The 57080-nt window shown below is 71.0% G+C and carries 47 protein-coding genes (1 of these 47 only partly in view); 25 read left to right on the top strand and 22 right to left on the bottom strand.

Going from position 1 to position 57080, the window contains the following annotated elements; translation table 11 throughout:
* Positions 1-90: 90 nt before the first annotated feature.
* Genes ACFPA8_RS13510 through ACFPA8_RS13500 form a run of 3 tightly spaced genes read left to right on the top strand, consistent with a single transcriptional unit; the run spans position 91 to position 2044 of the window.
* Entirely contained in the window at positions 91-960 is an 870-nt protein-coding gene (locus ACFPA8_RS13510) for a helix-turn-helix domain-containing protein (protein WP_386447431.1), read from the top strand.
* A 3-nt stretch (positions 961-963) separates the two neighbouring features.
* Positions 964-1200: a DUF397 domain-containing protein gene (locus tag ACFPA8_RS13505; RefSeq protein ID WP_386447429.1), complete on the top strand. Its 237-nt coding sequence runs from the start codon at positions 964-966 to the stop codon at positions 1198-1200.
* A gap of 28 nt (positions 1201-1228) precedes the next feature.
* Positions 1229-2044, top strand: a complete 816-nt coding sequence (locus tag ACFPA8_RS13500; protein ID WP_386447426.1) for an SAM-dependent methyltransferase — start codon at positions 1229-1231, stop codon at positions 2042-2044.
* A gap of 159 nt (positions 2045-2203) precedes the next feature.
* Here ACFPA8_RS13500 and ACFPA8_RS13495 read toward each other — a convergent pair whose 3' ends face one another.
* Positions 2204-5215, bottom strand: a complete 3012-nt coding sequence (locus tag ACFPA8_RS13495) for a glycoside hydrolase family 2 TIM barrel-domain containing protein (RefSeq protein ID WP_386447423.1) — start codon at positions 5213-5215, stop codon at positions 2204-2206.
* Between the two features lie 327 nt (positions 5216-5542).
* Here ACFPA8_RS13495 and ACFPA8_RS13490 point away from each other — a divergent pair, with 327 nt between their 5' ends.
* Positions 5543-6340: an SGNH/GDSL hydrolase family protein gene (locus ACFPA8_RS13490; protein ID WP_386447420.1), complete on the top strand. Its 798-nt coding sequence runs from the start codon at positions 5543-5545 to the stop codon at positions 6338-6340.
* A gap of 82 nt (positions 6341-6422) precedes the next feature.
* Here the strand turns inward: ACFPA8_RS13490 and ACFPA8_RS13485 are convergent, their stop codons facing one another.
* A complete protein-coding gene (locus ACFPA8_RS13485) occupies positions 6423-7802 on the bottom strand; it encodes an SWIM zinc finger family protein (protein WP_386447417.1) in 1380 nt (459 codons plus the stop codon).
* Positions 7799-10762, bottom strand: coding sequence for a DEAD/DEAH box helicase (locus ACFPA8_RS13480; RefSeq protein WP_386447414.1), 2964 nt, complete (start codon positions 10760-10762; stop codon positions 7799-7801). Before ACFPA8_RS13480 ends, ACFPA8_RS13485 begins: the two co-directional genes overlap by 4 nt.
* Positions 10763-10934: 172 nt before the next feature.
* On the opposite strand from ACFPA8_RS13480, the gene ACFPA8_RS13475 reads away from it, so the two are divergent.
* Positions 10935-11117 (top strand): hypothetical protein, encoded by a 183-nt coding sequence (locus ACFPA8_RS13475; RefSeq protein WP_386447411.1) that lies wholly within the window; start codon positions 10935-10937, stop codon positions 11115-11117.
* 268 nt (positions 11118-11385) lie between these two features.
* Here ACFPA8_RS13475 and ACFPA8_RS13470 read toward each other — a convergent pair whose 3' ends face one another.
* Positions 11386-12171 (bottom strand): hypothetical protein, encoded by a 786-nt coding sequence (locus ACFPA8_RS13470; protein ID WP_386447408.1) that lies wholly within the window; start codon positions 12169-12171, stop codon positions 11386-11388.
* 87 nt (positions 12172-12258) lie between these two features.
* Between ACFPA8_RS13470 and ACFPA8_RS13465 the strand changes: the two genes are divergently transcribed.
* Positions 12259-13161, top strand: coding sequence for an oxygenase MpaB family protein (locus ACFPA8_RS13465; RefSeq protein WP_386447406.1), 903 nt, complete (start codon positions 12259-12261; stop codon positions 13159-13161).
* A 42-nt stretch (positions 13162-13203) separates the two neighbouring features.
* On the opposite strand, the gene ACFPA8_RS13460 is transcribed toward ACFPA8_RS13465, so the two are convergent.
* Together ACFPA8_RS13460 and ACFPA8_RS13455 are read right to left on the bottom strand one after the other, a co-directional pair.
* Complete coding sequence (locus ACFPA8_RS13460; protein ID WP_386447403.1) at positions 13204-13815, bottom strand: class I SAM-dependent methyltransferase; 612 nt, start codon at positions 13813-13815, stop codon at positions 13204-13206.
* 52 nt (positions 13816-13867) lie between these two features.
* Complete coding sequence (locus ACFPA8_RS13455; RefSeq protein WP_386447400.1) at positions 13868-14296, bottom strand: PPOX class F420-dependent oxidoreductase; 429 nt, start codon at positions 14294-14296, stop codon at positions 13868-13870.
* 128 nt (positions 14297-14424) lie between these two features.
* Here ACFPA8_RS13455 and ACFPA8_RS13450 point away from each other — a divergent pair, with 128 nt between their 5' ends.
* Both ACFPA8_RS13450 and ACFPA8_RS13445 read left to right on the top strand, forming a co-directional pair.
* Positions 14425-14817, top strand: coding sequence for a roadblock/LC7 domain-containing protein (locus ACFPA8_RS13450; RefSeq protein WP_386447397.1), 393 nt, complete (start codon positions 14425-14427; stop codon positions 14815-14817).
* Positions 14818-14949: 132 nt separating this feature from the next.
* The gene (locus tag ACFPA8_RS13445) at positions 14950-16140 is read left to right on the top strand and encodes a DUF6397 family protein (RefSeq protein WP_386447394.1); all 1191 of its coding nucleotides are present in this window, start codon (positions 14950-14952) and stop codon (positions 16138-16140) included.
* On the opposite strand, the gene ACFPA8_RS13440 is transcribed toward ACFPA8_RS13445, so the two are convergent.
* The gene (locus ACFPA8_RS13440; RefSeq protein ID WP_386447391.1) at positions 16121-16987 is read right to left on the bottom strand and encodes an acyl-CoA thioesterase; all 867 of its coding nucleotides are present in this window, start codon (positions 16985-16987) and stop codon (positions 16121-16123) included. The two genes, ACFPA8_RS13445 and ACFPA8_RS13440, sit on opposite strands and share 20 nt — an antisense overlap.
* Before the next feature lie 34 nt (positions 16988-17021).
* Positions 17022-19550: a DEAD/DEAH box helicase gene (locus tag ACFPA8_RS13435; protein WP_386447388.1), complete on the bottom strand. Its 2529-nt coding sequence runs from the start codon at positions 19548-19550 to the stop codon at positions 17022-17024.
* Positions 19551-19733: 183 nt separating this feature from the next.
* On the opposite strand from ACFPA8_RS13435, the gene ACFPA8_RS13430 reads away from it, so the two are divergent.
* Positions 19734-20528, top strand: coding sequence for a metal-dependent hydrolase (locus ACFPA8_RS13430; RefSeq protein ID WP_386447385.1), 795 nt, complete (start codon positions 19734-19736; stop codon positions 20526-20528).
* A gap of 209 nt (positions 20529-20737) precedes the next feature.
* Here ACFPA8_RS13430 and ACFPA8_RS13425 read toward each other — a convergent pair whose 3' ends face one another.
* Both ACFPA8_RS13425 and ACFPA8_RS13420 read right to left on the bottom strand, forming a co-directional pair.
* Complete coding sequence (locus ACFPA8_RS13425) at positions 20738-22528, bottom strand: ABC transporter ATP-binding protein (protein ID WP_386447383.1); 1791 nt, start codon at positions 22526-22528, stop codon at positions 20738-20740.
* Complete coding sequence (locus ACFPA8_RS13420) at positions 22525-24555, bottom strand: ABC transporter transmembrane domain-containing protein (protein ID WP_386447380.1); 2031 nt, start codon at positions 24553-24555, stop codon at positions 22525-22527. Before ACFPA8_RS13420 ends, ACFPA8_RS13425 begins: the two co-directional genes overlap by 4 nt.
* Before the next feature lie 313 nt (positions 24556-24868).
* Between ACFPA8_RS13420 and ACFPA8_RS13415 the strand changes: the two genes are divergently transcribed.
* Both ACFPA8_RS13415 and ACFPA8_RS13410 read left to right on the top strand, forming a co-directional pair.
* A complete protein-coding gene (locus ACFPA8_RS13415; protein WP_386447377.1) occupies positions 24869-25684 on the top strand; it encodes a L,D-transpeptidase family protein in 816 nt (271 codons plus the stop codon).
* 228 nt (positions 25685-25912) lie between these two features.
* On the top strand, positions 25913-27280 hold the full coding sequence (locus ACFPA8_RS13410; RefSeq protein ID WP_386447374.1) for an alpha-amylase: 1368 nt from the start codon (positions 25913-25915) through the stop codon (positions 27278-27280).
* A gap of 205 nt (positions 27281-27485) precedes the next feature.
* On the opposite strand, the gene ACFPA8_RS13405 is transcribed toward ACFPA8_RS13410, so the two are convergent.
* Entirely contained in the window at positions 27486-30449 is a 2964-nt protein-coding gene (locus tag ACFPA8_RS13405) for an FAD-binding and (Fe-S)-binding domain-containing protein (protein ID WP_386447371.1), read from the bottom strand.
* A gap of 236 nt (positions 30450-30685) precedes the next feature.
* Between ACFPA8_RS13405 and ACFPA8_RS13400 the strand changes: the two genes are divergently transcribed.
* Positions 30686-32617 (top strand): ABC transporter ATP-binding protein, encoded by a 1932-nt coding sequence (locus tag ACFPA8_RS13400; protein ID WP_386447672.1) that lies wholly within the window; start codon positions 30686-30688, stop codon positions 32615-32617.
* A gap of 159 nt (positions 32618-32776) precedes the next feature.
* Positions 32777-34081: an MFS transporter gene (locus tag ACFPA8_RS13395; protein ID WP_386447368.1), complete on the top strand. Its 1305-nt coding sequence runs from the start codon at positions 32777-32779 to the stop codon at positions 34079-34081.
* 58 nt (positions 34082-34139) lie between these two features.
* On the opposite strand, the gene ACFPA8_RS13390 is transcribed toward ACFPA8_RS13395, so the two are convergent.
* On the bottom strand, positions 34140-35426 hold the full coding sequence (locus tag ACFPA8_RS13390; protein WP_386447365.1) for an exo-beta-N-acetylmuramidase NamZ family protein: 1287 nt from the start codon (positions 35424-35426) through the stop codon (positions 34140-34142).
* Between the two features lie 139 nt (positions 35427-35565).
* Between ACFPA8_RS13390 and ACFPA8_RS13385 the strand changes: the two genes are divergently transcribed.
* Positions 35566-36078 carry an O-acetyl-ADP-ribose deacetylase gene (locus tag ACFPA8_RS13385; protein ID WP_386447362.1) on the top strand — a complete coding sequence of 171 codons (513 nt, stop codon included), beginning with the start codon at positions 35566-35568 and terminating at the stop codon, positions 36076-36078.
* A gap of 41 nt (positions 36079-36119) precedes the next feature.
* Here the strand turns inward: ACFPA8_RS13385 and ACFPA8_RS13380 are convergent, their stop codons facing one another.
* The 5 genes from ACFPA8_RS13380 to ACFPA8_RS13360 form a co-directional block, all read right to left on the bottom strand.
* The gene (locus ACFPA8_RS13380; RefSeq protein WP_386447359.1) at positions 36120-37238 is read right to left on the bottom strand and encodes a questin oxidase family protein; all 1119 of its coding nucleotides are present in this window, start codon (positions 37236-37238) and stop codon (positions 36120-36122) included.
* A gap of 271 nt (positions 37239-37509) precedes the next feature.
* On the bottom strand, positions 37510-38166 hold the full coding sequence (locus ACFPA8_RS13375; protein WP_386447356.1) for a LutC/YkgG family protein: 657 nt from the start codon (positions 38164-38166) through the stop codon (positions 37510-37512).
* The gene (locus tag ACFPA8_RS13370; RefSeq protein WP_386447353.1) at positions 38163-39674 is read right to left on the bottom strand and encodes a lactate utilization protein B; all 1512 of its coding nucleotides are present in this window, start codon (positions 39672-39674) and stop codon (positions 38163-38165) included. Before ACFPA8_RS13370 ends, ACFPA8_RS13375 begins: the two co-directional genes overlap by 4 nt.
* On the bottom strand, positions 39671-40387 hold the full coding sequence (locus ACFPA8_RS13365) for a (Fe-S)-binding protein (protein ID WP_386447350.1): 717 nt from the start codon (positions 40385-40387) through the stop codon (positions 39671-39673). The genes ACFPA8_RS13370 and ACFPA8_RS13365 overlap by 4 nt, the downstream gene beginning before the upstream one ends.
* Before the next feature lie 495 nt (positions 40388-40882).
* A complete protein-coding gene (locus tag ACFPA8_RS13360; RefSeq protein WP_386447347.1) occupies positions 40883-42049 on the bottom strand; it encodes an NAD(P)-binding domain-containing protein in 1167 nt (388 codons plus the stop codon).
* Between the two features lie 60 nt (positions 42050-42109).
* Here ACFPA8_RS13360 and ACFPA8_RS13355 point away from each other — a divergent pair, with 60 nt between their 5' ends.
* Complete coding sequence (locus ACFPA8_RS13355; RefSeq protein WP_386447344.1) at positions 42110-42544, top strand: YjbQ family protein; 435 nt, start codon at positions 42110-42112, stop codon at positions 42542-42544.
* A 129-nt stretch (positions 42545-42673) separates the two neighbouring features.
* Here the strand turns inward: ACFPA8_RS13355 and ACFPA8_RS13350 are convergent, their stop codons facing one another.
* Complete coding sequence (locus ACFPA8_RS13350) at positions 42674-43441, bottom strand: IclR family transcriptional regulator (protein ID WP_386447341.1); 768 nt, start codon at positions 43439-43441, stop codon at positions 42674-42676.
* A 140-nt stretch (positions 43442-43581) separates the two neighbouring features.
* Between ACFPA8_RS13350 and ACFPA8_RS13345 the strand changes: the two genes are divergently transcribed.
* From ACFPA8_RS13345 to ACFPA8_RS13305, 9 genes are read left to right on the top strand one after another with little or no spacing between them, the layout of a single operon-like run.
* Positions 43582-44553: an HpcH/HpaI aldolase/citrate lyase family protein gene (locus ACFPA8_RS13345; protein WP_386447339.1), complete on the top strand. Its 972-nt coding sequence runs from the start codon at positions 43582-43584 to the stop codon at positions 44551-44553.
* Positions 44550-45716, top strand: a complete 1167-nt coding sequence (locus ACFPA8_RS13340; protein ID WP_386447336.1) for a CaiB/BaiF CoA transferase family protein — start codon at positions 44550-44552, stop codon at positions 45714-45716. The genes ACFPA8_RS13345 and ACFPA8_RS13340 overlap by 4 nt, the downstream gene beginning before the upstream one ends.
* A complete protein-coding gene (locus ACFPA8_RS13335) occupies positions 45713-46261 on the top strand; it encodes a MaoC family dehydratase (RefSeq protein WP_386447333.1) in 549 nt (182 codons plus the stop codon). The genes ACFPA8_RS13340 and ACFPA8_RS13335 overlap by 4 nt, the downstream gene beginning before the upstream one ends.
* Positions 46258-47406, top strand: coding sequence for an acyl-CoA dehydrogenase family protein (locus tag ACFPA8_RS13330; protein ID WP_386447330.1), 1149 nt, complete (start codon positions 46258-46260; stop codon positions 47404-47406). The genes ACFPA8_RS13335 and ACFPA8_RS13330 overlap by 4 nt, the downstream gene beginning before the upstream one ends.
* A 40-nt stretch (positions 47407-47446) precedes the next feature.
* Entirely contained in the window at positions 47447-48454 is a 1008-nt protein-coding gene (locus tag ACFPA8_RS13325) for an LLM class flavin-dependent oxidoreductase (RefSeq protein ID WP_386447327.1), read from the top strand.
* A complete protein-coding gene (locus ACFPA8_RS13320) occupies positions 48451-49497 on the top strand; it encodes a TRAP transporter substrate-binding protein (protein WP_386447324.1) in 1047 nt (348 codons plus the stop codon). Before ACFPA8_RS13325 ends, ACFPA8_RS13320 begins: the two co-directional genes overlap by 4 nt.
* Positions 49498-49507: 10 nt before the next feature.
* On the top strand, positions 49508-50098 hold the full coding sequence (locus ACFPA8_RS13315) for a TRAP transporter small permease (RefSeq protein WP_386447321.1): 591 nt from the start codon (positions 49508-49510) through the stop codon (positions 50096-50098).
* Positions 50095-51402 (top strand): TRAP transporter large permease, encoded by a 1308-nt coding sequence (locus ACFPA8_RS13310; RefSeq protein WP_386447318.1) that lies wholly within the window; start codon positions 50095-50097, stop codon positions 51400-51402. The genes ACFPA8_RS13315 and ACFPA8_RS13310 overlap by 4 nt, the downstream gene beginning before the upstream one ends.
* Positions 51378-52592, top strand: a complete 1215-nt coding sequence (locus ACFPA8_RS13305; RefSeq protein ID WP_386447315.1) for an MmgE/PrpD family protein — start codon at positions 51378-51380, stop codon at positions 52590-52592. Before ACFPA8_RS13310 ends, ACFPA8_RS13305 begins: the two co-directional genes overlap by 25 nt.
* Before the next feature lie 8 nt (positions 52593-52600).
* Here ACFPA8_RS13305 and ACFPA8_RS13300 read toward each other — a convergent pair whose 3' ends face one another.
* Entirely contained in the window at positions 52601-53323 is a 723-nt protein-coding gene (locus ACFPA8_RS13300) for an HAD family hydrolase (RefSeq protein WP_386447313.1), read from the bottom strand.
* A gap of 212 nt (positions 53324-53535) precedes the next feature.
* Here ACFPA8_RS13300 and ACFPA8_RS13295 point away from each other — a divergent pair, with 212 nt between their 5' ends.
* On the top strand, positions 53536-54627 hold the full coding sequence (locus tag ACFPA8_RS13295) for a lactonase family protein (RefSeq protein ID WP_386447669.1): 1092 nt from the start codon (positions 53536-53538) through the stop codon (positions 54625-54627).
* A gap of 247 nt (positions 54628-54874) precedes the next feature.
* On the opposite strand, the gene ACFPA8_RS13290 is transcribed toward ACFPA8_RS13295, so the two are convergent.
* From ACFPA8_RS13290 to ACFPA8_RS13280, 3 genes are all read right to left on the bottom strand, one after another.
* Entirely contained in the window at positions 54875-55882 is a 1008-nt protein-coding gene (locus ACFPA8_RS13290) for a sirohydrochlorin chelatase family protein (protein WP_386447310.1), read from the bottom strand.
* 107 nt (positions 55883-55989) lie between these two features.
* Positions 55990-57036 carry an N-acetylglucosamine kinase gene (locus ACFPA8_RS13285; RefSeq protein WP_386447308.1) on the bottom strand — a complete coding sequence of 349 codons (1047 nt, stop codon included), beginning with the start codon at positions 57034-57036 and terminating at the stop codon, positions 55990-55992.
* Positions 57033-57080 carry the final stretch of a uracil-DNA glycosylase gene (locus ACFPA8_RS13280; protein WP_386447305.1) on the bottom strand. 630 nt of this gene lie beyond the right edge of the window, so only the last 48 of its 678 coding nucleotides appear in the window; its start codon lies beyond the right edge, outside the window; the stop codon is at positions 57033-57035. Before ACFPA8_RS13280 ends, ACFPA8_RS13285 begins: the two co-directional genes overlap by 4 nt.

The raw sequence follows: 57080 nt of genomic DNA, 5'->3' as shown, positions 1-57080 counted from the left end.
AAATTACAGAATCGTTCGAGCCAGGCTGTCCTCTCACGCGACGTCCGTGCCAAACTGCTTGCCCATGACACCAGTTGGAGGCGAGCGATAGTGGCGGACTCTCGTGCGAGCGGTGGGGCACCCACCGTTCTACGGGTTGTTCTGGGCAGGCGTCTGCAGCATCTGCGGGAGAGCAGCGGGCTGTCGTACGAAGAGGCCGGCCACGCGCTCGACGTCACTCACGCCACGGTCCGGCGCATGGAGAAGGCCGAAGTCGGCTTGAAAGTCCTGTACGTCGAGAAGCTGCTGCAGACGTACGGGGTCACCGACCAGTCGGAGATCGACGCCTTCCTCGCCCTGGCGCGACAGGCGAACCAGCCCGGCTGGTGGCACGGCTACCGCGACGTACTGCCCGAGTGGTTCAGCGCCTTCGTCAGTCTGGAGAGCGAGTCACACGTCATCCGGGCCTACGAACCGCATTACGTACCCGGCCTGTTGCAGACAGAGGGCTATGCACGTGCTGTGCTGCGGGCGGGGATGCCGCAGGCGCCCGAGGAGGAGATCCAGCGTCAGGTGGCGCTCCGTCTGGAACGGCAGGCCGTCCTGGAACGGGACGAGCCGCCGATGCTGTGGGTGGTGATGGACGAAACGGTGCTGCGGCGTTCCCTCGGCGGTTCCGGGGTGATGCGCGAGCAGTTGGACCGTCTCATCGACGCCTCCCGTAAGCCTCATGTCCGGCTACAGGTCATGCCGTTCAGCGCCGGTCCCCACCCGGCGATGTACGGACCGTTCCATCTCTTCCGTTTCCCGCTGGAGGAACTGCCGGACGTCGCCTGCTCGGAGAGCCTGGTCGGCGCCGTCTACTTCGACCAGCGCGACGAGGTGACGACCTTCCTGGAGGCACTTGACCGGATGTGCGCCCAGGCCGCGCCGGTGTCGCGGACGGAGGCGATCCTCAGTGCAATGCGCAAGGAGATCTGAACCATGGGTCGTATCTACAACGGCATGCCCGCCAAACATCTCGGCACCGAGGGCTGGCACAAGCCCTGGAGCGGAGGCAACGGCGGCAGCTGTGTGGAGGCGCTGAAGCTGGCGGACGGGCGGGTCGCCCTGCGCCAGTCCACGGACCCCGACGGGCCCGCACTCATCTACACCCCCCACGCGATCAGGAAGTTCATCCAGAGCGCGAAGGCCGGCGAAGCCGACTTCCTGCTTGCTTGACCGGTGACAGACCGGAAGGAGATGCGACGTGTCGGACAGGGGCTTCAGCTCTGACCAGATCGACACCACCATTCCGCATCCGGCCCGTATGTACGACTACTTCCTGGGCGGGATGGACAATTACGAGGTCGACCGGGAAGCTGCCGAGCGCGTGCTGGGGCATGCCCCGTTCATGCGTCCGACTGCGCAGGGCAACAGAGGTTTCCACCACCGGGCGGTGCGCGCCGTGACAGAGCGCGGGATCCGGCAGATCATCGACATCGGCACCGGTATCCCGACCTCGCCCAACACGCACGAAGTGGCGCATGGCATCGCGCCGGAGACGCGTGTGGTGTACGTCGACAACGACCCGATCGTGGCGACCTACGCGGGCGCGAAACTGACCAACTCCGGCAACGTCGGCTTCGTACTGGCCGATCTGCGGGACCCTCAAGCGATCATCGACCACCCCACGACCCGGCAACTGATCGATTTCGACGAGCCGGTCGCTCTGATGCTCGTGGCGGTGCTGCACTTCGTCCGCGACGACGAAGGACCACTGGAGATCGTGCGGGCGCTCACCAGCCGTCTCTCCGAGTGGAGTTGTCTGATCTTCTCCCACATCACCGCGGACTTCGACGGCGGTGAGGCGCTGAAGCAGGCCGCGGAGATCTACAAGAGCTCGACAGCGCAGCTCATCATGCGAGGCCGTGAGGAGCTGATGCCGTACTTCGACGGGTTCGAACTGATGGAACCCGGTTTCGTGCGGCCGCCTCTGTGGCGGCCCGACGGCCCGGTTCCTGGGGGGCACGAGCTGAGCATGCACCACGGCTACGCAGGTGTGGGGGTCAAGGGGGGCGCGTAGCCCCGCGTCCGCAGGGCCGGGCAACCGGCGGTTAACGGGACCGCCGGGGGCCGCCGTCACGGGGCGGCGGCCCCACGACTGATGGGCCGGCGGGACGCCCCGGGGACCCCTGCCGCGGCCCGGACATCCCGCCCGCCCTTCAGGAACCGGGCCCGTTCTTCAGTCCGGGATGCTGAAGACCAGGGCGAACTCGGCCGGTGCCACCGTCAGCTGGTGCGCGGGCAGGACCCCCGGGCCGCAGGACTGCGAGCCGATGCCGTGCTGGGCGTGATCGAGGTTCACCCAGACCGTCTCCCCGGCGACGAGGTCCGTGGTGTGCTCCGCCGCATCCAGCTCCTCGCTCGTCCAGCGCCGCGCCGTGAGCCAGAATCGGTGCGTGTCCGCCTCGATACGCAGGCCCGGGCCGTGGGGCCCGGTCCCGCCGGATGCGTCTGAAGTGTCGCGCAGTTCGGCCCACCGGACATCGGCACGTGCACCGTTCTCCTGTGGACGCACGTACGGCGTCTGCATGTTGTCGACCGTGCTGTGCCACAGGCCCGTCATGGATGCGGCGCGTGTGTCGGGGTAGGCCTCACCCGGTCCGCCGCCGTACCAGGTGACGTCGCCGAGCGCGGCCGGAACGCCCAGACGCACTCCCAGCCGTGGCAGTGGGAAGTCCCAGCCGCCCTCCGGCTCGACGGTCACGGCGAGCCGCAGGCGGCCGCCGGAGGTGCTCCAGCGGTAGGCGGTGCGCAGTCCGAGGCCGGTGCCCGCGGGCGCCACCCGGGTCCGGACGAGCAGTCCGTCCGCACCGGCCGCCACGGTGTCCGTGCGGTGCCTCATCCGGTGCAGCCCGTGGCGGCGCCACAGGGGGCCGTTCCGGGTCTCCGGCTGCCACGGAGCGCCGTTGTCGTTGTCTGTCGGCGCGCGCCACACGTCGAGTCGCGGACCGGTCAGTGCCAGCGGTCCCAGCCGGGTGAGGACGCCGCTCGCCGCATCGAAGACCGCGGGACCGAGGGTGATCGACTCGCCTTCGTGACGGGCGGGACCGGTCGCCCCCCGCAGTCCGGGCCGACCGCCGGCGGGTGCCGGAGCGCCGCTCAGCTGTCCCCATGCGACTGTGTGCCCCTTCGCCGCCCAGGGGGAGTCCCGGGCGAGTACGGCTCGTACTGTCCACAGGGTTTCGCCGCTGCGGGACGGTCCGCCTCCGGGCTGTGGTGCAGTCCGCGCGTCGGCGTGGGCGGTGCGTTCGGAGCCGGCGCTGCCGGGAGCGGGCGGAAGCGGTACGGCGGCGGATTCGCCCGGCCGGAGCGGCGGCACCGCCAGCGGCCCTCCGGCGACGGTTTCTCCCTGCACCTGGCAGGACCATTCGAAGTCGAGGTGCGACAGACCGGCGAAGTCGTACAGATTGCGCACCAGCACTGTGGCGGAACTTCCATGGCTGCCGGGGCTGCCGGGCTCGATGCGGACGGGTTCGATCACCTTGGCGAACTCGGTCAGGCCGGGGGAGGGGGTGCGATCGGGCAGCAGCAGCCCGTCGCACACGAAGTTCCCGTCGTGCACCTCCTCCCCGAAGTCCCCTCCGTAGGCGAAGTACGCTCGCCCGTCGTCGGTGTGGCGGAGCAGTCCGTGGTCGATCCACTCCCAGACGAAACCGCCCTGGCAGCGCTCGTAGGTCTCGAACAGGCGCTGATATTCACTGAGTCCGCCGGGCCCGTTGCCCATGGCGTGCGCGTACTCGCACAGGACGAACGGGAGGGCGCGGCGGCGCGCGTCGGCAGCGGCGTCCTCGAGCGGGGGTTCCTTCCGCTGCCCGATCAGCTCCACCTCGTCGTGCGAGGCGTACATGCGTGAGTAGAGGTCGGAGTCGGGGCACTTCTGGTCGTTCTCGTAGTGCACGGGGCGGGAGGGGTCCCTCTCACGGATCCATCGGGACATCGCGCTCAGGCCCGCTCCGGAACCGCATTCGTTGCCCAGGGACCAGATGACGACCGACGGGTGGTTCTTGTCGCGTTCGACCATGCGCTCGGCGCGGTCGCGCAGTGCGGGGGTCCACCGTTCGTCGTCGACGGGGTTGCCCTGCCAGCCCAGTTCGCTGAAGCCGTGTGTCTCCAGGTCGCATTCGTCGACGACCCACAGACCGAACTCGTCGCACAGGTCCAGGAACGCCGGGTGCGGCGGGCAGTGGCTGGTGCGGACGGCGTTGATGTTGTGCCGCTTCATCAGTTGCACGTCGAGACGCATCGTGGCTTCGTCCAGCGCACGTCCGTGTTCAGGGTGGAACTCGTGGCGGTTGACACCCCGGAAGAGGATGCGCTTCCCGTTCACCTTCAGCTGCCCGTCCTCGATGAGAACGGTGCGGAAGCCGATCCGGAAGGGCACGGTCTCGCCTGCGGTGGTCAGCAGGGCGTCGTACAGGCGGGGTGTCTCCGCGGTCCACGGTTCGACGGGCAGGGTGACGCTCTCGCCTGTGGCGGCGTCGATGCCCAATTCAGGGACGGTCACCCGTCCTTGGGGCCGGCAGTCCACGCGCAGCGTGCCCTCGCCCGACGTGTGGTCGTACGACGAGTGCACTGTGTAGTCGTCCACGGACCCTTCGGGCCGGTGCAGCAGGGTGACGTCGCGGAAGATGCCCGGGAGCCACCACATGTCCTGGTCCTCGAGGTAACTGCCCGCCGACCACTGGTGTACCCGTACGGCCAGTACGTTCCGGCCGGGCCGCAGAGCGCTGGTGACGCCGAACTCGTGGGGGAGCCGGGAGCCCTGGAAGGTGCCCAGCTCCTGGCCGTTGAGCCACACGCGGGCGCAGGACTCCACTCCGTCGAAGCGCAGGACCGTCTCGCCCCCGCCGGGCCAGTCGGCGGGAAGGTCGAACACGCAGCGGTGGTCGCCTGTCGGGTTCTCGTCGGGTACGCGCGGCGGGTCGACGGGGAAGGGGTAGCGGACATTCGTGTACGCCGGGGCGCCGTGTCCTTGGAGCACCCAGTGTCCTGGGACGGTGATCTCGTCCCAGCCGGCGCTGTCGTAGCCGTCCTCTGTGAACTCGGTGCCGAAGCTGTCCGCGGTCGAGGAGAGGCGGAAGGCCCAGACCCCGTTCAACGGCAGTCTCTTCGCGTCGGAGACCGCGTACCAGGCGCGGGGGGCGAGGGTCCGGGTCGAGGGGGAGACATCCTCGTAGTACGTCGGGCTCATCGCTCTCCTCGTGGCACCTGTGCGTCGGCAGTCGCTCCTGTCCCTTCCCGCGCCGTCTGTCCAGCGATCGTACTTACGCGCGTCAACTTTCCACTGTCGAGGGCGGGTACAGATCTGACGGGGTGGAAGCTACCCGCCGTGACGAGTCCGCTGAATGGGCTGGGGTCTCCCTGGGGCATCTTGTGCGGAATCGTCAACACCCTTGGCTCTGTTGGGCGTTCGCCTCTGTGACAACTTTGGCATGAACACTTCCAGTCAACGCCGGGACCTGATACTCCTGCATGACAAAAGCACCCTCCATGTCGACCCCCCACCATGAGAGGTTTCATGAAGCTCAACAGATGGACGGCCACGGCCACGGTCGTGGCGTGCGTCGGAGTGACCACCTTCGGTGCCGCCGCCGCGTCCGCCCAAGAGGCAGCAACCGGGTACGTCGCCCTCGGTGACTCCTACTCATCCGGCCTCGGCGCAGGTGACTACGATTCCGACAGCGGCGACTGCAAGCGCAGTGCGAACGCCTACGCACAGCAGTGGGCCGCGGCCAACTCCCCCTCGTCCTTCGACTTCACGGCGTGTTCCGGCGCCCGCACGGGAGATGTGCTCAACGACCAGCTGGGGCCGCTGAGCGACTCGACCGGTCTGGTGAGCATCAGCATCGGTGGCAACGACGCGAGCTTCGCCGACACCATGCAGGCGTGCGTCCTGCAGGGCGAGGACGTGTGCATCTCCAAGATCGAGGAGGCCAAGGGATACATCAGCGGCACCCTTCCCGGCCAGCTCGACTCCGTCTACAACGCCATCACCGAGCGGGCACCTTCCGCCAAGGTCGTGGTGCTGGGCTACCCCCGGATGTACAAGCTGGACGGCGAGTGCTCCGTCGGCCTCAGCGAGAAGTCGCGCGCGGCCATCAACTCCGCGTCCGACGTACTGAACGACACCATCGCCAAGCGGGCCGCCGACCACGGCTTCACCTTCGGTGACGTGCGCGATTCCTTCACGGGACACGAGATCTGCTCCGGCGACTCGTGGCTGCACAGCGTCACCGTGCCGGTCGGGGAGTCCTACCACCCGACGAAGTCCGGTCAGACCAGCGGGTACCTCCCGGTGCTGGAGGCGAACGCGTAAGACTGCGGGACCCTGTGGCGATGCGCCTGTGCGACGCCACAGGGTCCGGACAGTGACTTCACCCCGGCCGGGGCGAGAGGCTTCAACTCCTCTCGCCCCGGCCGGGTTCGTTCTGCCGCAGTGCGACCGCCAGTGCAGCTGCCGGGTCCGCCTCCGCGCCGCCCGCGGGCCACCATGTTCCGTGCTCCATGGCGTAGGGCCACCAGCGCCCGTCCGGTCCGTACCGCAACTGGGCGCAACCGTCGGGAGTGTTCCAGCGGGCGCGGTTCACGTGCAGCTGAGGCGGAGGTGCATCCTCCTCCGCCCAGGCGGTCGCGAGCTGGTCTCGGGCGCGTGCCATCGCCTCCGCTTCCGGGGTCCACGACTCCTCCCACACGGTGAGTCCGACGAGGCCGCCCAGTTCCCAGGCGCGTACTGCGGCGCGAAAGGACACCGGAGGAATCCCGCAGTTCGCCGAGAGGCGTTCGACGATGCGCTGGTCCGGACCGGCCGCCGCCAGTCGCACCGCGTCCTGGAACTGCGTGAGCGGCACGGGCGGCGCACTGTACGCATGAGAGGGCGAGAGGGCGTCGCGAAGCAGCTGCTGTGCCCGCGAGGCGGTGTCCGAGACGAGGAATTCGAGTGCCCCCGCGTCCACTCCGGTCGCCGGCGGCGTGCCCACGCCCTCCAGCGACGGTGCGCCGCCAGGGGTTTCGACGGGTGGCGGCGGAGCCGGCAGCGGAGGAAGGATCGCGCCCAGAGCGAACGCCTCTTCCGCCGGGACGCCTTGCGGCTTTCCGCCCGTCATGGATCCGCCACGGCTCCCGGCGGGGTCGTGGGCGCTCGCCGTTCCTGCTGCGGACGCCGCGCCGGCTGTGCTGCGCGCGCCGAGCTCATCGAGCAACTCCCGCTGGGTGCGGCCGCGCAGCAACAGCAGCACGAAGGGATCCTCGTCCAGCAGCCGTGCCAGCTGGTAGGACAGTGCCGCCGTGTGCGGACAGTGGTCCCATGCCTCGCAGCCGCATTCGGGGTCCAGATCGCCGATGCCCGGCAGCAGTTCGACGCCCACGCTCTGAGCGTCCTCCACCAGGCGCGGTGGCATCTCACCGTCCAGGAGCGCGGCCAGGTGGCCGGATTCCCGGGCTGTCACCTCCAGGAGACGGCGCCAGTCGGTTTCGGTGAGTTCCTGCAGCAGCACATCGGCGCGGTGAGCGGTGCCGTCGCGGTCGCGCACGACGGCTGTGACGCGGCCCGGACGTACCGTGACCGCACCTACCGCTCCCTGGCGCGCGAATCCGCGTCCACGGCGCAGCTGTTCACCGTCCAGCGCGGTGTCCTCGAGGGCCTTCAGCCACCGTGTGCCCCACCACGTCCGTGCGAAGGCGCGGCCCCGGGAGGGCGGCAGAGCCGCGAACGTACGCTCCCGCTCCCCGTCACCGGCCGTGATGCCTCCGCTGTGGCGTGTTCCGTCCCGCTGTGTCATGCCCCGCTCCTTCGCAGCGCGACGAGGTCGGACAGTTCACTGTCCGAGAGTTCGGTGAGGGCTGCCTCGCCGGAGCCGAGCACCGCGTCGGCGAGCGCCCTCTTACGCTGGAGCATCCCGGCGATGCGGTCCTCCACCGTTCCTTCGGCGATCAGGCGGTGCACCTGCACGGGCCGGTCCTGGCCGATGCGGTACGCACGGTCGGTGGCCTGGTCCTCGACCGCGGGGTTCCACCAGCGGTCGTAGTGGACGACGTGTGCGGCACGTGTGAGGTTCAGGCCCGTGCCCGCCGCCTTGAGCGAGAGCAGGAAGACGGGAGCGGCGCCGTTCTGGAAGTCGCGCACCATGTCCTCGCGTCTCTTCACCGGCGTGCCTCCGTGCAGAAACCGCGTCGGTACACCGCGTCCGGTGAGATGACGCTCCAGCAGGCGCGCCATCTGTACGTACTGCGTGAAGACGAGGACGCCGCCCGGGTCCTCCTCGGCGAGGATCGCCTCCAGCAGTTCGTCGAGGAGCTCCAGCTTCCCCGACCGACCCGTCAGCACGGGGGCGTCCTCCTTGAGGTACTGGGCGGGGTGGTTGCAGATCTGCTTGAGCGAGGTCAGCAGTTTCACGACGAGTCCACGTCGTGCGAAGTCGTCGCCGCTGCCGGAGATCTCCGACAGCCCCTCGCGTACGACTGCCTCGTACAGTCCGGCCTGTTCGGCGGTGAGTGAGACGGTGCGGTCGGTCTCCGTCTTGGGCGGGAGCTCGGGGGCGATGCCGGGGTCGCTCTTGTGACGGCGGAGCAGGAACGGGCGCACCAGGCGGGCGAGTCGCTCCGCGCTCGCCGGGTCGCCGCCCTCCGCCGCCTGTGCGTAGCGCCTGCGGAAGGTTCCCAGGCGGCCCAGCAGTCCGGGCGTCGTCCAGTCCAGGACCGACCACAGCTCGGACAGGTTGTTCTCCACGGGTGTGCCGGTGAGTGCGACGCGGGCACGGCCCGGGACGGTACGCAGGGCGCGGGCCGTGGCAGAGAACGGGTTCTTCACGTGCTGTGCTTCGTCGGCCACGACCAGGCCCCAGCCGGGCGCCGGGAGACCGGCCAGCCGTCCCGCGTCCAGTCGCATGGTCCCGTACGTCGTCAGCACGAACTCGCCGTCGGCCAGGCCCTCCAGACTCCGAGCCGTGCCGTGGTACCTGCGCGCGGGTGTGCCCGGCGCGAAGCGTTCGATCTCCCGTTCCCAGTTGCCCAGCAGGGACGCCGGGCAGACGACCAGCGTCGGGCCGGACGTGGCAGGCTGCTGCTGACGGCGCAGGTGGAGGGCGATCAGTGTGACGGTCTTGCCCAGCCCCATGTCGTCTGCGAGGCATCCGCCCAGGCCCAGTGACGTCATCTGCTCCAGCCAGGCGAGACCGCGCAGCTGGTAGTCGCGCAGCGTCGCGGCGAGCGCCTCCGGCTGGCGAGGAAGGGGAGCGTCCGCCGCTCCGTGGCCGGTGAGGTGGCGGCGCAGCGACTCGAGCCAGCCAGAGGCCCGCACCTCGACGAGTTCGCCGCCCTCGTCCGACGAGCCCGCCAGTACCGCGCCGAGCGCGTCGACCGTCGTGAGTTTGCGGCTCTTGCGGTCCCGCGCGAGGCGTACCGCGGCCGGGTCCACCAGGACCCACTGGCCGCGCAGCCGGACGAGAGGACGTCCTGCCTCGGCCAGCTCGTCGAGTTCGTTCCCGGTCAGTTCCGTTTCGCCGACGGCCAGGCGCCAGTCGAAGCTGAGCAGCGCGTCGGCCGGCAGGCTGGAGGGCAGTGCGGACCCGGAGTCCTGGCCGGCGGCGTCTCGCTGTCCTCCCGGGCTGATGACAGCGTGTGCGGTCAGCCGCCGTGCGAGCTGTCCGGGCCAGTGCACGTGCAGCCCCGCAGCCTCCAGAGCCATGGAGACGGAGACTGACAGCAGTTCGGCGATTTCTTCCTCCGCCAGTGGCACGCGGTCCGGTACCGCTGCTGACAGCAGAGGCGTGAGGCCGTCCCATGCCGCAGCCGCGCGGCGCAGAGTCAGCAGTGTTTCGGTCCGCACGTGCGGACCGAATGCCGCCGGACTCGGGGAGCTGCCCGCCCAGACCTCGGCCGCGTCGGCGACGACGGTGGGGTCGGTGAGGCTGTGCAGCTGGAGAACGGCGGAGAAGCGCGGCGGGCCGGAGAAGGCGGCGCCGGGAGCGTCCTCGCCGTCGTCCGTCCCGGAGATGACGGGCACACTGTTCCCGTCGTCGCCGGGGAGACCGGCGACCTCGATGCGCAGCGACAGCCGCACGCCCGCGTCGTGACCGGCCGCGATGTCGGCGGCCCAGTCGCGCTGTTCGGGGATGTGCTGGGCCGGCACTGCGGCGAAGGCCGTACCTCCGGCGGCGGGCACAGCCGCGGGAGTGCGGGGCAGAGCGTCGGCGACGGCGCCGAGAAAAGCGCGGATCTCGCTCTCCGGCTCCGGCAGCCGCAAGACGTCCGTCCCGGACAGCGGGACGGCATGGGCCTCCGGCGGCATGGCTGCTGCGAGGTTCTGCAGCTGTTCGACGTCCGCCGCGTCGAGAGGGCCGAACCGCCAGGCGTCGTGGGCGGTCTCGCTCAGTCCCGGCAGCAGTCGTCCGCGCGCCGCCAGCCGCAGGGCGAGAAGACAGGCGGCACCCCAGAAGGCGGCCCCTGAAGGCCGGCGGTCGTCTCCAGCCTCTGCTCTCGCTGCCCGCACCCGCGTGAGTACGGGCAGCGCGTCCCTCACGGACAGTGTCAGGGAGGGCACAGTGCGCGAAGCGACGGTGCTGCCCTCTTCCCGTCCGGAAACGGGCAGTGCGACGGTCAGGTCTTCGAGATCGTCGAGCCCCGGGAGGGGCGGGGCACCGTCGGGGCGCCAGAAGGCGATACGTGACAGGCGCGGCGGATCGGCGGGCAGCAGCACGGCGGCGGCTCGGGCGAGCGGGGGGATCTGGGAGGGCGTCGTCACGGTCGGAGTCACAGAGCCCACGCATTCCTCAAATTTGACTAGTGGTTGCGAAGGGGCCGACCGTACATCAGAGCCGTGCGGAACCGGAAACGCGGAGGGAACCCGGAAGCCGGAAACCGCGTTTTACTGGACAGTGACGGACGTGCTCACGCCGTCACGGAGGAGGCTGGAGATGACCAACAGAGGAAAGATCGCCGTCGGCGGTGTGGCCGTGGGGCTGCTCCTGTGGTGGCTGACATCGTTCTGGATCGCCCTGGCGGTGATCATCGGCGTTCCGGTCGTCGCCTATCTGACGCTCGACCCCTCGCAGCGCCGGCGTCTGCGCCGAGTGAGCCGCAAGGAGCTGCGCCGCTGAGGCGGGCACCCTGCCGCTGAGGCGGCATCCATCCACGGGGCCGTTGACGCTCGTACGCATGGTGCGCCGGTCCGGTCCAGGTGCGACCGGGCCGGCTGCCACTGCTCCGTGTCCTCGCGGGGCTCCGCTGCTCGTGACAGTTTCTCCGTCTCTCACCGGCCCAGCCGGGGCGTGATACGCAACGCCCGCCCGGCTCCTCCGTGGGGCGGGCAGCCCCGAGCGGTGGCCGCGCCCGTTCCGCGAGTGTGAGACGTCGGGCGGCGGACGTTCAGGCCGCCGGGCGCAGGGCCACCTCGTCGAGTGCCTCGAGAAGCTGCGGCAGTTCACTGCCACGCCCGACGGGAAGCACCTCTCCCGGCTCCTCGTCCAGCAGCAGAAAGGCGATGTCGTCGGTGCGGGCCACCATGCTCCAGCCCGGCCCGTCGGCGCGCAGTGTGCGCGCGTCCCCGGACGCGAACGCGGAACGGATCCGACCGGGTGGCGGTGGGTCGTCCAGGTAGGCCCGCACCTGGTCGAGGACGCGTCTCACCGACTCGTTGGGCTTCTCTCCGGCTTCGACGAACTCGACCTCGTCGTCGACCTGTTCGCGCCAGGTCGCCCACTGCAGTGCTATCTCGTCGGCGCCGAGCCGCCGTTGAGCGGGTCCCCATTCCTCCGTGTCCGGCGGTACGAGCACGTCGTGGCCCACTCCCTGTTCCGGGTCGGGCTCGGGATCGTGCGGGGCGGGCACCCCAGGTGCCGCCACGGCGAGAGCCAGTGGCCAGCCGGGGAGCACCGCCGCCACGGACCTCTCCGAGGGGGAGAGGTCGTACTCCATGCCGCAGTCCCACGCGGCGACTGCGCAGGCGACGAGCGTCACGTCGTCCGTGGCGACCGTCCAGCGGGCGCCGTCGCCGTCCTGCCCCAGGACGAGCCCGTAGCCCTCTGCGTAGGGCTCCAGGCCGAGTCGCGCGCAGGCTTCGGGGTAGTCATCGCCGAGAACACTCGGGAACTGGGCGGGAGTCAGCAGTACAGCCGTCAGCACGTACAGTGCGTCGTCGTCGTTGGCGGCCACTGTCTCCCCTTCCGTCAGTTGCCGGGAACCTTAACTCTAGAGTCAGTTCGGCCGACAGGGCAGGGCTGCAGATGAGAGGGATGCAGCGTGCAGCGATACGACCGGCTCAAGCACATCCTGCAACTCGACCCGGAAGCCGACTTCCTGGAGATCTACCGGCTCAGTGCCACCTATGAGTTCCCCTGGGACTACGCGCGCTCCCTCGAACTCGCGCTGTACCGCACCTATGCGGTACCCAGCATCGGACGTCTGCTCGCGCGCACGGCCGAACTGACGGAACGCACCCAGAAGCGCTACGACGACACAGCCCTGCTCCTCGACGCCGTCGTCGAACACGGCTTCTCCTCCGACGAGGGCCGCACGGCCATCCGCCGGATCAATCAGATGCACCGCAGTTACGACATCTCCGACGACGACATGCGCTACGTGCTGTGCACCTTCGTGGTGATGCCCAAGCGCTGGCTCGACGCCTACGGCTGGCGGCGCCTCTCCCCGCACGAACAGCACGCGTCCGCCGTCTACTACCGCACTCTCGGCAGGCACATGGGCATCAGTGAGATCCCCTCCTGCTACGCGGAATTCGAGAAGTGCCTGGACGACTACGAAGAGGCCCGCTTCGCCTGGGACCCGCAGTCGCGCACAGTCTCGGACGCGACCCTGGACCTCATGGCCTCCTGGTACCCCTCCGTTCTCGCCCCGGCGGTACGCGGCGCGAGCAAGGCACTGCTGGACGACTCACTGCTGCGGACGTTCCGCTACTCCCCGCCACGTCCTGCCGTCCGCCGGGCCGTGCAGAGGGCGCTGCGGCTGAGGGCGCGTGCCGTCCGGCTGCTGCCGCCTCGGCGCTCGCCCCACTACGCCCGCCAGAATCCGGAGATCAAGGGGTATCCGGGCTACCCCACGGGCTATCGCATCGAGGACCTGGGTACTTTTCCGGGCGCGTCCGGGCGGCCGTCGACCGGCTGCCCCGTGCCGCACGACGCGAAGTAGCCCGCCGGTCGAAGGGGCGTGAGGGATGCCCGGTTCGGGGCCTCACGGCGTCCTGGACGCCAGGGCGAGATAGCGGTCGTCCTCGTCGGTGAACGACGTCAGCTCCCATCCCGAAGCCGCCAGCAGCGCACGCAGGTTGGGCCGGGCCCGCACGTCGTCCGCTGTGAGCGTGCGGCCCTTGCGTGCCGCGAGGGCCGCACGGCCCACCGGGTGGAAGAGCGCGAGCCTGCCGTGCGGGCGTACCACACGTGCCAGTTCGGACAGTCCGGACGCGGGGCCGGGCAGATGGGAGATGAGACCGGCGGCGAAGACGGCGTCCACGCAGCCGTCGGCCAGCGGGAGCCGGGACACGTCGGCGACCAGCAGGTGCGCCAGGTTCTGCCGGCCGGCTTCGGCAGCCGCCGCGAGCATCTCCGGAGTGAGGTCCGCTCCGAGGACGGTGCCGTCCCGGCCCACCGCGGCACGCAGGGCGGGCAGCGCCCGTCCGGTGCCGCAGCCCGCGTCCAGTACGGCATCGCCCTCGTGCAGGCCCAACTCGTCCACTGCCATGGCGTAGGCGGGCCCGTCATCCGGGAACCGTGCGTCCCATCCGGCAGCGCGGACCGCGAAGAACTCACGTACGCGGGCGGTCTCGTCACTCGTCTCGTGCGGCATGAACGCCATGATTGCGCACTGCCCGGCCGGTGCCCCGGGCAGTCTCGGGCGGTCAGTCGGCGATGCCGGACAGTGCCACGACCTTTTCGATCCGCACCCGCACGAGCAGTTCACCGGGGACGGCGTTGCGCGCACCGAACTGCTCGGCGACCTCATCGCCCATGTAGCGCCCGCCGATGCGCGTCGCCCAGCGCCGCATGGTGTCCAGATCGTCGCTCAACTCGGCCCGGCCCTGGATGACGACGAAGGCGTAAGGGGGCGTTTCGTCGTCCACACAGAGGGCGGCACGTCCGTCACGGGCGAGGTTGCGGCCCTTGACGGTTGCCTCACCAGTGGTGAAGACGACATCGTCGCCGTCGAGTACGAACCACACAGGGGCGGTGTGCGGGCTGCCGTCGGCGCGCACTGTCGAGAGCTTGGCGGTACGGGTGCCCCCGGAGATGAAGCGCCGCCACTCGTCTTCCGTCATCTTCTCAGCCATCCGTACATACTGCGCCCGTCGTACGTCGACCGTGGCTGTAAACGCGGCACGTGAGCGAGTGGTTGCTCACCGCTTCGTGGTGGGTAAGGGTGGCACGGCAGCTGATGAGAAGAAGGGGGAACGCCGGAATGGCGCTGAACACAGGGCTCGACTGGCTGCTCGACGACCTCACCGACCGGATATCGTCCGTGCGGCACGCGATGGTGCTCTCGACCGACGGTCTGGTCACCGCGAACAGTCAGAGCCTGGAGAAGGCGGACGCCGAGCATCTCGCTGCCGTCGCGTCCGGTCTGCAGTCTCTCGCGAAGGGGTCGGGAGCACATTTCAGGGCGGGACGCGTACGGCAGACGATGATCGAATTCGAGGAAGGTCTGCTCTTCGTGACCTCTGCGGGCGAGGGAAGCTGCCTGTGTGTGCTCACGGGGGAGGAGGTGGATGTCGGCGCCGTCGCGTACGAGATGACCCTGCTGGTCAACCGCGTCGGCGAGCATCTGGGACTGCCCGCGCGCAACGGGACGTAGCAGCCCGGCGGGGGAGTTATCCACAGGGGAGGCGCGAAGTCTCGCGGCGGTCTAGTGTCGTCACTGTCAGTAGTCACCGAGTAGCGGAGACGCGAAGGACGACGGGGGAGACCGATGCGGGACGATGTGGCGATGAGCACGGCCGCGAGGGAACTGGGGCTGCGCCCCAAGGTGTTGGAGCTGGCCGTGCAGATCGGGGAGATCCGCAGCGACGGCGGCGCCAAGGACCCGCGCCGCGTTGCGCGGGCGGAGTTGAACCGGCTGAAGGAGTCGGCCGGCTTTCCGCAGAGCTTGGAGGAGCGTCTACGCGTGGTGGACGCCGGCGAGGGTGCCGAACTGCTGGGCATCTGCACGGCCCGATTCGCGCGGCTTGCGCGGGGCGGCTGCTTCAGTCCGGTGCGGTTCTACGTCAATCGCTACAGGTCTGTGGTCTGGCTGTACCTGGCCAGGGAGCTGGAGGCGTTCGCCGGGCGGCGCCCCGAACTGCTCACCGGAGCCGTCCCGCGGGGACTGCGGGTGCTGCTGGGTGAAGGAGTCGACTACCGCCCCCGGCACTGGCGCGGTCGACGGGTCGGCCAGCTCTGCCGCCAGGCGGCAGGGCGGCCATGGGAAGTTGCCGCGGCCCGGTCGGCGGTGCTGACTCCAGAGGTGCTGGAGGAGGCCGTCCCGGACAGGGCCGAACGAGCCCTTCTGCAGGCTCTCAGACCTGAGTTGATGGTGGTGCGCGGGGAGTCGTCGGCCACGAGAGAGGTGGCGGAAGGGCTCTGCGTGGCGGAGGCGGAGGACGAAATCCTCTGGCACCGGCTGATGCTGGAGGCGGAACTGCAGGACGCCCGTGCGGCACAGGGGCAGGAAGCAGAGCGGGGGGAAGAGCGGGGAGCCTCGTCGGACGTCGGAGCCTCTTCCGAGGGGCGGGCAGAGCCGCCCGGAGCGGGTGGAGGGGCCCCGGGCCGGGAGGAGCTGTCGACGCCAGCACCGGCGGAGGCGCCGGGACCGGTGGTTGGCGCAGCTGCGGGGGAGGTGTCCGCCGGGTCGGGTGCGGCAGGCCCCGACGGAGCCGGGCTTGTTTCCCGGCCCGCCGGGCGGCCGCAGTCCGGAGCGGAGTCTGGGAGCCCACCCGGCACTGCCGGAGGAGGTGCGTCCGGTCAGGGCTGGGTGAAGGCACCTGACTGCAGGGGCCGGGACACCGGACGGAAGCCGGCGAGGGCAGCCGATCCTGCGGTGCTGCGGCGCAGGGCGCACCTGCTCAGCAGGGTGCGCGGGCCACGCCGGGGAGTTGCCTGGTGGCGTCGCGACGGTGACTTCAGGCGCCCAGCTTTCTGAAGAGGCCCTCCTGCATCACCGACACGATCAACTTGCCTTCCCGGTCGAAGATCTGACCCCGGGCCAGGCCGCGGCCACCGGTCGCGATGGGTGACTCCTGCTGGTACAGGAACCATTCGTCTGCGCGGAACGGCCTGTGGAACCACATGGCGTGGTCGAGGGAGGCCATGTCGAAGCCGCGCGGTCCCCACAGCGGTTCGACCGGGAGGCGTACGGCATCCAGGAGAGTCATGTCGCTGGCGTAGGTCAACGCACAGGTGTGCACGAGGGGATCGTCACCGAGGGAGCCGATCGCTCGCATCCACACGCCACTTCGCGGTTCGGCCTCCCTCAGGTCATCGGCGTCCCAGCGCAGCCTCTCGACGTAGCGGATGTCGAACGCGACCCGGCGCTCCATGCGCTCGAGCGATTCGGGGAGCTCGCCCAGGTGGTCCCGTAGCTCCTCGGCGAGTTTCGGCAGGCCCTCGGGGTCGGGGACATCGGGCATCGGCACCTGGTGCTCGATACCCGGCTCCGGCTGATGGAAAGAAGCGGTGAGATTGAAGATGGTTCTGCCTTGCTGGACAGCGACCACGCGGCGGGTCGTGAAGGAGCGCCCGTCCCTTACCCGTTCGACCTGGTACACGATGGGAACGCCGGGTGTTCCCGGCCGCAGGAAGTACGCGTGCAGGGAATGTACGGGCCGCTCCCCGTCGGTGGTCCGCCCCGCGGCGACCAGGGCCTGTCCGGCGACCTGGCCGCCGAAGACACGCTGGAGGTTCTCCTGGGGGCTGCGCCCGCGGAAGATGTTGATCTCGATCTGTTCCAGGTCGAGGAGCCCGGCGAGCTGTTCGGCGGGGCTGGTCATCGTGCTTGCTCCCTGGTCGCGGCGTGCTGAGTGCTCACAACTGGCCCACGGACGTCACCTTGATCACGGCGCGTCCTTCCTCGTCCGAGGCGGTGAGGTCGACCTCCGCGGAGATGCCCCAGTCGTGATCGCCGGCGGGGTCGGCGAAGGTCTGCCGGACGCGCCACAGCGCCTCCTCGGGGACCTCCTCGATCTGGAGGAGCCGCGGCCCGCGGGCGTCGGGGCCGGTGCCGAGGCCGTCGTACTCGTCCCAGTAGGCGTCCATGGCCTCCGCCCAGGCGTCCTCGTCCCAGCCGGCGTCGCCGTCGAGCTCGCCCAGCTCGGCCACCTTGTCCAGTGCGGCGAGCTCGACCCGCCGGAACATGGCGTTCCGCACGAGGACGCGGAACGCGCGCGCATTGGCGGTGACCGGTTTGACCTGATCGGCCCGCTCCTGCGCCTCCTCGGCGCTCTCGTCCTCGGGATTGGCCAATTGCTCCCACTCGTCGAGCAGGCTGGAGTCGACCTGACGGACCATTTCGCCGAGCCACTCGATGATGTCCTGGAAGTCCTCGGACTTCTTCTCATCGGGGACGGTGTGCTCCAGGGCCTTGTAGGCGCCGGCGAGATAGCGCAGCACGATGCCCTCCGTGCGGGCGAGTTCGTAGAAGGAGACGAACTCCGAGAAGGTCATCGCCTTCTCGTACATGTCGCGGACGACCGACTTGGGAGCGAGGGGGTGGTCCCCCACCCAGGGGTGGGACTTGCGGTACAGACCGTAGGCGTGGAAGAGCAGCTCTTCGAGAGGCCGAGGATGGCTGATGTCCATCAGCCGTTCCATCCGCTCCTCGTACTCGATGCCTTCTGCCTTCATCTCGGCGACTGCCTCGCCCTTGGCCTTGTTGGTCTGCGCCGCAAGGATCTGCCGCGGGTCGTCGAGGGTCGACTCGACGACCGAGACCATGTCCAGCGCGTAGGACGGCGAGTCGGGGTCGAGCAGGTCGAAGGCGGCCAACGCGAAGGTGGAGAGCGGTTGGTTGAGCGCGAAGTCCTGCTGGAGGTCCACGGTGAGGCGGATGGTCCGGCCCTGCGCGTCGGGCTCGTCGAGCTGCTCGACGACTCCTCCGTCCAGCAGCGAGCGGTAGATGGCGATGGCCCTGCGAATGTGGCGGAGCTGCGAGCGGCGGTCCTCGTGGTTGTCCTCCAGCAGCTTCCGCATCTGCGTGAAGGCGTCTCCGGGGCGGGCGATCACCGAGAGCAGCATCGCGTGGGTGACGCGGAAGCGGGAGTTGAGCGGCTCCGGGTCGGAGGCGATCAGCTTCTCGAAGGTCTGCTGACCCCAGTTGACGAAGCCCTCCGGCGCCTTCTTGCGCACGACTTTGCGGCGCTTCTTCGGGTCGTCCCCGGCCTTGGCGAGTGCCTTCTCGTTCTCGACGACGTGTTCCGGAGCCTGCGCGACGACGAAACCGGAGGTGTCGAAGCCGGCGCGGCCCGCCCGGCCGGCGATCTGGTGGAACTCCCTGGCCCGGAGCGTACGGACGCGGGTGCCGTCGTACTTGGTGAGAGCGGTGAACAGCACGGTGCGGATGGGCACGTTGACCCCGACGCCGAGTGTGTCCGTGCCGCAGATGACCTTCAACAGCCCCGCCTGCGCCAGACGTTCGACGAGTCGGCGGTACTTGGGCAGCATGCCCGCGTGGTGCACGCCGATGCCGTGGCGTACGTAGCGGGAGAGGTTGCGTCCGAAGCGGGTGGTGAAGCGGAAATTGCCGATGATTTTGGCGATCTCGTCCTTCTCGGCGCGCGTGCACATGTTGATGCTCGTCAGCGCCTGCGCACGCTCCACGGCCTGAGCCTGCGTGAAGTGCACGATGTAGACGGGCGCTTGGTGCGTCTCCAGCAGTTCGGTGACCGTCTCGGTGAGAGAGGTGGTGCGGTACTCGTAGGAGAGCGGCACCGGCCGGCTCACCGACTTCACCACCGCGGTGTCACGCCCCGTACGTCGTGTCAGGTCCTCTTCGAAGCGCGTGACGTCGCCGAGGGTCGCCGACATCAGCACGAACTGTGCATGGGGCAGCTCCAGCAGCGGAATCTGCCATGCCCAGCCGCGGTCGGGCTCCGCGTAGAAGTGGAACTCGTCCATTACCACCTGCCCGACGTCCGCGTCGGCGCCGTCCCGCAGCGCGATGGACGCGAGCACTTCGGCCGTACAGCAGATGACGGGAGCATCGGCGTTGACGGACGCGTCGCCGGTGAGCATGCCGACGTTCTCGGTGCCGAAGATCTTGCACAGGTCGAAGAACTTCTCCGAGACCAGCGCCTTGATCGGCGCGGTGTAGAACGTCACCTCGTCGCGGGCGAGAGCGGTGAAGTGCGCGCCCGCGGCGACCAGGCTCTTCCCGGAGCCGGTCGGCGTCGAGAGGATCACGTTCGCACCGGAGACCACCTCGATCAGCGCCTCCTCCTGCGCCGGATAGAGGGAGATACCCCTCTCCTCCGCCCAGCCGGCGAAGGCCTCGTAGAGGGCGTCGGGATCGGCGTCGTCCGGCATCTGATCGATAAGGGTGGCTGTCACGCACCCCATACTGCCTGCCTCCGTCCCGGTTACGGGAACCGGTGCTCCTGTGGTGATCATCTGCCGATACGCTGTGACGCCGGCCAGGCGTCAGCGGGACGGTCCATCACGGCGCAGGCAGCGGTCAGTTGGCGGCAGAGCCGACTGCGGAGGACGGTACGGGCGGCAGCGACAGGGGCGGGGAGACAGATCATGATGGGACCGGCACATTCGCTGTCGGGAGCGGCAGCCTGGCTCGGAGCGGGGGCCGCCGCGGCGGTGCTCGACCATCCGATGCCCTGGCCCGTTCTCCTCGCCGGCGCACTGATCTGCTCCGGTGCTGCCCTGGCGCCGGACCTCGACCACAAGTCGGCGACCATATCCCGTGCCTTCGGACCGCTGTCCAGAGCGCTGTGCGGCGTGATCGACAAGATCTCGGAGAGCGTCTACAACGCGACGCGAAGCGGAGGGGAACGGCGCCGTTCCGGCGGCCACCGCACGCTGACGCACACATGGCCCTGGGCGCTCTTCCTCGGCACCGGATTCTCCGCCGCAGCGGTCTTCGGCGGGCGCTGGGCGGTGCTGGTGATCCTCTTCATCCACATGGTGCTCGCCGTGGAGGGGCTGCTGTGGCGGGCGGCCCGGGTCTCCAGCGACGTGCTGGTCTGGCTGCTCGGAGCGACCAGCGCCTGGTCCCTCGCGGGGGTCCTCGACAAGCCCGGCAACGGCTCCGACTGGCTCTTCGCAGGCCCCGGGCAGGAATATCTGTGGCTCGGACTGCCCATCGTGCTGGGCGCGCTGGTGCACAACATCGGGGATGCGATCACGATCTCCGGATGCCCGATCCTCTGGCCCGTGCCGATAAAGGGGAAGCGCTGGTACCCGCTGGGCACCCCGAAGTTCATGCGTTTCCGGGCAGGGGCGTGGGTGGAGACGAGGCTGCTGATGCCGCTCTTCATGCTGTTCGGCGGGGCGGGCTGCCTGATAGCGCTCGGAGTGATCGGCTGAGGGACCGGGACCGACCAGGTCGGCGGCCCGCACACGCCGGGACGGCACGCCCGGCTTCACCCCGATGACACCGCGCCTCGTCGAGGCACTGCCCGCACGCCGGACAGTGCTCCAGCCGGACACGCACCCTGACGGCACCTCAGCTCCGACCGCGCCGCACACCCGCGAGCTCTCCGGGCAGAGCCCGCGAAGTGTGCAGCCGTTGCGGCTCAGCCGTGCCAGGAACGCCACAGGGCGGCGTACGCCCCGTCAGCCTCCACCAGCGCGTCGTGGCCGCCCAGTTCGCTGATCCGGCCGTCCTCCACGACCGCGATCACGTCCGCGTCGTGTGCCGTGTGCAGCCGGTGGGCGATCGCGACGACGGTACGCCCCTGGAGGACACGGGCCAGAGAACGCTCCAGATGCCGGGCGGCCCGGGGGTCCAGCAGAGACGTCGCCTCGTCCAGCACCAGCGTGTGGGGGTCGGCGAGGACGAGCCGTGCGAGCGCGATCTGCTGCGCCTGAGCCGGAGTCACCGACAGCCCGCCGGAACCGACCTCGGTGTCCAGCCCGTCCCGCAGCGCACGCGCCCAGGTGCCGGCATCCACCGCGCCGAGCGCGGCCCACAGTTCGGCATCGTCCGCGTCCGTACGTGCCAGCAGCAGATTGTCCCGCAGCGTCCCCACGAAGACGTGGTGCTCCTGGTTGACCAGGGCCACGTGCCGCCGCACGCGTTCCGCGGGCATCCGCGACAACTCCGCGCCGCTCAGCGACACATGACCGGTGCGCGGCGCGTAGATCCCCGCCAGCAGCCGCCCGAGCGTGGACTTGCCCGCCCCCGACGGACCGACCAGCGCGACCCGCGTCCCGCGGGGCACGCGCAGCGTCACCCCGTGCAGGACGTCCGTCCCGGCGCGGTAGCCGAACCGGACGTCCTCCGCGACCAGTTCCCGCCCCTCGGGAGCAAGACTCTCCTCCCCGGAGTCGGATTCGATCTCGCGCACGCCCACCAGGCGGCCCAACGACACCTGAGCGACCTGGAGTTCGTCGTACCAGCGCAGGATGAGACCGACTGGTTCGAAGAGCATCTGGGACAGCAGCGCACCGGTCGTCAGCTGCCCCACGTCCATCCAGCCCCGCAGCACGAACGCCCCGCCCAGCAGTAGAACCGCCGAGGTGAGCAGCACGTTGGTGACGTTCACGACGGGGAAGAGGACCGAACGCAGCCACAGCGTGTAACGCTCCCACGCCGTCCACTCCGCGATCCGCCTCTCGGACAGGGCGATTCGCCGCGCACCCAACTGGTGGGCTTCGACGGTGCGCCCGGCGTCGACGGTCTCGGCCAGCGCCCCGGCGACGGCCGCGTATCCGGCGGCCTCGGAGCGGTAGGCGCGGGGCGCCCTGCGGTAGTACCAGCGGCTGCCGATCAGCAGCACCGGCAGGGCGAGGAGTACGGCGAGGGCCAGCGGAGGCGCGGTGGCGGTGAGCGCACCGACCAGCAGTGCCGTCCACACGACGCCGATCGACAACTGCGGTACGGCCTCACGCATGGCGTTGGCCAGCCGGTCGATGTCCGTGGTGATCCGGGAGAGCAGATCGCCCGTGCCGGCCCGTTCGAGCACGCCTGGCGGAAGGGCGACCGACCGGACGAGGAAGTCCTCGCGCAGGTCGGCGAGCATCTCTTCGCCCAGCATGGCCCCGCGCAGCCGCACTTCCCGCACGAAGAACGTCTGAATGGCGAGCGCGAACACGAAGAGGCCGACGACTCGGCCCAGTTGCAGGTCCCGCGACCCCGCGGACAGGTCCTCGACCAGGCCGCCCAGCAGATACGGACCCACCATGGAGGAGAGCACTGCGACGGAGTTGACCAGGACGAGCGTGACGAAGGCACGCCTGTGCCGGCGGAGCAGCTCGGCCACGTACGCGCGCACGGTCGCTGGACCGCCGACCGGCAGGGTCGTCGCGTTCTCCGCGGCCGCCGGGTCGTACGGAGGCAGGGGGGCACCGATGGCCGCTGTCATGCCCGTTCAGCTCCTTCCGCCGGGGCAAGCTGCCCGTGTTCGCCGTCCACTGCGTCGATCCCGTCTGCTCCGGCGGCTCCGTCGACCGCGCCTGCTGCGCCGGGACCGTGGGCCGCGAGCGCCCCGACAGGCTCCTCGCCGGCGGTGCCGCCCACACCGGAACTCCGCGCGAAATCCACGCGCTCCTGCGCCTCACCGGCCGGGATGTGCTCCCGGTCCGCGTCCGGCTCACGCGTGACGATGGCCCGGTACGCGCCGTGGGTGTGCAGCAGTTCGCGGTGCGAGCCGGTCGCCACGGCCTGCTCGCCCTGCACGAGGACGACCGAGTCCGCCCGGTCCAGCATCAGCGGGCTGGAGGAGAACACCACCGTCGTGCGCTCCGCCCGCACCCCTCGCAGACCCTCCGCGATGCGGGCCTCGGTGTGCGCGTCGACGGCCGAGGTCGGCTCGTCCAGCACCAGCACACGGGGGTCGGCCACCAGCGAGCGGGCCAGGGCCAGCCGCTGCCGCTGCCCGCCGGAGAGGGACCGCCCGCGTTCCGTCACGGAGGCGTTCAGGGCGTCCCCGTCCGCCTCGGGACTGCCCTGCACCAGCGCGTCCAGCACGTCGCCGCACTGCGCTGCCCGCAGCGCACGCCGCGCGGACAGCCCTCCGGAGGAGGGCACGTCGAGCAGTTCACGAACCGTCCCGGACAGCAGCACGGGGTCCTTGTCCTGCACGAGCACCACGCCGCGCACCGTTGCCAGCGGCTGCTCGTCGAGGGGTACGCCACCGAGCCGTACCGAAGCAGCTCCGGTGCGCTCAGGCGCGTGCCCGCCGAGCCTGTCCGCCAGCTTGCCCGCCGCGTCCGGATCGCCGCACATGACGGCTGTCAGCTTCCCGCTCGCCGCCCGCAACCCGGTGACCGGGTCGTAGAGGTCGCCGTCGAGCGCGGCGCTCTCCAGCCGCTCCCCGGGGCCGGGGACGTTGCCGCATCCTCCGTCTTCCGGTGCGCCGCTGCCCGCTCCCGCCCCTCCGGCGTCCTCCGCGGTACCCCGCCGCAGCGAGAGCACCCGGGTGGCCCGCAGCGCCGAGGGGCGGGAGAAGGAGTAGGCCATGGCGAACTCCTGGAAGAGCCGCAGCGGGAAGAGCAGGAAGGTCACCGCCCCGTAGACGGTGACGAGTTCGCCCACGCCGATGCGTCCGTCGAGGGCCAGCCGGGCACCGTGCCACACCACGGCCAGGAGCAGCAGACCGGGCAGGGCGATCTGGATCGCCTCGATCAGCGCCCACATGCGTGCCGTGCGTACCGCCGCCCGGCGCACCTCCTGCGACGCGCTGCGGTAGCGCGTCAGGAACAGCTCTTCACCGCCGATGCCACGCAGCACGCGCAGCCCCGCGACGGTGTCGGCAGCCAGCTCCGTGGCCCGTCCGGCCTTCTCACGCTGAAGGTCGGCCCGCCGTGTCGCACGGGGCAGCAGCGGCAGCACGGTCACCGCGAGCACGGCCATTCCGCACGTGACGAGCAGCCCCAACTGCGGTTCGTAGACGACCAGTCCGGCGCAGACGCCGACGGCACCGAGCAGAGCGGCGCTGAAACGGGAGGCCGACTCCACGCACCAGCCGATCTTCTCGATGTCGCCGGTCGAGACGGCCACCACCTCACCGGCGGCGACGCGTTGGGTGAGAGTCGCCCCGAGGGCCGCGGTCCTGCGCGCCAGGAGCTGCTGCACCCGGGCGGCGGCGGTCACCCAGTTGGTGATCGCCGTGCGGTGGAGCATGGTGTCGCCCAGCGTGACGGTGACCGCGAGCACGGCCATCAGTGCCCCCGCCCGCACCAGGCCGGCTCCCGACCTCTCGACGACCGCCTGGACGGCCAGTCCCACGACGGCGGGTACGGAAGCGACCGACGCCATGTGGAGAGTGCCCCAGCCCAGCGATCTGGCCTGGCCCCCGAGTTGCATGCGGCCGATCCACAGCAGGAAGCGGGTGCCGGTACGTACATCGGGGACGCCGGGGTCGGAGAACGGAAGGTCGCGAATCTGCATGACGTCCCATGGCTGATCGGTGGTCGGAGTGAGTCGGAGCGGTCAGGGCCGACGGCACGGCTGCGCACGCCGGCGACGGCAGGGCACGTTCGGTGAGGAGACCCGGCGGGCAGGTCGCAGCGAGGAGGGGCGGCGGTGTGGTCGCCCGGCCCAGAGTCGCTTCGCGTGGGCTGCCGCGCAACGGGTTTTCCGTGCCGGTACGGCCGTCCGGCTCAACTGGCACTGTGCCCGCGGGACCTGGTGCTTTCTCCGTCTCGCAGGGCCGCCCGCCCGGGGCCCGCGCGGGCCGGGCGCGGAGTGGGACCATGGGGGCATGCGCGGAAGTGAAGTCGGACGAGAACGCCGGGCCGCGGGTACTCCGCCGGAGCGCACGCCCGCACGCGTGGTCCCTGCAGCCGCCGTCACGGCGACGACCGTCGTACTCGTCGTGGCTCTGGCCGCCTGCGGCGCCGGCTCCCAGGCCGGAGGCGCAGGCGGCAGCGGGAAGCGGGACGGAGCCGGGGCCGGCACCGGCAAGGCGTCCGGCGAGACCGGCGGCAAGCGGGACCCCACCCGAGTCCCGGGCGTGGGCGATTCGTTGCAGCGCCGGATCCCGCAGGACGCACGTCAAGTGGTGGCGGTGTACGGCAAGGGCGAGGACTCGGCGGAGGCGACCGTGCGGCTCTACGTCCGTGAGGGCCGCAACTGGCACATGGACCGCAGCTGGCCGGCGCACAACGGCCGCAAGGGCTGGACCCGCGCACACCGTGAGGGAGACAAACGCAGCCCGGTGGGGGTCTTCACGCTCACCGACGCCGGCGGCGTACTGCCCGCACCGGACTCGAAGCTGCCGTACACCGACAGCGCCGCCTTCACGCCGCCTTCGTACTGGCCGAAGAAGACGAGGCACGACTTCGATCACGTCATCGCAGTGGACTACAACAGGGTCAAGGGCACGTCACCGCTCGATCCCACCCGCCCGCAGGGCCAGTCCAAGGGGGGCGGCATCTGGTTGCACGTGGACCACGGCAGCGGTACGTCCGGCTGCGTCAGCCTTTCGAAGTCAGGTATGAAGTACCTGCTGCGCACCCTGGACCCGGAGAGGAATCCGGCAGTGGTCATGGGCGACAAGGCGGCTCTCTCCCGCTGACAGCTCAGGCAGTTCAATCAGCGCATGCAGCCCAAGCAGCCCTGTGCCGCCCCTTGTTGACGATTCGCCCGTTGGCAAGATGTTGCTGAAATCTCTTGGAAATCTTTGCGCGCGCCTTGACGCGTGCACGGCGCAGCGGCAGGCTCCGTCGCGTACCCCCCACGGCGGCCTGGCGCGTGGCTGCCTTCAACGGCACTGCTGTGCCGGACGACGAAGGAGCCGCACACGATGAACAAGCGTCTGACCGGTGCGACCATGGCCACGCTTCTGGCGGCCGGAGGTGTCACCGCCCTCGCCCCCTGGTCCTCGCAGGCGACCCCGCCCGGCGAGAAGACCGTCACCGCGACCCTCTTCGAGAGGCCCTTCGCGGAGGTGGGCAAGGCGTGCAAGGACTCCCTCGGCCCGGCAGGTTACGGCTACGTGGAGGTCTCTCCCGCCACGGAGCACATCGAAGGCGGTCAGTGGTGGACCTCCTATCAGCCCGTCAGCTACAAGATCGCCGGACGGCTCGGGGACGCGGACGCGTTCAAGAGCATGGTCAGCACCTGTCACGAGGCAGGCGTGAAGGTCATCGCCGACGCCGTCATCAACCACATGGCCGCGGGCTCGGGCAAGGGCACAGGCGGAACGCAGTACAGCAAGTACGACTACCCGGGCACCTACGGCGACGCCGACTTCCACGGCTGCCGCAAGGACATCAGCGACTACACCAACCGTGAGAACGTCCAGACCTGCGAACTCGTCGGGCTCTCCGACCTCGACACGGGCAGCGACAAGGTCCGCTCCACCATCGCCGCGTACCTCGACAGCCTGCGGCAGATGGGCGTCGACGGCTTCCGCATCGACGCCGCCAAGCACATGGCGGCCGAGGACGTGCAGGCCATCAAGAGCAAGATGGCCGACCCCGGTTTCTGGGTCTCCGAAGTCATCCACGGCGGCGGGGAGGCGGTGCAGCCCGAGGAGTACACCGGGGTGGGCGACGTGGACGAGTTCCGCTACGGCGGTCACCTCAAGAGCGCGTTCCAGGGCGGCGACGTCGGCGGGCTGAAGAACATCGCCGACGGCAAACTCCCCAGCGACAAGGCCCGTTCGTTCGTCGACAACTGGGACACCGAACGCAACGGCTCGACCCTCACCTACAAGGACGGCGATCTCTACAAGCTCGCCAACGCCTTCATGCTGGCCCACCCGTACGGCTCCCCGAACGTCTACTCCGGCTACGAATGGTCGGAGAAGGACGCGGGTCCGCCCAGCGGCGCCGAGGGCTGGACCGACATGCACGCCCAGCAGGCCGTCACCGGCATGGTCGGCTTCCGGAACGCCGTCGGAAACGCCGAGCTGACCGACTGGTGGTCGGAGGGAAGCGCACTCGCCTTCGCCCGCGCGGGCAAGGGCTTCGTCGCGCTCAACGCCGGGGACGGCGAGCTGAAGCGGACGTTCACCACGGCGCTGCCGGCGGGCACCTACTGCAACGTCGCCAAGGCCGCACCGGACGACTGCGGGGGCAACACCGTCACCGTGGGAGAGGACGGCAAGGCAGAGGCGGCGGTCCCGGCCAAGGGCGTCGTGGCGCTGCACACGGGCGCGAAGTCCTGACCTTCCGGGTCCTCGGTCCGTAGCGCCGGTCCCCAGGACCCGCACGAACAGGGCCCCCGGACGAACAGGGCCCGCGGACGAACAGGGCCGCCGGACGAACAGGCCCTCCTGCGCCCCCCGGCAAGAGATCCCCACCCCGCCTGTGCAGCGCTCCCGGACCGGCCCTCCACGGCCGGCCGGGAGCGCATGCGCGGGGTGCGGCGCCTCAGGCGGGCCGGGTCGCACGCTCCAGTTCCAGCAGCACGGAGCGGTAACCCCGCCCCTGAGTGGCGAGGTCCATGCCGACCTCGCACATCCGGTTCGCCGACAGGTGCACGTCGAACTCCCGCGAGAGCACCTCCGCCGCCTCCCGCCCGGTCGCCGAGACGGTCAGCTCCTTGTGCAGCATGCCCCGGTCGCCCGCGAAGCCGCAGCACCGTGCGTCGACGGGCACCACGACCTCCTCGGCGCACGCCTCCGCCACCGCGCGCAACTGGCGGGTGTCGCCGAGGTGTTGCTGCGAGCAGGTGGGGTGCAGAACTGCCGAGCCGGAACGGCGTTCGATGGTCAGGCGCGGCAGCAGCTCCTCAGCCGCCCACACGACCGAGTCGACGACCCGCAGCTGTTCGTGCAGCTTGCGGTTGGCCGGGGTGAGGTACGGCACGACCTCCTCACCGAGGCCCAGGGTGCAGGAGGAGGCGTCCACCACGAGGGGCAGCTCACCGCCGTCCGTCCAGCGCCACGCCGCTTCCACGATGCAGTTGGCCATCAGCGTGTTGCCCGCTTCGTAGCCCTTCGAGTGCCAGATCGTCGCGCAGCAGGTCCCCACCACGTCCTCGGGAATCCACACCGGACGTCCCGCGCGGGCAGAGACGATCACCATGGACTGGGGGAGTGACGGGCCCTCATGGCCGTCCGGTTCGCCGAAGATGCGGTTGACGCACGCCGGGTAGTAGACGGCCGCGGCGCTCGCGCGGTCCGTGGCGGGGAGCCGCTTGGCCGCCGCCGCGGGCAGCTGCGGCAGCCACTCGGGTACGAGGTCGGGGCGTACGGCCTTACGGGCCGCGCCGGTCAGCGATGCGAGGAACCTGTCGCCGTGCCGCGGCATCACGCGGCGACGCAGCCTGCCTGCGGCGGCGAGGGCCAGCCTCGCCGACCGCTCCACCTTCGCGAAGTGGCGGGCGGCCCGTGCGGCATTGCGTTCCTCCCGCGGGGAGTGCCGCCGGTGCCGGAAGTCCTTCATCATGGCGCCCGTGTCGATGCCGACCGGACAGGCCAGCGCACACGTCGAGTCGCCCGCGCAGGTGTCGACGGCGTCGTAGCCGTAGGACTCCAGCAGGCTCTCGTTGACAGGTGATGCGGGGGCCTGACGCATCATCTCCCGGCGCAGCACGATGCGCTGACGTGGAGTGGTCGTCAGGTCGCCGCTGGGGCAGGTGGGTTCGCAGAATCCGCACTCGATGCACGGGTCTGCCACCGCCTCCACCCTGGGGATGGCCTTCAGGCCGCGCAGATGGGCCTTCGGGTCGCGGTCCAGCAGGACCCGGGGGGCGAGTACGCCGTCCGGGTCGACGGTCTCCTTGATGCGCCACATCAGGGCGGTGGCCCGCTCGCCCCACTCCAGCTCCAGGAACGGCGCGATGTTGCGGCCGGTGGCGTGCTCCGCCTTCAGCGAGCCGTCGAAGCGTTCCACCGTCAGCTTGCAGAACTCGTCCATGAAGGCGGCGTAGCGCGCGACGTCCGACTCCTCGGCGGCGTCGAACGCCAGCAGGAAGTGCAGATTGCCGTGCGCCGCGTGCCCGGCGACAGCCGCGTCGAAGCCGTGCCGCTGCTGAAGCTCCAGCAGCGCCTCGCACGCCTCGGCGAGCCGGGAGGGCGGCACGGCGAAGTCCTCGGTGATCAGGGTCGTCCCGGCCGGACGGGAGCCGCCCACCGCCGAGACGAAGGCCTTGCGGGCCTTCCAGTAGAAGCCGATCGTGCCGGGGTCGCGGGTGAAGGCGTTGGTCACCGACGGTACGGGTGCGACGAGTTGAAGTTCCTCCAGCACCTCCGCTGCGGCGCTCTCCATCGCGTTCTGTGCGGCCTCGTCCGGCGCGCGGAACTCGACGAGCAGTGCCGCTGTCGCCTTCGGCAGCTGCGCCCAGTCGTCCGGTACGCCCGCCACACTGACCGACGCCCGCAGCGTGTTGCCGTCCATCAGCTCGACCGACATGGCACCCGCCTCGTTGAACCGCGGTACGGCAGTGGCGGCGGCCGCGAGGGAGGGGAAGAAGAGCAGTCCGGTCGAAGTGCGCCTGTGCAGGGGGAGCGTGTCGAAGACGATGTCGGAGATGAAGCCGAGCGTCCCCTCGGAGCCGACGGCGAGTCCGCGCAGGATGCTCACGGGGGAGTCGCCGTCGAGGAAGGCGTCCAGGCGGTACCCGTTGGTGTTCTTCAGCTCGTACTTGGCGCGGATGCGGGCGACAAGGTCCGGATCCGACTCGATGTCCGACTTCAGCGCCAGCAGGCCTTCGCACAGGGCGGGTTCGGCCTCGGCCAGCTCCGCGTCCGCGTCGGGGGAGCCGGTGTCGACGACCGTGCCCGACGGCAGGACGAGGGTGAGGGAGGCGACCGTCCGGTAGGAGTTGCGCGTCGTCCCGGCCGTCATGCCGGAGGCGTTGTTGGCGACGACACCGCCGACGGTGCAGGCGATGGCGCTCGCCGGATCGGGCCCGATCAGCCGGCCGTAGGGCGCCAGGGCGGCGTTCGCCCGTACGACGGTCGTGCCGGGCCGGATGCGTGCGCGTGCCCCGTCCTCGCCCAGCACCTCGACTCCCGACCAGTGGCGGCGTACGTCGACCAGGATGTCCTCGCCCTGCGCCTGGCCGTTCAACGACGTGCCCGCCGCGCGGAAGACGACGTTGCGGCCGTTGCGCCGGGCGTAGGAGAGCACCGCGGAGACGTCCTCGACCGTCCCGGCCTGCACGACGACCTGGGGCATGAAGCGGTACGGGCTGGCGTCCGAGGCGTAGCGCACCAGGTCCGAGACCTTCCACAGCACCTTCTCCTCGCCCAGCAGCCGCACCAGTTCGCCGCGCAGCGGCTCGGGCGTACCCCCGGCCATGGAGTCCGGAACGCGGTCGGACGCAGGCCGATGGCCGGCGTCGGCCTGCGGACGCAGCGCACCGGATCCGGGATCGAGCAGCGGCATGGCATCTCCTGAGGCGCGTACGGACGGGTGTGCGACCCATGCTAGGCGCAGGTCAGAGGTCCGGATCCGGACGGTTTCGGCCGGTGACGCAGGCCGGGCCCACGGCGCCGCGTAACCTCGGACGACCGGCCCGGCCGTCCGCGCGGCCCGCCCGGCGACCAGCCCGCACGGATCCCCGTGCGGCGCGCCCGGACCCCGGCCGTCCGACCCGGAGGAGCCCGTTGCCCCGCGACACGATCGAGTGGACCCCCTCGCCCCATGACGACGACGCCGCCGGACAGCAGCCCCGTCAACTGAGGCGCATCCTGCGCATCTTCCGCCCCTACCGCGGACGTCTCGCCGTCGTCGGGCTGCTCGTCGGGGCGTCCTCGCTCGTGTCCGTCGCCTCCCCGTTCCTGCTGCGCGAGATCCTCGACGTGGCGATTCCCGAGCGGCGCACGGTACTTCTGAGCCTGCTCGCCCTCGGGCTGATGGGCACCGCCGTCGTCAGCAGCGTCTTCAACGTTCTGCAGACGTACCTCTCCACCACCGTCGGCCAGCGCGTCATGCACGACCTGCGCACCGACGTCTACGCCAAGCTCCAGCGGATGCCGCTCGCCTTCTTCACGCGCACCCGCACCGGCGAAGTGCAGTCCCGCATCGCCAACGACATCGGCGGCATGCAGGCCACCGTCACCTCCACCGCGACCTCGCTCGTCTCCAACCTCACCGGAGTGGTGGCCACCGTCGCCGCGATGCTGGCCCTCGACTGGCGGCTGACGGTGGCCTCACTGCTGTTGCTGCCGCTCTTCGTGTGGATCAGCCGCCGCGTCGGCAGGGAACGCAAGCGGATCACCACCCAGCGGCAGGCGCAGATGGCCGCCATGTCCGCCATAGTCACTGAGTCGTTGTCCGTCAGCGGCATCCTCCTCGGACGCACGATGGGCCGAGCCGACTCCCTCACCCGCGACTTCGCCGCCGAGTCCGAACGCCTTGTCGGCCTGGAGATCCGCTCGCACATGGCGGGCCGCTGGCGGATGTCCACCATCGGCATCGTGATGGGTGCGATCCCGGCGCTGCTGTACTGGACGGCCGGCGTGCTCGTCCACTTCGGCGGACCGGGCTTCTCCATCGGCACGCTCGTCGCCTTCGTCACCCTTCAGCAGGGGCTGCTGCGCCCGACCGTCTCGCTGCTGTCCACGGGTGTGGAGATGCAGACCTCGCTGGCGCTCTTCCAGCGCATCTTCGAATACCTCGACCTGCCGGTCGACATCACCGAACCGGCCGTCCCGGTGCCGCTGGGGCGCGTGGCGGGCCGGGTGCGCTTCGAGGACGTGGACTTCTCCTACGGCGGCGAGGGCGGGCGGCCGACCCTGCAGGGCATCGACCTCACCGTCCCCGAAGGCTCCTCCCTCGCCGTGGTCGGTGCGACGGGCTCGGGCAAGAGCACGCTCAGCTATCTCGTGCCCCGGCTGTACGACGTGACCGGCGGCCGGGTCACCATCGACGGCGTGGACGTGCGCGACCTCGACTTCGACACCCTCACCCGCGCCGTCGGCGTCGTCTCGCAGGAGACGTACCTCTTCCACGCGTCCGTCGCGGACAACCTGCGCTTCGCCAAGCCCGACGCCACCGCCGCGCAGCTGCGCGCCGCGGCCGAGGCCGCCCAGATCCACGACCACATCGCCGCGCTTCCCGAGGGCTACGACACCCTCGTCGGTGAACGCGGATACCGTTTCTCCGGCGGCGAGAAACAACGCCTCGCCCTGGCCCGTACGATCCTGCGCGACCCTCCGGTCCTCATCCTCGACGAGGCGACCAGCGCGCTGGACACCCGCACCGAACGGGACGTCCAGCAGGCCATCGACGCGCTGTCCGCGGGCCGCACCACCCTCACCATCGCCCACCGTCTCTCCACAGTCCGTGATGCCGACCAGATCGTCGTACTCGACGGGGGACGTATCGCCGAACGCGGCACCCACGAGGAACTCCTCGCCGCCGACGGCCGGTACGCGGCACTGGTGCGACGTGACGCGCGTACCGACGGCACCTCCGCACGGGAGAAAGTCCCATCCGGTTCCGGTTCCGGTTCCGGCTCGGGGTCCGGCTCCGGCAGGGTCGCGGCGGGCGGTGTGGACACCGCCACGGCGGCAGGGAGCGATTCGCCCGCCGACGCGTCCGTACTCTGACGGCGGCCGGCGGTCCGGCCCAACGGCGCAACGGCGCAACGGCCCACCGGAACGTCTGCTTCCGTCATCCCCGTCGGCACCCGGACGGAAGCTGTGCTGCCTCCCGGGCCCCGCGATCAGACACGTGTGCGCACGTCGATTCTGGGGAGATGAGGGCTCATGAAGCAGCCCACCGATGCCGGGCCCCCGCAGACAGCCCACCAGGCTCCGCCCGCCCGCCCCGGACGCCAACTGCTCGCCGCCTCCATCGGCAACGCCGTCGAGTGGTACGACTGGCTCGCCTACACCTTCCTCGCGACGTACATAGCCGCCGAGATCTTCCCCGAGAGCGCCGGCAACTCCCTCGTCCCTCTGCTGTCCACGTTCGCCGTCTTCGCCGTCGGCTTCTTCATGCGTCCCGTCGGCGGGCTCCTCATGGGAGCCGTCGCCGACCGCAGCGGACGCCGGGCCGCACTGACGGTCACCATCCTGCTGATGGGCGGCAGCAGCCTGCTGCTGGCCCTGACGCCCACCTACGCGGCGGCCGGCCTGGTGGGCCCCGTCGTGCTGGTGATCGCCAGACTGCTCCAGGGGCTCTCCGTCGGAGGCGAGTTCGCGGCAGCCACCACCTTCCTGGTCGAGTCCGCGCCCCAGGGGCGGCGGGGACTCTTCTCGAGCTTCCAGTACGTCTCGACCACCGTCGGCCAGCTCATCGCCTCCGGTGTCACCGCGCTGCTCGTCGCCCGCATCGACGACGGGCAGATGCATCAGTGGGGCTGGCGGGCCGCCTTCCTCCTCGGCGCCGTACTCAGCCTCGTGGGCTTCTGGATCAGGCGCGGCGCGGAGGAGACCCGCAGCGCCGAACAGCAGGCGGCACCCCGGCCCGGGCTCTTCGAAGCGCTGCGCACGCATCCGCGGGAGTCGCTGCTGATCTGCGGCATCACCACGGGCGCCACGATCGCCTACTACACGTGGACCTCGTACCTGCCGACGTACGCCCAGGTCAATGTGGGTTTCGACAAGGGCGACTCACTGCTGATCGGCACCATCTCCCTGGCCTTCTTCGCGCTGCTCCAGCCGCTGGGCGGCATGCTCTCCGACCGAGTGGGACGCAAACCCCTGCTGCTGACGTTCTCCGTGGGCTTCGCCGTGCTGTGCGTGCCGATGCTGAACGCGATCGACAAGTCCTTCATGTCGCTGCTGCTCGTCCAGTGCGGCGGCATGATCCTGCTGACCTGCTACACCTCGATCGCCGCCGCCGTGAACGCGGAGGTCTTCCCCGCCCGCGTCCGGGCAGCGGGCATCGGCTTCCCCTACTCCCTGACGGTGGCGCTCTTCGGCGGGACCGCACCGTACATGGGCACCCTCTTCAAGGACCTGGGCCACCCCGACGCGTTCCCCTGGTACGTGGCCGCGCTGTGCCTGGTCTCCGCGCTGGTCTACCTGCGGCTGCCGGAGAGCGCGAAGAAACCCCTGGAGCGTTAGCGCTCCAGGGGCCTCGCGTGCGGTCGTCTGCCGGACGTGCGGTCCTCCGGCTACAGCACTAGCGGTAGAGGAAGTACTGACGGCGGGTGCGGTCGAAGTCGCGGACCTCCGACTCCCAGGCCGCGACCACCGCGTCGGTCTCCTCGCCGGCGTCCAGCATCTTCCGCAGCCGGGTCGACCCGGACAGCTTGTCGATCCAGTACGGACGCGGGTCGTCGTCCTTGCGCCAGGCGAACTCGTCGTACTTCATCGCCTCCGCCAGCATCGCCACGGCCGTGGGAACGGCCCGGTAGCGGCGCGGGTCGGTGATGTGCAGCTGCACGCCCGCGCACGTCTCGCCCTGGTGCTTGCTGAACGTCGGCACGAAGTAGCCCTCGCGGAAGCGGACACCGGGCAGGTCACGGGCGTTGAGCCGGTCGCTGTACCGGTAGTCCAGGTAGGGGGCGCCGATCAGCTCGAAGGGCCGCGTCGTGCCCCGGCCTTCCGAGAGGTTGGTGCCCTCGAAGTAGCCGGTGCCCGCGTAGGCCGTGGCGGTGTCGGGGAACGGCATGTTGGGCGACGGCGGCACCCAGGGGAGACCCGTCTCCTGACCGGTGGACGAGGGGTCCAGGCCACGGGCCCGTACGACCTCCAGCTCGACCTTGCCGCCCTTGCCCTCGCCGGGCAGCAGCTCGCCGTTGAAGTAGCCGGCCAGCTCACCGACCGTCAGGCCGTGCTGCTGGATGATGGGCTTCAGCCCGACGCCCGAGGTGAACTCCTTCGTCATCAAAGGCCCGTCCACACGCCGCCCGCACGGGTTCGGCCGGTCGAGGACGACGAACGACGCACCGATGTCGCGGGCGGCGGCCATCGCGTGGTACATCGTCCAGATGTAGGTGTAGAAGCGCACCCCGACGTCCTGGATGTCGAAGACGATGGTGTCCGCCCCCGCCTTCCGGAAGAGCGTCGCCATCTTCGCCGCGTCCGCCCCGTACGCGTCGTAGACAGTCAGTCCCGTACGCGGATCCTCGAACTCCGGCTCGGACTCGCCTGCTTGGGCACTGCCGCGGAAGCCGTGCTCCGGGCCGAAGACGCCGACGACGTTCAGTTCCTTCGTGGCGGCCATGGAGTCCACGACATGGCTCGTGTTCCGGAGGACTCCCGTGGGGTTGCTGACGACGCCCACCTTGCGGCCGCGCAGCACCTTCCAGCCCTCGGCTGCGGCCACGTCCGCGCCCGGTGTGACCCGCCCGCTCCCGTGGCCGGGGGTGGCGGCGGACGCGGTACTGGCACTGAGCAGCGGAGCGCCGAGGGCGGCAGCCGTGCCGCCGAGGACGAGTGAACGACGGGAGGGAGCGCTGGACATCGGGGACGTCCTTCCGGAGACGGTCATGGGAGGGCACGGCTGAAGAGGCAAGTTATCCCACCGCCATGGTCACTGCCAGGGTGTGCACGCGCCGTCAGAGGTACGCACAATGACAGCCTCCGGTGCGAGGATGACCCGTATGCCGGATGCGAACGTCACGCTCGTCCAGGGCGACATCACCGAACAGACAGTGGACGCCGTGGTCAACGCCGCCAACTCCTCGCTGCTCGGCGGCGGGGGAGTGGACGGCGCCATCCACCGCAAGGGCGGCCCCGAGATCCTGGCCGAGTGCCGCCGGCTGCGGGACGCGCAGTACCCCGAGGGCCTGCCCACCGGTGAGGCCGTCGCCACGACGGCCGGCCGGCTCCCGGCCCGCTGGGTGATCCACACCGTCGGTCCCGTCTGGGCGAGGAGCGAGGACCGCTCGGAGCTGCTGGCATCCTGCTACCGGGAGTCGCTGCGGGCGGCCCGGGGGCTGGGCGCCCGTACGGTCGCGTTCCCGGCGATCTCCACCGGTGTCTACGGCTGGCCCCTCGATGACGGCGCCCGCATCGCGGTGGCCACGGCGCGCCGCGAGGGGGAGGGCTTCGACGAGGTGCGGTTCGTGCTGTTCGACGAACGGTCCTACGGCGTCTTCGCCGCGGAGGTCTGAGCGTTCCGTCGTGACGGCCGGCCCCGCGGCCTCCGGCTGCCCTACGTCACCGGGTCGATGAGGGCCATCGAACGCAGCGCCGCTGCCATCGCGAGACCCCCGGTGGGCGTTCCTCCGTCGGGAGTTCCGTCCGCAGCTCCGTCCCAGGCTGCGACATCGACAGCGGTGTCGGTGAGTTTGACGGCGTGTTCGTCGCCGTGGGCGGCTGCCCGCTCGAAGACGTCTTGGGCCGTGAGGCCGCGGGGGGCCTGCACCGGCGGCTCCCCGGCCGCCGGGGTGTAGGCAGCGGTCACGGCAGCAGCAGCCGACCAGGCGGCGTCCAGGCTCGGCTGCCACAGCTCCGGCGGCAGCGCGGGCAGCGTACGCAGGACGGCGTTGGGTGCGGTGGCGGCATGCACGAGCATCACGGGTGAGCCGTGGGCGTGGGTGGCGTAGCGGACGGTTGCCGCCCGGACGAGATCCTTGAGGCGGGCTCGGACGTGCTCCGGGTCCGGTCCTTCCGGGGAGGGCGCGCCCGGCAGTTCGGTGATCTGCGCGAGGCGCTCACGGATGCCGCCGTCCTGACTGCCGATCCGGGGTACTGCCGCCAGTCCGTCCGCCGGGGAGGACGCTGCCGGGAGGACCGAGACGCCCGGCAGCGGCTGGTGCCTGGCCGCCCAGTAGCCGAGGGCGTGGGCGAGTTCCGTACGGCGGGGCCCCTGCCCGTGCATGTCCGTCGCGCTGTTCCCGGAGTCCGCACCGTCCGCTCCGTCGAGAAGTGTGCGGACAGCGTGACCCACCCGGATCACGCCGTGCGTCGCCGCCGCCGAGATGCCGGGCAGCAGCCGTGGCCACCACTCGGCGAGCACCTCCTGCCAGTGACGGTCCCGCAGGGCGTGCGCGAAGTAGACCGTCCAGTCGGCCAGTCGCCCCGGATCGCCGAGCGCGTCCTGCCAGCCGGCGTCCGTGACGGGGGAGGACGGCGGAGGCATGTCGTCCAGCTTGTCGCGGTAGCGGTCGATCCACCGGTGCACGGCCGGTGCCTGCCCGTGCCGCACCAGAGCCTCCACCGCCATGGGTGCGTGGTTGCTGAGCCAGCCGCCGCGTTCCGGGCCGCTCAGATGCAGCCGCTGAAGGGCTTCGTCGAGCGTTCCGCTGCTGTCGCTTCTCCGGATGTCCATGCAGGTGACGCTAGGCGCGATGCGTCCGCCGCGTAACGGCCGAGCGCCCTAGACCCGTGGACGGTGCGGAGGGTGGGACGGAGGGCGGAGGTCACCCGGAGGGGGCGGCGGCCCTGCGCAGGGCCGCGGGCGCGTCGGACAACACCGGTGGCGGCGGGGCCAGTTCACCCCGGATGACGGGTGCGTCGGCGTGGTGTCCAGCACGGGGACGCCGTGCCGGGTCCCCAGCTCCCCGGCTCCGCCGACGTGATCCACGAGTACCGGCGTCCGGTCAGGAGGCGCTCGCGCCGGGTGAGGTGATCACCACGTCGAGACTGCGCGGCCCGTGCACGCCCTCCACCCGGTCGAGTTCGATGTCGCTGGTGGCGGAAGGTCCCGAGATCCAGGTCTGCGGACGGGTGGGATCGAGTCTGCTCAGTGCCTGCGGCACCGAATCGACGACCTGGGAGGGTGCGTGGACGACGCAGATGTGATGGTCCGGCACCAGGGAGATACGGCGTCTGCCCTGGTCCTCACCGGCGTCCAGCACGATGGTGCCGGTCTCGGCGACGGCGACCGCGCAGCCGGTCACGACGCTGTCGACGGCGTCGAGTTCGCGGGGCGACTGCTCCGCGGAGTCGGCGAGACGTTCGACGTCGTCGGGCAGCCAGCCGTCGGGGACGGCCCAGGGAGCGACGACTCTGCGGGCTCCGCGGTGACGCAGCAGGCCGGCGATCACGCCCGGCAGCTCCGCGGACGTGCAAAGGTGCACCACCGCGCGGTAGTCGGTGAGGTTCTCGGCGAGCAGCTCGATCCGCTGGGTGTCGTTTCGGGCGGCGTGGCGCTGCCAGTAGTCGCGGGGCACGGGTGTCTCCTCCGGGCCCTTCTCGCGCGGCACGTCGGCGAGAGCCCGGCGGATGCGGGAGAGAACGATGTCGCGGCTGTTCACTTCTCCCCCCTCTCCGGTGTCCCTGCGGCATCTCCGCCGCCGTGCCGGTGCGTGCGCCGCCACCAGTCGCGGAAGGACTGCGGAGCGGGCCGGGGCAGGTCCCGGCTGGCGGACCACGCCTTGCCCGCGCTGGTGACGGGGAGGCGCCGGGGGGTGAACCTCCGGGTACGGGCGGCGAGCCGCTGCCCGGCCCGCATGGATCGCGGGTGGTCGAAGGTCCAGCGCGCGGCGCGCATCAGGGCACGCTCGGCGGCGTGGCCCTTCGCGGGCTTGATGGTGGTCTTCTGGCCGCGGACCACGGCGGTGCCGCCCTCGACGACGCGTTCGCGCAGGTGCACCAGGACTTCGGGGATGTCGATGGCGACGGGGCAGACCTCGTAGCAGGCGCCGCACAGCGACGACGCATACGGCAGGGAGGCGTCCAAATCGCTCTGCACACCGCGCAGTTGGGGAGTGAGGATCGCGCCGATGGGCCCGGGGTAGGGGGAGCCGTAGGCGTGGCCGCCGGCGCGCTCGTAGACGGGGCAGACGTTCAGGCAGGCCGAGCAGCGGATGCAGCGCAGCGCCTGCCGTCCGACGGTGTCGGCGAGTGCGTCGGTGCGGCCGTTGTCGAGCAGCACGAGATGGAAGGCGGAGGGGCCGTCGTCACCCGTGGTGCCCGTCCAGGTGGAGGTGTAGGGGTTCATCCGCTCCGCCGTCGAGGAGCGCGGCAGGGTCTGCAGGAACACCTCCAGATCCTGCCAGGTGGGCACGGTCTTCTCGATGCCCACGACCGAGATCAGCGTCTCGGGGAGGGTCAGGCACATGCGGCCGTTGCCCTCGGACTCGACCACGACGAGGGTGCCCGTCTCGGCCACCATGAAGTTCGCACCGGAGATGCCGACCTTCGCGCTCAGGAACTTCTCCCGCAGGTGCAGCCGTGCGGCCTCGGCGAGTTCCGCGGGGTCGTCGGTCAGGCCCTCCGGCGCGGCCCGGCCCCAACTGCCCATCTTCTTGCGGAAGATGTCACGGATCTGGTCGCGGTTGCGGTGGATGGCGGGCACCAGGATGTGCGAGGGCAGGTCGTCTCCGAGCTGGACGATCAGCTCGGCGAGGTCGGTCTCGTAGGCGGAGATGCCCGCTTCCGCGAGTGCCTCGTTGAGGCCGATCTCCTGCGTCGCCATGGACTTGACCTTGACGACCTCGCTCTCGCCCGTCTCGCGGACGAGATCCGTCACGATCCGGTTGGCGTCGTCCGCGTCGGCGGCCCAGTGGACGACGCCGCCCGCGGCGGTCACCGCCGCCTCCAACTGCTCCAGATAGTGGTCGAGATGGCGCAGGGTGCGTTCCTTCAGCGCCGCGCCCGCCTCCCGCAGCTCCGCCCAGTCGCCCAGCTCCTCGACCGCCTGGGCGCGCTTGGCCCGGATGGTGTGCGTCGCGTGCCGCAGGTTTCCGCGCAGCCGCATGTCGCGGGTGGAGGCCGCGGCTGCCTGCGGGAAGGAGGGCATACCCAGATACGTACCGCTCACTGCGCCGCCTCCTCGGTGCTTGCCAGGATCTCTGCGAGGTGCACGGGCCGCACCGCCGAGCCACGGCGCGAGAGAACCCCGCCGATGTGCATGAGGCAGGAGTTGTCGACGGTGCAGACCGCCTCGGCGTCGGTCTCCTCGATGTGGCGGGCCTTGTCCGCGCCCATGGCCGCCGAGACGTCGGCGTTCTTCACGGCGAAGGTGCCGCCGAAGCCGCAGCACTCCTCGGCACCCTTCAGCTCGCGCAGCCGCAGCCCCTCCACGGACTCCAGCAGCCGCCGCGGCCGGTCCCCGAGGCCGAGCATCCGCAGCCCGTGGCAGGTGGGGTGGTAGGTCACGGTGTGCGGGTAGTACGCGCCGACGTCCGTCACGCCGAGCACGTCCACGAGGAACTCCGTCAGCTCGTACGTGGCCGCCACCGGCCCCTCGACGCCTTCGGTGCCCAGGCGCGGATAGTTGTCCCGCACCATCGCCGCGCACGAACCGGACGGGACGATGATGTAGTCGTAGCCCTGGAAGACCCGTGCGTAGCGGCGCGCCAGCGGCTCGGCCTCCCGGCGGTAGCCGGTGTTGAACTGCGGCTGCCCGCAGCAGCTCTGGCCCTGGGGGAAGTCCACATCCACGCCCAGCCGCTCCAGGAGGGCGACGACGGCCTGCCCGGTGCGGGGATAGAGCGTGTCGTTGATGCAGGTGATGAAGAGTGCGACCCGCACGGCCTCTCCTTGTTCTGCTCGGCTGTGTCCGCGGTTGCCGCTGATCGTGTTCAGCTGCGGGCGCGGAGGCCGAAGCCGCCCGAGGCCGTCCTTCGGGGCAGCCGCGTCACGGGAGGGTCCGTACATCCGCAGGGGCAGGGTGTCATACGGACGCCGTCTGACCTCCCCCTCGCCGCATCCCGTCACGCTCCGTGCGCGCGCTTCCGACGCACCGTCGCGGGGTCTCCCCGGTTTGCTGCCGCCGGGGCGCCGGGCGCACACACGACGGCGCCGCCCGCCGGGGGACCGGGGGCGGCGCCGCTGGGGACGTACGTCAGACGAGCCAGCCGACATAGTGGGCGAGACAGGCCAGCGCGTTGGTGATGACGTTCATGTAGTGCGTTCTCCTTGTGTTCCTGATGGGACAACTCACCGGCCAGCGTGGGACGTTGAGCCGGACGCGTGCGTGGTCTGCAGCCCGTCGCCTGCGCACCGCAAGCATCTCCGAGCCCAGGGTCATCGCGACCGGGAATCCGGTGCGGCCACACATTCGGACGAACGGCCGCTCCGGTGTTCGGGCGTTTCTGCCGGCTCCTCAACTGCCGTACGGGGGCGGGACGTTGCCCTTCCGCCGAGTAGCCCGAGCACTTCCCGGGCCGCTGCCCGTCCCGCCCGTCCGGCACCGACGGTGCTCGCCGACGGGCCGTAACCCACCAGGTGGATGCGGGAGTCGGCGGCCACCCGCGTACCCTCCAGGCGGATCCCCCCGCCCGGCTCGCGCAGCCGCAGCGGGGCCAAGTGGCCGACGGCGGGCCGGAATCCCGTCGCCCACAGCAGCGTGTCGGCCCGCATACGGCGCCCGTCGCTCCACTCGACGCCCTCCGGCACGATCCGCTCGAACATCGGCTGCCGTCTCAGCACTCCACGCTCGCGGGCCTCGCGCATCGCCTCGGTCATGGGCAGGCCCGTCACCGACACCACGCTCTGCGGCGGCAGCCCGCGCCGCACGCGTTCCGCCACGAGGGCGACCGCCGCGCGGCCCTGGTCCTCCGTGAAGGGACCGTCGCGGAAGACGGGTTCGCGCCGTGTCACCCACGCCGTCCCGGCCGCCACCTCCGCGATCTCCAGCAGGTGCTGCACTGCGGAGGTGCCGCCCCCGACGACGACCACACGCTTGCCGGCGAAGGCGCCGGAGTGCGGCCCTGGGTAGTCGGCGGTGTGCAGCTGGCGTCCGCGGAAGTGCTCCTGTCCCGGGTAGCGGGGACGGAAGGGCCGGTCCCATGTGCCCGTCGCGTTGATCAACGCCCGGGTGGTCCAGGTGCCCCGTGACGTCTCCACACGCAGCCGGCCGTCCCCGGCCTCCTCCACCGACCGCACGTGCACGGGACGCCGTACTGCCAGGCCGAAGGTGTGCTCGTAGGCCGTGAAGTACTCACCGATCACCTGGGAGGACGGACGCGCGGGGTCGGCGCCGGTCAGCTCCATGCCGGGCAGGGAGTGCATGCCGTGGACCTTGCCGTAGGTCAGCGTCGGCCAGCGGAACTGCCAGGCGCCGCCGGGCCGCGGCGAGTGGTCGAGCACGACGAAGTCGCGCCCCGGCGAGAGACCCAGGCGCCGCAGATGGAAGGCGCTCGACAGGCCCGCCTGCCCGGCGCCGACGACCACCACCGCCACGTCGTTCATACCGTGAGAACCCCGCAGGGGCCCCGGGACTTCCCGGCGTCCGCGATGCAGGATGGAGCCATGACCGACGCCGACGCGAGCACACTCCGCACGCACCTGCTGAACATCACCACCGGCTCACGCGAGACGGTGGCCGACATCACGCACGAGTGCGAATCCTTCCTGCGTGCTGCCGCCGCGGGCCGGGACGGACTGCTGAACATCTTCGTGCCGCACGCCACCGCCGGCATCGCGGTCCTGGAGACGGGAGCGGGCAGCGACGACGATCTGCTCGCCGCCCTCGGGGACCTGCTGCCCGCCGACGACCGGTGGCGGCACCGGCACGGCAGCCCCGGGCACGGACGCGACCACGTGCTGCCCGCCTTCGTACCGCCGCACGCCACGCTGCCCGTGATCGGAGGCCGACTCGAACTGGGCACCTGGCAGTCGGTGTGCCTCGTCGACACCAACCGGGACAACCCGCAGCGCAAGGTGCGGCTGTCCTTCCTGGGCTGAGCGGCCTCGGGACCGGCGGGTGTCCGGCGCGGTCCCGGTGACGGCAGCCGTCCGGCGGCCCGCGGCCGGCCTGCGGGGAGGCTTTCGACTCCCGTGCTGCGGGCGGACGTTGCGGGCCGCACCGCGCCGCTACGTGCTCCGCAGCTTCGCCCCGATGCGCCGGGCCGCCTCGACCACGAGCGCGCCCAGCCGCACGGCACGCTCCTCGTCGTAGCGCTGGATCGGTGCGGAGACGGCGAGGGCGCCCACGGGACGTCCGCCCTTGTCGAGTAAGGCGGCGCCGACCGCGCCCACCCCCGGCCGCCACGCGCAGTTGTTGGTGGCGTACCCCGACTTCCGTACCGTCAGCAGGTCTTCGGTGACGGCCTGCTTGTCCGCCGGTGTGTTCTCCGAGAAGCGCTCGAGTTCCCCGCCCAGCAGCCGGTCGACGTCCGCCTCGGGAAGGTGGGCGAGTACCGCCCTGCCGCTGCAGCTGGCGTGCATGGGCACACGGGCGCCGAGATGCACCCAGGTGCGTACGGGCTCGTCGCTGTCCAGCCTGTCCACGACCACGAGCCCCTGGTCACGGCTGTAGCTGAGCAGGTGGATCGTCTCGTGGGTCTCGTCGCGCAGCCGCTGCATCGTGGGCAACGCCGCCTCGCGCAGGCCGCCTTCCACCGAGGCGTGTATGCCGACGGAGAGGGCGCGGCCCGTGAGCACCCACTGCGTCCTGTCCGTGCTCGAGGACGTCAGCCAGTCCGCTTCGCGCAGGGTGACGAGGCAGCGGTGCACGGAGCTCTTGGGAATGCCCGTCGCTCTCGCGATCGCCGAGACGCCCACCGGCTGCAGCTCGGCCACGGTCTCCAGGACCCGCAGCGTCGTGATGACGGCGCGCATCGCATGGCCGCTGGAAGTCATGGAGATTCCGGTCCCCTCACGTCAGTGGTCGGTGAACGGCGCATGCATACCCCTTGACAGCGCAGCAACGCTGTCACCAGGGTGAATGCGCACCGTACCGCATGGCGGTACGTGTTCCATCTTACGGAACAGGAGCACTCATGTACGTCGGACGGGCAATGCTGTTCGTCCCCGGCGACCGGCCGGACCGGATCGTCAAGGCGCTCGGCACCGCTGCGGACGCCGTTGCCGTCGACTTCGAGGACGCCGTCGCCGACGCGCACAAGGAGATCGCCCGCAGCCGCACCGCCGAGGTGCTCGCGGGGCTGTCCCGGCGCCCCGGTCCGGCGGTGTACGTGCGCATCAACGCCCTCGGGCATCCGGGTGCCGGAGCGGACCTGGACGCCGTGTCCCGCATGCTCGGCGACGCCCGTCTGGACGGACTGATCCTCCCCAAGGCCGAGTCCGCGGCACAGGTCGAGGAGGTCGACCGGGCACTCACCGCCGCCGAATCGGCCGCGGGCTCCGGAACGGGGCGGCTGCCGCTGGTGCCGATCGTGGAGACGGCCCGCGGTGTGCTCGACGCCGCTGCCGTCGCCTCGGCCGCCCCACGCGTGCGGGCCCTGGTGTTCGGCACGCTCGACCTCGCCCGCGAGCTGGGTGTGGAGCCGACCGTCGAGGGACACGAACTGCTGCACGCCCGCTCGCAGGTCGTGCTCGCCTCGCGCGCGGCCGGACTCACCGGCCCGCTCGACGGCCCGTACCAGGCGCTGGACGACGAGGAGGGGCTCGTACGCTCGAGCGTCGCCGCCCGCCGGCTCGGCTTCACCGGCCGCGTCGTGCTCCACCCCCGGCAGGTGGGTCCCGTACGCGACGCCTTCGCGCCCGCCCCGTACGAACTCGACCACGCCCGTGAGGTGCTCGCCGCCTACGAGGCCGCGCAGGACCGCGGCGCGGGAGCGCTGCGGCTGGCCGACGGGACGTTCGTCGACAGACCGGTGGTGGCCCGGGCCGTCGCACTGCTCAGCGCCGCCGAAAGCGACCGAGGCGGCAGCGGCGTCGCCGCCGGAGACGGTGGCAGCCCCGGCAGCCCTGCCAGCCACGGGAGCAGCGGCGCGGAGGTGACCCGGTGACCGCCCCGGCACGGCTGCCCCTGGAGGACGTGACCGTCGTCGCCCTCGAACAGGCCGTCGCCGCGCCGCTGGCCACCCGGCAGCTCGCCGACCTCGGGGCACGGGTCATCAAGGTGGAGCGTCCCGACGGCGGCGACTTCGCCCGCGGTTACGACCGGGCCGTGCACGGCGGCTCCAGCGCGTTCGTCTGGCTCAACCGGGGCAAGGAGTCCGTCGAACTCGACCTGAAGGACCCCGGCCGCCGGGCCGCTCTGGACCGGATGCTGGAGCGCGCGGACGTCCTCGTGGCCAACCTCGCGCCGGCCGCGCTCACCCGCCTCGGACTCGGCGTCGGCACACTGCGCCGCCGTCACCCCGCCCTCGTCGTCTGCCGCATATCCGGGTACGCCCCGGACGGGCCGCAGCCGGAGAAGAAGGCCTACGACGCGCTGATCCAGGCCGAGGCGGGCGTGATGTCCCTGACGGGGACCCCGGGGGCGCCCGCGAAGACCGGGATCTCCATAGCCGACATCGCAGCCGGTTCCTACGCCTTCAGCGGCATCCTCGCGGCGCTCCGGCACAGGGACGCCACGGGTGAGGTGCTCCCCGTGCAGGTCTCCCTCTTCGACTGCCTCACCGAGTGGATGGCGCACCCGCTGTACCACACCCTCTACGGCGGCACCGCTCCCGTCCCGATGGGCACGTCGCACCCGGCCATCGCGCCGTACGGGGCGTACGCCACCGCCGACGGGGCCTCGCTGCTGATCGCGGTGCAGAACGAGCGGGAGTGGGCGCGGCTGTGCAGCGGCGTCCTCGAGGCGCCGGCTCTGGCCGCCGAGCCGCGTTTCCGCTCCAACTCCCGTCGCGTGGCCGCCCGTTCCTCTCTGGAAGCGGAGCTGGCCCCGCGCATCGGGGCGTACACGGCGGCCGAGCTGACCGCCCGGCTCGACGCCGCCGGCATCGCCTGGGGCCGGCTGACCGAGCTCGCCGACCTCCCTTCTCATCCCGAACTCTGCCGTGCCGGGCGGTGGCTGGAGACCCCCACCGAGCACGGAACCGTACGCACGCTCTTCCCGCCCGGGGCGCCGGGCGGACGCGTCGAAGAGAGCGGCGCCGTACCCGCACTGGGCCAGCACACCGCTTCCGTGCTCGCCGAACTGCACCTCGCGGAGGAGGACCGATGACGACGCACACCGGCTGGCAGGGGCGGTACTACGAGGACTTCGTCGTGGGCGACGTCTTCGAGCACCCGCTGGGCCGCACGGTGACCACGACGGACAACATCTGGTTCACGCTGCTCACGCAGAACACCGCGCCGCTGCACTTCGACCACGAGTACGCGCGGCGCACGGAGTTCGGCAAGCCGCTGGTCAACTCCACCTTCACGCTCTCCCTGGTGGCGGGCCAGAGCGTCACGGACGTCTCCCAGAACGTCTTCGCCAACCTGGGCTGGGAGAACATCACCCTCCCCAGCCCCGTCTTCGAAGGCGACACCATCCGCTCCCGCTCGACGGTGGTCGGGGTGAGGGAGTCGGCCTCGCGTCCCACGCTGGGCGTCGTCACCGTCCGTACGACCGGCAGCAAGCAGACCGGGGAGGCCGTCATCGAGTTCACCAGAACGCTGCTGGTCTACAAGCGGGGACACGGTCCGCGCCACGAGGCCGCGGCGGAGGCCGGTGGCGGAAGCTCCGGGGATGCGGTGGCCGGCGGCGCGGGGGAGGGTGCATGACCTCCGAACTCCGCCGTGACCTGCGGCAGTTGACCGAGCGCATCTGCGCGGACCATCCGGACGAGTACTGGCGGGAGGTGGACGCCGCCCGCCGCTACCCCGAGGAGTTCGTCGACGCCCTCACCGCAACCGGCTGTCTCGGCGCCCTCGTACCCGAGGAGTACGGCGGTCTGGGTCTGGGCATCGGCGACGCCTCGGTGATCCTCGAAGCAATCAACGGTGCAGGCGGCAACGCCGGACCCGTACACGCGCAGCTGTACACCATGGGGTCCCTGCTGCGGCACGGCAGCGAGGAGCAGAAGCAGCGCTACCTGCCCGCCATCGCCTCCGGCGCGCTGCGGCTCCAGGCGTTCGGCGTGACGGAGCCGACGGCCGGCACCGACACCACCGCCATACGTACGACGGCGACCCGTACCGAAGGGGGTTACGTCGTCAACGGGCAGAAGGTCTTCATCTCCCGCGTGCAGCACTCCGATCTGATGCTGCTGCTGGCCCGTACGACACCGCGCGAGGAGGCGGTCAAGAAGTCCGAGGGCCTGTCGCTGTTCCTCATCGACCTGCGTGAGGTCGAAGGCGTCGAACTGCGGCCCCTGAGAACGATGGTCAACCACGTGACGAACGAGGTCTTCTTCGACGACGTGCACATTCCCGCCGACAGCCTCATCGGGGAGGAGGGGAAGGGATTCCGCTACGTCCTGGACGGCATGAACGCGGAACGCATCCTCATCGCCGCCGAGTGCATCGGAGACGGGCGCTGGTTCGTCGCCCGCGCGGCCCGCTACGGCAGTGAGCGCGTCGTCTTCGGCCGTCCCATCGGCCAGAACCAGGGTGTGCAGTTCCCCATCGCCCGTGCGCACGTCAACGTCGAGGCCGCCGACCTGATGCGCTGGCGCGCCTGCGACCTCTTCGACGCAGGTGAGCCCTGCGGCGCCGAGGCCAACATGGCCAAGCTGCTGGCCGCGGACGCCTCGTGGGAGGCGGCGAACGCGGCACTCCAGACGCACGGCGGTTACGGCTTCACCGCCGACTACGACATCGAACGGAAGTTCCGCGAGACCAGGCTGTACCAGGTCGCACCGGTCTCGACGAACCTCATCCTCTCCTACATCGGCCAGCACGTACTGAAGATGCCCCGGTCGTTCTGAGCCCATGGACGCGCCTCACGGAAGGGAGGGCACAGCCGAGATGAACGAAGGTCCCGAGTACGGCCTGGTGCTGTGCAGCCAGTTCCTGCCCGGCGAGGACGCGGCGGCACGGTTCGACGAGCAGCTGGAGCAGGTGCGTCACGCACGCGACGCGGGCTTCTCCTCGGTGTGGGCGACGCAGCACTACCTGGCCGACCCGTTCCAGTACCTGCATCCGCTCGCCGTGCTCTCCCGCATCGTGCCCGAGTCCGGCGACATGCGCATCGGCACCGCCATCACGCTCATGGCGCTCGGCAACCCCGTCGACATGGCCGAGGAGCTGGCGACCCTCGACATCATCAGCGGCGGGCGACTGACGGTGGGCGCCGGACTCGGCTACCGCGACGTGGAGTTCGACGCGTTCGGCGTGCCCGGAACGGGGCGGCTGCGCCGCTTCCTCGACAACCTCGACGTCGTGCGCCGGCTGTGGACCGAGGACGAGGTCACCTTCAGCAACGACGTGGTACGGCTCGACGGCGTGCGTCCCGTCCTGCGTCCCGTGCAGCGGCCCCACCCGCCGCTCTGGCTCGCAGGTCACACCGACCGGGCGCTGCGGCGCACCGCGCGGATGGGACACCCGTGGCTCGCGGCGGCGGCGCACGTCGAGAAGGACTACCTGTACCGGCAGGTGGAGACGTACAGGAACGCCTGCGCCGAGGCGGGCCGCAGCGACGCCGAAGTCCACGTGCTCCAGGAGATCTACGTGGGCGAGAGCGACGAGTCGGCCGTCGAGGACGTCCGCGCCGCACTGACGGTGAAGTACGACGCGTACCGCGCCTGGGGCCAGGACCAGGTCCTGCCGCCCTCCCAGAGTTTCGACGTGGAGTTCGACAAGTTGCGCAGGGGGCGGTTCGTCCTCGGCGGCGCGGAGTCGTGCCGCACGCAGCTCGCCGAACTGGTCGACCGCGTGGGTCCCGGAAACATCCTGCTCCGCCCGCAGTGGCCGGGGATGCCGCAGGAGCAGGTCATGGCCAGTCTGAAACGCCTTACGGACGAGGTACTGCGATGAACAGAGACGGAATCGGACGGCGGGGTTTCCTCGCCGCGGCAGGACTGGGAGGACTCGGCCTGGCGACCGCCGGGCTGTCCGGCTGCAGCGCTCCCGCGAGCGCGGGCGGCGGGCGGGAATCGACGGTCGCCACCTACATACCGTCCTCCTACGACGACCTCTATCCCGGCATCGAGAAGTTCATCGACGTGGCGACGGAGCGCAGCGAAGGCCGGCTGAAACTGGACCTGTTCGACTCCGGCAGCCTGCTCGGTGCCGAACAGCTGCTGCCGGGCCTGCTGGGAGGCGTCGCCGATGTGATCTTCCAGACCAGTTCCTACGTCTCCTCGACCTATCCGGTTCTGGGCGCCATGGAACTGCCGTTCGTCACCGAGGACTACGGCAAGCTCCGCCGCGCCATCGCACCGGGGGAGGAGCCGCACGAACTCATCAACGAGAAGCTTGCTCCCAAGGGCGCACGCAACCTCGGCGGCATGCCCACGACCTTCGAGTACCTGTGGACGGTCGACAAGCCGATCCGCAAGCCCGAGGACGTACGGGGGATGCGGCTGCGCGTCGCCGGCGAGATCGAGGGCGAGACGGTGAAGGCCCTGGGAGGAGCCCCCGTCACCATGGGCTCCGCGGAGGTCTACGAGGCCATCGAGCGCGGCACCATCGACGGCCTCGTGAGCTACGTCGGCACCGTGATCTCCCGCGACCTGCAGACCATCGTGAGGTACGGCACCGCCGGTCACTTCGGCGCGTACACCGTCGACGCCTACTGCCGCTCCGACTGGTACGAGCAGCAGGACCCCGAAGTACGGAGGGCCCTGGACGCCGCGGGTGAGGCGCTCTACCGCGACGGCACCGAGACCATGGTCAAGGTCCACACCGAGAAGTACCTCCCTCAGGTGGAGGACGCCGGCGTGGAGCTGATCAAGCCCGACCGGGCCGGACTGGCGGCGTTCCGCGAGGCCGTTCAGCCGGTGTACGCGCGGTGGGAGCGCCGCTTCGGCGACGCCCGAACAGCAAGGCACGCCGTCGAGACCATCCGGAAAGCGTGAGGGCCCGGACATGAACCCACTCGAATCCGTCCGCAAGTACGTGCTGGCGTGCGCCCTGGGACTGGCCGCCGTCTCGATGGCCGTCGTCGCACTGATGATGCTCACCATCACCTACGACGTCATCGTCCGCTTCACCTTCTCCGCGCCGACCGACTGGGCCTTCCCCGTGAACGCCGCCGGAGTCCTGCTGACCACGGCGCTCTCGGTCCCGTACCTCTACGCCAAGGGCCGGCACATCTCCATGGACCTGCTGTACCGGACTCTGCCGCTTCGGACGCGCCGGATCGCCGACGGCGTCACCGCCGCCGCGACGGCGTTCCTGGGCCTGATCCTCGCGATCACCTCGTACCGGGCGATGGCGGTGGCGATCGAGGGCGGCCTGACCGGTTCGGGAACCTTCAGCATCCCTCTCTGGGTCCCCGACGCCGCGCTGCTGGTCACCGGCATCATGCTGACCCTCGTGGCCGTGCTCTTCCCGCCGGGTGGCACGACGGCGCCTCCCGAGCAGACCGAACCCGAACCGTCCGCGCCGGAGGCCGCGGCCGTCCCCGGCGAGGGCCGGGACAGCGCCGACGCCGGTGAAGGGGAGTCCAAGTCATGATGTCCGACACCGGTATCGCGATTCTCGCTGTCGTCCTCCTGCTGTTCCTCATCGCCCTGCGCACTCCGATCTTCGTCGCGCTCGCCGTGTCGGGCATCGCCGGTCTGATCGGCCTGAAGGGCCTCCCGGGCGTCGAGTTGGTCCCCCTGTCGCTGGTGGCGCAGCTGCAGAACTACGCACTCGTCGCCGCGCCCCTGTACATCCTGCTCGGCGAGGTGCTCGCCGTCAGCGGCCTCGGCCGCGACCTGTTCGCCGCCGCACACCGGTGGTTCAACAGGATTCCCGGTGGGCTGGGGGCCTCGGCCATCGGCTCCTCGACCGCCTTCGGCGCGATGTCCGGCGTGAGCATCTCCTCGGTGGCGGTCATCGGACGCATGGCCGTACCCGAGATGCTCAGCCGCGGCTACCGGCCGGCGTTCGCCAGCGGAACGGTCACGGCCTCCGGCGCGCTGGCCATGCTCATCCCGCCGAGCCTGATGTTCATCCTGTACTCGTCGGTGACGGGCGTGAGCATCGCGGAACTCTTCGCGGGCGGACTCGTGCCCGGCCTGCTGCTCGCCGCCATGATGATCCTCTACGTGGTCCTGCGGGCGAAGACCGCACCCGTCAACGCCCCCGTGGTCAAGGAGAGTTTCACCTGGGGGGAACGCCTCGTCGCACTCGGGAAGATCTCCCCGGCGCTGCTGCTCATCCTCCTCGTGCTCGGCTCGATCTACACCGGCTTCGCGACGCCGACCGAAGCCGCAGCCGTCGGTGCGCTGGCGGCCTTCGCGGTCACAGGCGGGATCTACAAGAAGCTGGGCCGGGAGAACCTGCGGCTCATCTTCGTCTCCACCGCAGCGGTGAGTGCTTCGGTACTCGCCATCGTCGGGGCCGCGTTCGTCTTCACGCAGATGCTGGTGGCGGCACGGATCCCGGACGCGGTGACCGGCTTCGTGGCGGGTCTGGACATATCGCCCTACCTCGTCATCGCCGCGATCATGGTCGTGCTCGTGCTGCTGGGGTGCCTGGTCGACGCCGCCTCGCTGCTGCTCGTCGTCACGCCGATCCTGGTGCCGGCGATCGAGGAACTGGGCTTCGATCCCCTGTGGTTCGGCGTGCTGCTGGTCATCAACCTGGAGATGGCGGTGATCACACCACCGGTCGGGCTGAACCTCTACACGATGAAGTCCGTGGTGCCCGAACTGGACCTCGCCGACATCTTCCGGGGCATCATGCCCTACCTCGTGATCGAGGCGGGAATGCTGGCGCTGGTGACGGCCGTGCCGGAGATCGCGACGTGGCTGCCGGGACTGATCCTGTGATCGCGGAGCTGGCGGACTGGGCGGCCGCGCTCGAACCGGACGACGCCGACCGCGAAGTCGCCTCCACGGCACTGGTGGACACCGTCGCGGTGACACTGGCCGCGGCAGGCGACCCGGTCGTCGAACTGACCAAGGACCTCCCGGAACCACTGCGTTGGGCAGCCGTCGGGCACGTGCTGGACTTCGACGACGTCCACCTGCCTTCCACCTCGCACATCAGCGTCGTCTGCGTCAGCGCGACCCTGGCGGCGGGGGGCGGCGCCCGTGCGTATCTCGCCGGAGCGGGCGTCATGGCGCGCCTCGGCACGGCCCTGGGCTGGAGCCACTACACCAGCGGCTGGCATGCCACCTGCACAGCCGGCGCTCCCGCTGCCGCTGTCGCCGCGGGAGTCTCCCTGGGCCTCGACGCGGACGGGCTCAGACGCGCCATGGCGCTGGCGGTACCGGCCGCCGGCGGCGTGCAGCGGGCGTTCGGCACGTCGGGCAAGTGCCTCCAGGTCGGCTTCGCGACCGAGGCGGGCGTGCGGGCAGCGTCGCTCGCCGCAGCCGGTGCGTCAGCGGATCCCGCCGCGCTCGACCAGTGGTTCGAACTGGTCGGCGGCAGAACGGAACCCGACCTGTCCGGCCCCGCCCTGCCGCAGAAGCCCGCCGTCAAGCTTCATCCGTGCTGCTACGCGATGCAGCGGCCCATCAGCGCCGTCCGCACGCTGCCGGCCGACGGGCTCGACCCGGCGAGCGTCGAGCGGATCGTGGTGACCACCCCGGAGGCCGGCATGCAGCCGCTGATCCACCACTTCCCCCGCACCGGGCTGGAGGCGAAGTTCAGCATGGAGTACGCGGTGGCCACCGCCCTCCTCGACGGCTTCCCCGGGCCGGCCGACTTCACCGACACCGCCGCCGCACGCCCCGCAGTGCGGCGGCTGCTGGACCGTACGGAGGTGCGGACGACTTCCGGCGGCGGTGACGACCTCATGGCCGGGGAGACGGGCATCCTGCTCGAACTGGCGGACGGCACGAGGGCCGAGACCGCACTGGACCTGCCCCGGGGTCATCCCGGGCGCCCGGCCACGGACGCGGAACTCGCGGCGAAAGTGGCGTCATGCGTCGGGGAGGAACGCGCGGGAGAGATCGCCGGCCTGACCTGGAGCGCGGCGCCGGGCGTGCTGCGGGCGGCTTTCCCCGGCCGCTGACCGGGAGTTCAGCGGGCACCGTCCGGACTGTCGGCCTGGCCGGTGCCCGCGCCGCCGGTGATCCACTCGTACGCCCGGCTCGCGTCGAACTCCTCCTGTCCGCCCGCGAAGAGCAGCCCCGCCCCTGTGAAAGCGGCGTCCCCGTCCGCCGGTTGCACATACGGCACGACCACGCACCGCATGCCCGCCCGACGGGCGGCCTCCGCCCCGGGTGGCGCGTCCTCCACCACGACGCAGCGTGCCGGGTCGGCGCCGAGCCGCCGTGCCGCTTCCAGGAAGACGTCCGGCTCCGGCTTGCCGCGCTCCACCTCCTCGGCCGAGACCCGCACGGGCAACAGGTCATCGAGCCCGGTCCCCTCGAGCACCGCCTCGATGGCCTCTCCCGACGAGCCCGAAGCCACCGCCAGGGGGTGACCTGCGGCGTGCAGCCGCTCCACCAGGTCCAGCATCGCGGGGAACACGCGCGCCGAACGGGCCGCCAGTTGCAGATAGCTGCGGTTCTTCTCCGCCACGAGTTGCCCGACCGGTGCGTCGACGCCGTACTCCCGGCGCAGCGCCTCCATGGTCTCCACGGTGCTGATGCCGATGAAGCGGGTGTGCTGCTGCCATGTGAACTCCCCTGCGCCGTGCGCGGCCAGCACGCGCCGTCCTGCCTCCCAGTAGAGGGGCTCACTGTCGACGAGCGTGCCGTCGAGGTCGAAGATCACAGGCGTGCGCGGGGAGTCGTCCATGCAGGCCAGCGTGCCAGGGACCGGAATGTTGTGCCGCAGGGGGATGTCCGCTCAGAGCGCCCGCGCCGCCGCAGCCCCGCTGCTACCGTCGGCCAAGATCGCGAAGAGTCCAAGGCCGGGTCGCACCGGCCCCGGCGAAAGGGCGCAGGGAAGTGAGCGGTTACGCGAACGGCGACGGGAACGGCGGCCCGGGGAGCGGCCGGAACGACGGGCTGCCGGCAGAAGCGGCCGAACACCGGGCGGACCGGGCGTACATCGGCTCGTTCACCTCGGCAGGCGGCCGTGGCGTCACCACCGCCTCCATCGACTGGGCCGACGGGGCGCTGACGGAACTTCACCACACCGACACCGCCGTACCGGACCCCTCCTACCTCGCTCTCACCGAAGGCCCCGGAGGGCCAGGGACCCCCGGCGGTCGCCTCTACGCGGTCAGTGAGCGGGACACCGGCGGGGCGGCGGCCTTCTCCCTCGACGACCGGGACAGACCCACGCTGCTCGGCGAGCCCACCCCGGTCGGAGGCGGCGGGCCCACCCATCTCACCCTCGCCGCAGGGCATCTCGTCACCGCCAACTACGGCACGGGCAGCGTCAGCGCGCTGCCCGTGCGCGCAGACGGCACCCTCGGCAGCCGTGCCTCGGTGCACGTACACACCGGCAGCGGACCGGAGACGGCCCGTCAGGAAGGCCCCCACGCGCACGCAGTCGTACCGGACCCGTCGGGACGCTGGCTGCTGGCGGTCGATCTGGGCACCGACTCGGTATGGATCTACGACCTGCGTGACGCCTGCCCCGACACCGAACCGCTCCCGCAGTCAGAGGTGCAGCTCCGGCCGGGCACCGGTCCACGGCACCTCGCCTTCCACCCCGGCGGTGGCCACGCCTACATCGTCAACGAACTGGAGTCCTCGGTGACGGTGTGCCGCTGGGACCCGGCGACGGGAACCCTCGAGCGGCTGACGGAGACGCCGACCCTCCCGGGGAACGCGACCCAGGAGCGCAACTACCCGTCCGGACTGGCCGTTTCCGCCGACGGACGGTTCCTCTGGGCCGCCAACCGGGGCCACGACAGCATCGCCGTCCTCGCCCTGTCCGCCGCCGGAGACACCATGGAGCTGACGGGCACCGTCCCCTGCGGCGGGCACTGGCCCCGCGATCTGGCTCTGCACCCCTCGGGCCGCTGGCTCTACGCCGCCAACGAGCGCTCGGGGGACGTCACCTGGTTCGCCATCGACCAGGCGTCCGGTACCCCGCACCGCGCCGGCTGTCTCGGAGCTCCCGCCGCCAGCTGCGTGGTCTTCGGCTGAGCGACGCCCGCCCCGCCGCGCGTATGTCTCCCGCGGCGGGGCCCTGCGATTCCCGTGGCGTGCGCTGTGCGGCGTACGACCTGCCACGTGCGGGGTGCGACCTCTGACGCGGGATGTGGGCCGTACGACGTCGCGTACGCCCGCCCGGGCGGCTGCTGCCCGCAGCCGCCGTGAGCCGGTGCCCGGCCGCCCGTCGGCAGCCGCGAGCGTGCAGAGGTCCCCACGACGTCCGGCGGGCCGCCCTCCGTCAGCGTGCAGCCATGCCCTGCGGCGAACTCTGCTGCCCGATACCCAGCTTGGCCGCGTACGTGGACGCCACGAGCTTGCCCACGGCCGGGTAGGCGCCCAGCGGTTCCGCGACCGAGCAGCCCGCCTCCTCCGCCGCGGCGTCCAGCAGGCCCGCGGGAACCTCGGGGCCGATGAGGCAGGGAGCCACGGCCAGTTGTGAGGACCCCGATTCGCGCAGCTGCTCGGCGATCCGCGCGACGGCGCCCGCCTCGTCCAGACCCGCCGCCAGCACCGGCACCGCGAGGCGTGCGGCCAGCAGCATGCCGGTGATCCCGGCCGCCTGCACCGCTTCCTCGCCGCCCACGGTGGCCAGCACGATGCCGTCCGCAGCCGTCGCGACGGTGAACAGCCGGGCGCGGTCGGCCCTGGCCAGGCCCGCCTCCGAGAGCTTCACGTGCACGCCTTCGGCGAGCAGCGGATGCGGGCCCAGGACGTCGGTGAGTTCCGCGCCCGTTCCGCTGGAGAGCACCGCCTGCCGTATCTGCCGCATCTGCGCCGCGTCCGGCCCGGCCAGCAGCGGGACGACGACGGCGACGAGGCGCTCCTCGGAGCCCTGCGGCCGGGGCGTGGCAGCAGTACCGGCCGCGACGGCGTCGCCGCCCGACTCGTCTGCTTCGGCGCTCGCCTCGGCTGCTGCGAGTTCGGCGAGTTCGGCAGCGCGCACGGCTGCTGCGTCCTGTTCGGCGGCGGCCTGTGCCAGGACCCCGTCGAGGGTCGGGTATTCCTCGCCGTCACCCTCCACGAAACCGATCCGCGCATCCATGCCCGGCAACTCCGACCGGGCGATGCTCAGCACCTCTTCGGAGAGGTTGCGGACGGCGCTCGACGGGGTGCCGGGGACGGCGAGTACCAGCGCAGGGGCGTTCTCGGGCGCGACGACAGGCTCCGGCCGGCGGTGCCGACCGGGCCTGCGTGGACGTGGCATTCGTACAGGCAGGCCGTTGTCCGGGTCAGTGGGGGAGCTCATGCGCCCGCATGTTAACGCCTTGCGGGGCGCTGCTGTTCAGGCGGGGGAGAGTGGCCTGGTATGCCCCATTCCTGAGCTGTGCAGCCTATGGGTTTTTGTCGCTTATCTCAGGTCAGCGACAGCAGCCCGGCGTCCTGCGGCAGGTGCAGGGCGCCGGAGGAGAGCCGCGCCGCGATGAGCAGCGCACCGTCCAGCGGGTCGCCGGCCGGGTCGGTGAGGTGCGCCTGGGGCGTACGCCGGTCCAACTGCTCCCGCAGAGGCCCGAGCAGTGGTTCGCCGATGCGGAAGAGTCCTCCTGTGACGGCGACCGCGGCCCCCTCCTCGGCGGGGCACACGGCTGCAGCGGCCGTGGCGATCTCCTGCGCGGCGGCCAGCAGGATCTCCTCCGCGACCACGTCGTGCTCCGCGCAGGCGGCGACCTCCGGTGCGAAGGAGGCCAGCACGGCGGGTCTGTCGGTGCGTGGATACAGGTGTGCGGGCAGCCCGCTCAGCGGCGCCCCGAAGACCGCTTCGGCTCTCTCCCTCAGCGCCGCCGAGCCGCCTTCGCGGCCGTCGTAGGCGCGCATCGCAGCCTGGAGGCCGGCCTGGCCGATCCAGGCGCCGCTCCCGCAGTCACCCAGCAAGTGGCCCCAGCCGTCGGCGCGGCGCCAGCTGTGCAGATCGGTGCCCATGGCGATGAGGCCCGTACCGCCCGCGACGACGGCACCGGGCAGCTGCCCGAGGGCCCCCGCATAAGCGGTCACCGCGTCGGCCGCCAGCGCGATCCGACGGGCGCCGAACTCATGCGTCAGTGCGCCGGGCAACTGGGCGCGCAGCTGCCCGCCGAGCGTCGCCATGCCGGCCGCTCCCACGCACACCGCGTCCAGACCGGCGTCCTGCGCCTGCTCGCCGGCCCGGGCGAGCAGATCCCGGGCGGCGGGCACCAGTTGGGCGAGCATGTGCTCCGCGTCGATGCCCTGTGCCCCGGTGCGTACGGGCTCCGCCGAGGTCACCGTGCCGACGGCCTGCGGTGCCCCGCCTTCCGTCAACGCGGCCAGCGTGATCCGCAGGCCCGAACCGCCGGAGTCGGCGCCCAGCACCCACGTGGGCCGGGACGCGCCCGCGAGCGGGGTGCCTCCGCCCTCTCCGTCCGCCGTCGTGCCGCCGTCCGTCACGGGAGCCGCCAGTCCACCGGCTCCGCACCCTGCTGTGCGAGGAG

This window comes from Streptomyces ovatisporus, from assembly GCF_042653885.1.
Taxonomy (GTDB): Bacteria; Actinomycetota; Actinomycetes; order Streptomycetales; family Streptomycetaceae; genus Streptomyces; species Streptomyces ovatisporus.
Note: the sequence above shows the minus strand (reverse complement) of the source record. Positions and strands in the feature narration are given on the sequence as shown.

Excerpts from the sequence above, each read along its gene's own strand:
- ACFPA8_RS13505 (WP_386447429.1), top strand. The coding sequence starts at position 964 with ATGGGTCGTATCTACAACGGCATGCCCGCCAAACATCTCGGCACCGAG.
- ACFPA8_RS13495 (WP_386447423.1), bottom strand. The coding sequence starts at position 5,215 with ATGAGCCCGACGTACTACGAGGATGTCTCCCCCTCGACCCGGACCCTC.
- ACFPA8_RS13490 (WP_386447420.1), top strand. The coding sequence starts at position 5,543 with ATGAAGCTCAACAGATGGACGGCCACGGCCACGGTCGTGGCGTGCGTC.
- ACFPA8_RS13485 (WP_386447417.1), bottom strand. The coding sequence starts at position 7,802 with ATGACACAGCGGGACGGAACACGCCACAGCGGAGGCATCACGGCCGGT.
- ACFPA8_RS13475 (WP_386447411.1), top strand. The coding sequence starts at position 10,935 with ATGACCAACAGAGGAAAGATCGCCGTCGGCGGTGTGGCCGTGGGGCTG.
- ACFPA8_RS13460 (WP_386447403.1), bottom strand. The coding sequence starts at position 13,815 with ATGCCGCACGAGACGAGTGACGAGACCGCCCGCGTACGTGAGTTCTTC.
- ACFPA8_RS13455 (WP_386447400.1), bottom strand. The coding sequence starts at position 14,296 with ATGGCTGAGAAGATGACGGAAGACGAGTGGCGGCGCTTCATCTCCGGG.
- ACFPA8_RS13450 (WP_386447397.1), top strand. The coding sequence starts at position 14,425 with ATGGCGCTGAACACAGGGCTCGACTGGCTGCTCGACGACCTCACCGAC.
- ACFPA8_RS13445 (WP_386447394.1), top strand. The coding sequence starts at position 14,950 with ATGAGCACGGCCGCGAGGGAACTGGGGCTGCGCCCCAAGGTGTTGGAG.
- ACFPA8_RS13440 (WP_386447391.1), bottom strand. The coding sequence starts at position 16,987 with ATGACCAGCCCCGCCGAACAGCTCGCCGGGCTCCTCGACCTGGAACAG.
- ACFPA8_RS13435 (WP_386447388.1), bottom strand. The coding sequence starts at position 19,550 with ATGGGGTGCGTGACAGCCACCCTTATCGATCAGATGCCGGACGACGCC.
- ACFPA8_RS13430 (WP_386447385.1), top strand. The coding sequence starts at position 19,734 with ATGATGGGACCGGCACATTCGCTGTCGGGAGCGGCAGCCTGGCTCGGA.
- ACFPA8_RS13425 (WP_386447383.1), bottom strand. The coding sequence starts at position 22,528 with ATGACAGCGGCCATCGGTGCCCCCCTGCCTCCGTACGACCCGGCGGCC.
- ACFPA8_RS13420 (WP_386447380.1), bottom strand. The coding sequence starts at position 24,555 with ATGCAGATTCGCGACCTTCCGTTCTCCGACCCCGGCGTCCCCGATGTA.
- ACFPA8_RS13415 (WP_386447377.1), top strand. The coding sequence starts at position 24,869 with ATGCGCGGAAGTGAAGTCGGACGAGAACGCCGGGCCGCGGGTACTCCG.
- ACFPA8_RS13410 (WP_386447374.1), top strand. The coding sequence starts at position 25,913 with ATGAACAAGCGTCTGACCGGTGCGACCATGGCCACGCTTCTGGCGGCC.
- ACFPA8_RS13405 (WP_386447371.1), bottom strand. The coding sequence starts at position 30,449 with ATGCCGCTGCTCGATCCCGGATCCGGTGCGCTGCGTCCGCAGGCCGAC.
- ACFPA8_RS13395 (WP_386447368.1), top strand. The coding sequence starts at position 32,777 with ATGAAGCAGCCCACCGATGCCGGGCCCCCGCAGACAGCCCACCAGGCT.
- ACFPA8_RS13390 (WP_386447365.1), bottom strand. The coding sequence starts at position 35,426 with ATGTCCAGCGCTCCCTCCCGTCGTTCACTCGTCCTCGGCGGCACGGCT.
- ACFPA8_RS13385 (WP_386447362.1), top strand. The coding sequence starts at position 35,566 with ATGCCGGATGCGAACGTCACGCTCGTCCAGGGCGACATCACCGAACAG.
- ACFPA8_RS13380 (WP_386447359.1), bottom strand. The coding sequence starts at position 37,238 with ATGGACATCCGGAGAAGCGACAGCAGCGGAACGCTCGACGAAGCCCTT.
- ACFPA8_RS13360 (WP_386447347.1), bottom strand. The coding sequence starts at position 42,049 with ATGAACGACGTGGCGGTGGTGGTCGTCGGCGCCGGGCAGGCGGGCCTG.
- ACFPA8_RS13355 (WP_386447344.1), top strand. The coding sequence starts at position 42,110 with ATGACCGACGCCGACGCGAGCACACTCCGCACGCACCTGCTGAACATC.
- ACFPA8_RS13350 (WP_386447341.1), bottom strand. The coding sequence starts at position 43,441 with ATGACTTCCAGCGGCCATGCGATGCGCGCCGTCATCACGACGCTGCGG.
- ACFPA8_RS13345 (WP_386447339.1), top strand. The coding sequence starts at position 43,582 with ATGTACGTCGGACGGGCAATGCTGTTCGTCCCCGGCGACCGGCCGGAC.
- ACFPA8_RS13335 (WP_386447333.1), top strand. The coding sequence starts at position 45,713 with ATGACGACGCACACCGGCTGGCAGGGGCGGTACTACGAGGACTTCGTC.
- ACFPA8_RS13330 (WP_386447330.1), top strand. The coding sequence starts at position 46,258 with ATGACCTCCGAACTCCGCCGTGACCTGCGGCAGTTGACCGAGCGCATC.
- ACFPA8_RS13325 (WP_386447327.1), top strand. The coding sequence starts at position 47,447 with ATGAACGAAGGTCCCGAGTACGGCCTGGTGCTGTGCAGCCAGTTCCTG.
- ACFPA8_RS13320 (WP_386447324.1), top strand. The coding sequence starts at position 48,451 with ATGAACAGAGACGGAATCGGACGGCGGGGTTTCCTCGCCGCGGCAGGA.
- ACFPA8_RS13315 (WP_386447321.1), top strand. The coding sequence starts at position 49,508 with ATGAACCCACTCGAATCCGTCCGCAAGTACGTGCTGGCGTGCGCCCTG.
- ACFPA8_RS13310 (WP_386447318.1), top strand. The coding sequence starts at position 50,095 with ATGATGTCCGACACCGGTATCGCGATTCTCGCTGTCGTCCTCCTGCTG.
- ACFPA8_RS13300 (WP_386447313.1), bottom strand. The coding sequence starts at position 53,323 with ATGGACGACTCCCCGCGCACGCCTGTGATCTTCGACCTCGACGGCACG.
- ACFPA8_RS13290 (WP_386447310.1), bottom strand. The coding sequence starts at position 55,882 with ATGAGCTCCCCCACTGACCCGGACAACGGCCTGCCTGTACGAATGCCA.